We start from the raw sequence: 57,671 nt of genomic DNA on the forward strand, positions 1-57,671 counted from the left end.
CGCGCAGCCCACAAACCAACGGGATGGTCGAGCGTTTCAATGGACGCATTAGCGATGTATTGGCCACTCATCGTTTTGTCTCAGGCGCCGATTTGGCCGAAACGCTGGCACGCTACGTGTTGCTCTACAATCAACATTTGCCACAACTGGCGCTGGGACATCGCACGCCGATCCAGTCCATGAAAGAATGGCAGAAAACGCATCCAGAATTATTCAAAAAACGTATCAGCAATCGTCCGGGACTGGACAGTTAAGAAACCCTGCTATTTCCCATGGGTACATTGGTTCATCTTTATCTTGGATGAATTTTATCCGGATTCGTTTTTCTGTTTTTTTATAGTTATAGTCGTCAAACATAGATTATTTCCTTGGATCAATAAATGGGTGGCTTTGTTCAAGATTACATTTTGTGAAAAAACTAGGCAACAATTTGCTATTGTAAGAGCTGTTTGTGTTGCTGCTGTTGTAAGCCATTTGGCACCGTAGGACGTAATTGCCGAAGGCATTACGCCTCCATGTTTGGTGCTTTTTCTTTGCCTGCAACATTCAATCAATGGGCATTGGCGGCTGTGCGCCGCGGCACTTACCTTTCTTGAACGACCAAGAAAGGTAAGCCAAAGAAGGCCGCCCCGGCATCTGCGTCCCGCTGCGCGGGATGCCCTCGCTGCGGACGGATCGAGGCGGCGGTTGCGCTTAACAAAACAGGCGCAACCGAAACCCCGCCCCGTCCGTTCCTCGCTCGGCGCTGATGCAGGGGAATCCACGCAGACCAACGATTGCGGCATATACACGCCTATGTATTACTCTAAAGCCGTGTAGGGCGGGTCGTGACCCGCGCTGATTGATGTTTGTGGATTTTGATGCTGATTGGCGGGTTACGCCTTCGGCTAACCGCGCCCTACGGTGTTTTGCTTTACCTGCAGCATTCAATCAACGGGCATTGGCGGCTATGCGCCGCGGCACTGACTTTCTTTGCTTCGCCAAAGAAAGTCAGCAAAGAAAGGCGACCCCTCATCAAGTTTTGCTACGCAAAATGTTAGCCGTGTAGGGCGGGTCGTGACCCGCGCTGATTGATGTTTGTGGACTTTGATTCTGATTGGCGGGTTACGCCTTCGGCTAACCGCGCCCTACGGTTTTTTCTACCTGCAACATTTAAATAAGGGTCATTGGCGGCTGTGCGCCGCGGCACTGACTTTCTTTGCTTCGCCAAAGAAAGTCAGCAAAGAAAGGCGACCCCTCATCAAGTTTTGCTACGCAAAATGCCCTCGCTGCGGACAGTCGAGGCGGCGGCTGCGGAACTCGCGCTACGCGCTCAAACAGTCCTCGCCGAAACCCCGCCCCGCCTGTTCCTCGCTCGGCTTGATGACAGGGGAAAGTCCGCAGACCAACGATTGCGGCATATACATGCCCATGTGTTGCCCTAAAGTTAAATACCTATTTGATCTTCCTTGATATACCCCTGTCGCTCATTAGAACGGATTGCCCGTGGAGCCGCGCCGTTTGAAAAATGGCCGTCAGGGTTTTAAGCCGCGTAGTGTTTGAGCGTTGCGACGCTAGCGCAACGCGAGTTGTAGCGGCGCCCTGACGGGCTTTTTTCAAGCGGGGTTTCGCGTCGATCGGGCTCGCGAGGGTTGCAAGGGACGGAGCAAGACCCGTCCCTTGCTCGTCCGGCGGGCGAAACCGCCGGTTTACCGCCTGCACCAGCAGGCTAGCCGTGTAGGGAGGGTCGTGACCCGCGCTGATTGATGTTTGTGGATTTTGATGCTGATTGGCGGGTTACGCCTTCGGCTAACCGCGCCCTACGGTGTTTTGCTTTACCTGCAGCATTCAATCAACGGGCATTGGCGGCTATGCGCCGCGGCACTGACTTTCTTTGCTTCGCCAAAGAAAGTCAGCAAAGAAAGGCCGCTCCTCATCAAGTTTTGCTACGCAAAATGTTAGCCCTAGGCCACGGCCTACGCTAAGGCAACAAGTTGCCAAGCTTCGGCATGTCTCACTCGGCGCTGATGCAGGGGAATCCACGCAGCCCTACGATTGCCATATATACATGCCTAGGTGTTGCTCTGAAGGCTAATTTTATTCTTGCTTTGATTGATATACCCCGCTGCAAATTAGAGCGGATTGCCCGTGGAGCCGCGCCGTTTGAAAATGACTCGGCGAGGTTTTAAGCCGCAACCTGTTTGAGCTGCGCGACGGTAGCGCGCAGCGAGTTTTGCGGCGCCTCGCCGTGGCTTTTTCAAGCGGGGTTTCGCGGAGATCGGGCGCGCTGGGGTTGTTAGGGGGGAGCAAGACCCACCCCTAACTCGTCCGGCGGGCGAAACCGCCGGTTCACCGCCTGCGCCAGCAGGCCATGCCATCGTGAATCAACAATTGCAGATTGTTCCAGCCCGCAATATTCAATCAACATGCCGTGCCTGTGCGGCCATAGATAACAAAACCGCCCATCCGGGCGGTTTTTGCTTTTGGTGCTGGGCAGAGTTACAGCCGGAATCGTCGTACCACACCGTGCAGTGAGCCGGCCATCTGGTTGATGCCGGCCAGTGTTTGACGGGTTTGCTGCAGGGCTTGATCGGTGGTGTTGACCTGCTGGCTGATGCGCTCGGATACCTGGGCGATCTGCTCGGTGGCGAGCGATTGCTCGCGGGTGGCGGCGGAGATTTCGTTGATCTGGGTGAGTACGCCTTGCATTTGCTGCTGCATGGCGGCGATGCGGGTGTTGACGTCGCCCACCATCTGGCGGCTTGATTCGGCGCCGCTGGCGGTGGCGGTGGTGCGCTCGACAGCCTGGGCGGTTTCGTCGCAGATCGAGCCCAGCAGCGTTTCGATTTCTACCGTGGCACGGGCGGTGCGCTCGGCCAGGCTGCGTACTTCGTCGGCCACTACGGCAAAGCCACGGCCTTGCTCGCCGGCGCGGGCGGCTTCGATGGCGGCGTTCAGCGCCAGCAGATTAGTCTGGTTGGCGATGTCCTTGATCACATTGGTGATGTTGTTGATCTGCTTGGATTCGTGATCCAGCCGGCTGATCGATTCGGCCAGCGCATGCAGCGTGTTGCCCATCGCGTCGGTGCGCTGCTGCATGGTGTTCATCGCCAGCGCGCTGCTGCGTGCGCCTTCGTCGGCGTGGCTGACTGCGCGCTCTACCTGATGGGTGCTGTCGGCAATGTGGGCAATGCTCACGGTCACTTCCTCGATGGTGGCGGCGGTTTCGGAGACCAGATCGGCTTGCGAGCGCGATTCGCGGGCCAGATGATCGACCACCTGCTCAATCGCCTGCACACCCTGATTCAGGCGGGTGCTTTCGGTTTCTACCGTGCGGATTTGCTTGTGCAGCTCGCTGATAAACTGGTTGAACGCGGCAGCGATGCGGCCGGTTTCGTCTTGCTGGCGATCATCGAGGCGGATGGTCAGGTCGGCTTCGCCGCTGGTCAGCTGGCGCATGGCGTCGAGCAGGCGCTCGAGCGGGCGGGTGACGACATTGCCCAGCCAGAACGAGGCGGCGATGGCAATCAGGATGAGTAGCAGGCCGGTGCCAGCTTCTTTCAGCAATAAAGTGCGTAGGGTTGTTTGTACCGTGGACAGTTCTGCATCAGCAACGGCTACGATTGTGGTGCCGTTGGCAGTGCGAAACGGCAGGTAAATCGAGCGGAAATCGCCGTAGTTGCTGCTGTATTCGGCCCAGCCCAGCTTGCCTTGATTCAGTGCGGCCAGCAGCTCGGCATTCGGTGTTTCGTAGACTTTGAGGTACTGCTCGGCATTCGGATCGCGTTCTTCTTCGGGCGAGAGCGAAGACAGTACATAGTGCGGCTTGCCGTCTTTGAGCACAAAACTATAGACATAAGGCAGGCCGAGCGATTCGGCAAAGCGGGTCAGCTTGACGCTTTCGGCGCGCATGGCTTTCAGATCGGCGCTATCGCGGCCTGTGAGCTGGGCGTGTACTTGTTCGGGGACAATAAAACGGTAGCCATTGGCGGCGGCGGTGAGTTTGCCATCAATCGCTGCAATGGCGACGGTGCGGGTTTCTAGGTAACTGAAGATGCAGAAAGTCACTACGACCAGCGAGGTGAGCAAAATCAATACCAGCCGTATTTTGGCTTTAAGTGTTTTCATGACAGTAACCGAGCAGAAAGTAATGACCCATCTTATCCCAGTGGTTGCGCAAATTTAATCAGGGATGTCGAGATGTGTTTTATTTTCGCATTTTTGATGAAAGCTGCCGTACGGTGGGATAGTCGAGAACGAAATTGTCGAGATCGGCATAGTCGATAGTGATATCGCCGAACGCGGCACTGCACGCTGGTGGCTTTTTAATTAAAATCGCGGCATTCGATTTTTACTGTCTGTGTGATCATGAGCCATGTCTGTATGAGCTGCGGCGCGTGTTGCGCCAGTTTTCGCGTCTCCTTCTATTTTGGCGAAAGCGATGCCGTACCCGGTGGCACGGTGCCCAGCGCGCTGGTCGAGCCGGTGACGCCTTTTCTGGTGGCGATGCGCGGCACCAATCAGCCGCAGCCGCATTGTACGGCTTTGCAAGGGCGGGTGGGCGAGGCGGCCAGCTGTGGCATTTATGCGCAGCGCGCCAGCACCTGCCGCGAAGTGGAGGTGGGCGACGAGCGTTGCAATACCGCGCGCTCGCGCTATGGCCTACCGGCGATTGATGAGCACGGTGTGCCGAAGCTGGATGCCTCTGCTTGAGCTGCCACTGCTCGATTGCAGATGTCATCTCGGGCTGCTAAAACGAGGTTTTCCATTGTAAAGGCGAGGTGTGTGATGACGACAACTGGCGAGCAGTTTGACCCGCAACTGGATCTTGCTTTTGAACGTGAAGTGCCTTTGCCGCCCGAGGCCATCTGGGCGGCGTGGACCCAGCCAGAGCATCTTGTGCACTGGTTTACGCCTGCGCCGTGGCGCACCACCGAGTGCCAGATCGATTTGCGCCCCGGCGGGCTGTTTCATACTGAAATGAAAGGCCCGGAGGAAGGGCAGCAGTTTTCCGGTGTCGGCTGCTATCTGGACATCATCCCCCAGCGCCGTCTGGTCTGGACCAATGCCTTGCTGCCGGGTTTTCGGCCCAATCCGTCGTTTGCCGATAGCAGTTGCGGCGATTTTCCGTTTACCGCCACCATCGAGCTAACGCCCATACCGGGCGGTACGCGATACAAGGCGATTGTGACGCACCGTGATGCTGATGGCCGCGCACAGCACGCGGCGATGGGGTTCGAGGAAGGCTGGGGCAAGGCGCTGGAGCAACTGGTGGCGCATATGCAAGCGGCCTGATTGCGCTTGCTGCAGGCTGCGGCTAGGCTGAAATCTCATCGCTTAGCCGGAGGCCTGCACCATGTCCGAACCCATGATCACCCAGAAAGCACCGTATGTTGTCGACGTTGAAGCCGGGAAAACCTACCACTGGTGCGCCTGTGGCCATAGCCGCACCCAGCCTTTCTGTGATGGCTCGCACCGGCATACCCATATGAGCCCCATCAAGTTTGTCGCCGAAATCAGCGAAACGGTGTACCTGTGTGGCTGCAAGCACAGTGAATCCAAACCGTTTTGCGATGGCACACACGCACATCTGTGAGCCGCTGCCGGCGGGCATATGCTGCAATCCGCTCCCATCGGCGGCCAGCCGCACGGTGGTGCGCACTTGCCGTATTATGCGCGCTCACAGTATGTGCACCCGTTTCAGTGCCTTCCCTTTGAGCGCTTTTCTTTTGTGAGTCGTCCGTGCTGATTTACCGTTCCGACCAGTACCCTTTGCCACTGCCTGCCGGGCATCGTTTTCCGGCTAACAAATACCCCATGCTGTACCAGGCTGTAGCCCAATTTGCCAATGGCTTGCTGGTCGATACCCCTGTTGTTAGCGATGAGCAGCTCCGGCAGGCACATACTGCCGCTTATGTGCAGAAGGTCAGCGATGGCGCATTAAGCGCCGCCGAGCAAAGGGTGATCGGCCTGCCATGGTCGCCGATGCTTATCGAGCGTTCACGCGCCTCGACCGGCGCCACGCTGGCCGCCTGTCGCAGCGCATTGGCACAAGGTTGCGGCGTCAGCCTGGCGGGCGGCACGCACCATGCGTTTGCCGATCACGGCAGCGGTTTTTGCGTGTTTAACGATAGCGCGGTGGCGCTGCACTGCCTGCGGGCCGAAGGTGCACTTGAACGTGCATTGGTGATTGATCTGGACGTGCATCAGGGCAATGGTACGGCCAGCATGCTGGCCAGTGAGCCGCAGCTGTTTACTTTTTCCATGCACGGCGCGAATAACTATCCGTTTGACAAACAAAGCAGCGATTGGGACATCGAGCTGCCCGATGCTTGCGACGATGCACTGTATCTGGCCGAGCTGGCGGGGGCTTTGCCGCAACTGTTTTCGCTCGCGCAGCCTGAGCTGGTGATTTATCTGGCGGGCGCCGATGCCTACGCGGGCGATAGGCTGGGCAAGCTGAATCTGAGTATGGCCGGTTTACTGGCGCGCGACGAGATGGTGATGGATTACTGCCAGCGCTTTGGCGTGCCGCTGGCGATCACCATGGGCGGCGGTTACGCCGAGCCGATTGCCGATACGGTCGCGATTTACGCGGCCACGGTGCGCGCTGCCGTACAACGTTTTGCCTGAAAAAACCACCGGAGTGAAGCAATGAGTAATGATCATCTGGCTGCCGATCTGGCACAAAAATGCGAAGCTTGCCGCGCAGGCGCGCCGCAAGTGAGCGACGAAGAGCTGGCGCTGCTGATTCGCGCCATCCCGGACTGGACGCCCATCGTCGTGGATGGCGTGCTGCAATTGCAGCGGGTGTATCAGTTCAAAAACTTTGCCCAGGCTTGGGCGATGTGCGACCGCGTGGCAGCGCTGGCTGAAGAAGCCGGTCATCATCCGGCATTGCTGCTCGAGTGGGGTCAGCTCACTGTGAGCTGGTGGTCACACAAAATCCGCGGCCTGCACCGGATGGATTTCGAGCTGGCGGCAAAAACAGACCAATTGTTTAGCGCAGCATAAGTAAGGGTATTGCCCTAATAGCCATATTTATATTGGCTATTAGGGCAATACCCTTTGATCTTTGCGATATTCAATGTGTATTGAAGGTTTTTCTATCCACTTAATCCAGTGACAGGCTGATTGATTTTGGCCCGTTTGGCAGGTTGAGTGGCTGGCCGACGATTTCACCGCCTGTGCCCATCAGGAAACGTCTCTGATCGGTACTGAAGCTGTAGTTGGCACAAATTTCGTTATGCCATTCGTTGTAAACGCCGGTGCCGCTGGCTTTGCGAATTTCAGTCCACGCGCCGGTGCTGGGGCTGCGGTATTTCACATTGCTGAAATACGCGGCGCGGCGGGTATTGGCCAGACACGATGCTTTGGCTTCGTACCAGTCTTCAACAAAAGCGGCTGCACCATACGGCGTGACTTTGGCCTGATAACGCATGGTGGCAAATTTCTTGCGCTGGCCGTTGCTGCTGTCGGTGAAATACATTGTGTAATCGGTTTTGCCGTCGCTGGTGGCGGCCACTTCGACCTCAAAGCGATAAGTCACATTGACTTGTGGTGTGTAGGGGGCGTAGCACTTGATGCCGGTGCCTTCGCCGCCAAATGTCGAACACGTCGCCATGCCCTTATCGATGACCACCGGGCTGATGCCATTGACGTCCCACAGTGAGAACAGCAATTGCGAAGTCTGGATGCCGGTGTAGCCGCCAGGGAAATTGATGGCCGAGTAGTAGGTGGTGGGGGCCCAGCTTTGCGGCGTGACATCGACGCTGAAGGCATTCCACAGGGGCGTTGACCAGTTCAGGTGAATCGAATTGGCACGGGTGCTATGCGGGAAAGCCTGACCGGTGATTTCGGTCTCGCGAGTGCTGCCATCAGCGAGCTGGATGCTGGCGCGAATTTGCTGCGCACTGGCATTGCCGGCGGTCCACCACGCGGCGATCTGGCCATTGGCGTCGGTTTTGTCTGCCAGCGGGAAAACCCAGCCGCTGGCGTTGCCATTGACCGGCGTCCAGCTTACTTTGCAGCCCGCTAGCGCCTGACCCGCGTTGCTCACCTGTACTTTGATCTGCTGTGGCTTGTGGGTGTCGTTGCCGCTGGTCTTGTTGCCTGGATCATACAGTGTGCTTGAATACACCGAGCCCATGCGCGCGACGCCAGCGCTTGGCGTCAGTGCGGTAATGCTGCTGCCATTGGCGCATTGTCCCGGTGCCGGGGCGGCCGTTGGCTGGGCAGTCGGCTGGGCCGTAGCGATGGGGGTCGAGGTCGGTACCGCCGTGGGTTTTGGCGTCGCCGTCGGCTGCAGAGTTGGCGCAGCTGTCGGGCTTGCCGTTGGCTTGTTCGTCGGCTTGGCTGTGACAAGAGGGGTGGCCGTCGGTTTGGCGACTGGTGTTGCAGAGGTGGCCGGTTTTGGTGTGCTCGTTGGCGTCACTGTGCCGATTTTGGCCCACACGCCCCATTGTCCGCTTTGCGTCGGGTTTTCACCACGGGTCCACCATTTGTTCTGGTAAACATTGCCCTGATGGCTGACTTGTTGCCCCGGCGTGGCATAAATCTGATTGCTGTCCCAAGGTGTGACGGTGGCGGCGTGCGCCAGCTGGCTTAGCGCTGCTGCGCTGGCAATAATCATGAAATTGCGCATTGTGTGTCCTGAAAATGGATTAGCCTTGCTGGGTATTGCCAGCAAGGCCAATGGTTAATTGACTTCCAGTGCTATACCTATCGTGGCTGGTAAAGCACTTTGCTGTCGCGATTAAGCCAGATCGGGTCGGTTAGTGTTTTGAGCCCCATGCCGCGCAATTTGGTTTGCGTGTCGGTACTCACCGCAATGCCCCACTGGGTAAAGAACGGCGTCAGATCGTAGCCAGCGGCGCGGCTGGCTTCGACGATGAAGGTCTGTTGTTCAGCGTAATCGGTCGTTGGGCGTTGCGCGGCGCTCATATTGCGGTAGCTGGTGCCGACTTTGGCGTAGAAATCCTTGCCAAAGGCCAGATCGAGCTGCCAGAACATCGTGGCGCGGACAAATAGATCGCTTTGCGTTGCAAAATCACGCGTTGGCTGATTCAGAAAAGCAAAGGTTTTGGTCCAGGTGCCTTGGGTTTCATAGCGCGAAGGCTGGCCGAGGCCGCGTTGCACATAGGCCGATGACAAATTTACCGTCACTTCGGTCTGGTCTTTCCAGGTGAAAGTGCTCATCTGGTATTGGTGACCCAGCTCATGCCACGGGCCCCAGCCATCGGTTTTGAGCTTTTTGCTATTGAGCACGGCACCAATTGCGCCATCAGCCGATGCTGAAGCCATGCGATATTGCCATGCGTACATCCAGCCGGTGTAAGGCGCTAGCTCGACAAAATGGAAGCGGTGCGGCGTTGGGTTATGCGGCCAGGCTTGGCCCGGTTTGATGCCGTATTGCTCGTCTTCCAGACGGACGATTTCATCCCATAGCGTCATCAAGGCCACTGGATCGTCAACGTGACGCATCGCTTTGGCCAGGCTGGCGGTAAGCATCATGCGTTTGCTCACCAGTTCGGCGTACGGTGCATCGCCATTCTGGCTAAGCATTTTGAGCCAGTCATCCTGCGTGTGCTGGCCCAGTACAAAGCGCGGCATCACGCGGCCACCGGAAGCCAGCTCGACTTTGAGCTCGCCATTGGTCGGTGTGTTGAATGCGGCAACGTACACGGCGGCTTTCACGTTGGAGACAATGCTGTTACTGCCGACATTGAGCTTCACTTTTTGCGCGGTGTCGTAGTTCCAGGTGTCGTCGTCGATATTGTGCAGCCAGATTTCCGGCTGTTTATTCGGCGCGCTACCGGTGTAGCTGTAGTTCACCAGCAGTACATCGCCAGGCTGTACCCAGTAACCAGTCGATTGGAATGGGGAGTGGTTAAAGCTGCGCAGTTGCGCGGCGCGCAGGGTGCCAATATCGCCTGGCTGTTCCAGTGTCAGGCTGCGTGGCGGAATCAGGCTGCCGACTGGGGCTGGTGTCGCTGTGGGTGTGGCCGTTGGCGTCAGCGTTGGTGCCGCAGTTGGTGCTGCAGTTACGACGGGTGTCGGGCTAGGTTTGACCGTGATCACCGGTGTCGCCGTTGGTTTGGCAGTCGGTGCCGTGGTCGGTGCGAGGGTTGGGACGGTAGTTGGATTGGCAGTTACGACAGGCTTGGCTGTCGCGGCAGGTGTTGCAGTGGCCGCGCTGATTTTGCGCCAGACGCCAAAAGCACCCGATGCACTTGGCACGTCGCCGCGTGTCCACCATTCATTACGATACAGCTCGCCCTGATAACTCACGATATTGCCTTTATCGGCATAGGTGGTAGCAGGATTCCACGCATTGGCCGTGCTGCCCGCTGTGCTGATAGGTGTGCTGGTGGGGGCTGCGCTGGCTGTTGGTTTAGGGCTTGCTGTCAGGATTGGCGCTGCTGTGCTGCTTGGTGCTGCTGTCGGCGCGCTGGTTGCTGCGACTTGGCCGCTGACTGTGCGCCATACACCCCATGGCCCACTGCTGGCCGGGTTTTCGCCCTTGGTCCACCAGCCGTTGGTATACAGTTGCCCCTGATAGCTAACAATCTGGCCGGGCTCGGCGTACACGGTATTGCTATTCCATTCTGTGGCGGCGTGAGCGACGCCAGCCTGGACGATGATTGCGGCCACGAGGCCCGCTTTAGAAAAGAAATTCATTGCTCCTCCAGAGCTTTTTTTGTTTGCGCACAAGGTATGTCATGTATTTGGCATACAGCAGCGCGAATTTACCAGAAATATTAGGAATTAGTGATGTGCTAGAAAAAGGCTTTGTTATGCGCATCACCTTTGCTGGTGAAGCGTGAGCGGCTGGGGTTTGAAATGCTGATTTAAATCAGTCATTTATTCGCTGCTTTTGCTTGTTGAAAGCAATAAAAAACCCGCTTGAAAGCGGGTTTTTCGACGTACGGTGAAGACCTTATACGGTTTGTGTTGCAATCGCGTTGCTGCTGTGAGTAATGCGATTATTGCTGTCCACATAAATCAGCGATGGTTTGTGATTGTGCAGCTCGTCGTCGCTGTAATCGGCAAACGTGGCAATAATCAGCAAGTCGCCAACCTGGGCGTGGCGAGCGGCCGAGCCATTGACCGAAATAATGCCCGAGCCGCGTTGGCCTTTGATGGCGTAGGTAGAAAAACGCGCGCCATTATTGATATTCCAGATATCAATGGCTTCATATTCACGGATATTGGCCGCTTCAAGCAGGTTTTCGTCAATGGCGCACGAGCCTTCGTAGTGCAATTCGGCATGCGTTGCAGTAACGCGGTGCAGTTTGGATTTAAGCATATTGCGTTGCATGGTGCTCTCCCGCGCGGGGTAAGTAATGAGACAAAAATCCTCACGCTGCGTTGCCGCGCCTTGCCGTACAATTTGTACTGTCTGCGGCTTTGCGCCTTGCGTGAGAATTTTTGTGTGGGCTTATTAGGACCCAAAAGATAGGCGCGATTATAAAACTTTGCATCAAAAAGCCAAGCGAAAGTGCATCAGCTCGCGCGATAAATCAAACATCCATCGAGCAAATATTCACCTTCCTTGATTCGGGCGTCTGGCGCGATGCGATCAAATTCAAAGCGGGTGCCATCCAGAATCAGCCAGGCCGGGATGGGTTTTTCCTGAAAACGGCCCAGCGTTTCACTCGCACGGATAATCTCGCGCGGTTGCATGCTGCTGGCTGGCGGCATCATCCGGGCCAGCTCGGCAGCGTCTTCGCGCGCGTCGCGCTCCTCAGGCAGAGGCAGATTGCGCACCATGGCTTGCGGGGCGGTTTCGCGCTCTTGCAGCGGCAAGCTGCGCAAATACCAGTTAAATAGCAGGCGCGGCAACACTACGCGTTTGACCTGCTTTTGCGAATTGATCACGCAGGCCACGCCAAAATCAGCGCCGCAGGAATGGCAATGCGCTTTGGCGGCAATCGCAATATGGTCTTCAACCAGACGCGCGACGCCATCCATGTCTTTGGCGTGCAGCATGGTGCCGCAGGAGACGCAGGGTTTGGAGAATTGTTTGATTTCCTGCCCGTTGGCAAACTTCAACGGTAGAAAATCACTAAGGCGGCGGTTAGGCTGCATGGGTATTCCTTTGTGGTGCGCTGTTCGGCGAGCAAAGTGTCGGGCTGGGCGAGCCCGACCTACACCTTTTAAATGGTGGCGATCCGGGCTTCGACGGCCAGCTCCAGATAGTCGACCTTGATCAGCTGGAGTGAGACTGTCATTCCGGCCGGGAGTTCTGGCAGGCCGCCCACGCGCAAGACCAGAGGCATGCCATCAACGCGCACCAGATTTTCCTTGATCACTTGCGCGGTGAATTCGCGCATATTCTCTTGTTCTAGATAACGGATGCACCAGTAGCGCTCCATTTTGTCCTGAAAATCGGCATAAGCGGCATAAGCAGCGTCAAACGAGGAAATCGCGGTAAACAGCTCGGCATCGTTTTTCTGATAGCGAGGTTTTTCATTGCGTATCATCGCGACCAGTTGTTGCTGATTGATGAAATCGACCGCACGGCGCAGCGGCGAGCTCGACCACATATAGCAATCCACACCAAGACCGGCGTGCGCTGTTGGCTGAGTCGATAGCTTCACGCGGCCACCGCCTTGCGAGCGGTAAATACCGGCGATTTGCGCATCGCGCAGATTCGCCCCCCACAGGCTGTTGACCAGAATCATCAGCTCGGCGACCAGCTTATCCATCGGCGCACCGCGTTTGCGCGGCACAATGCGCACGCGCTCGGCTTTGCCTTCTTCCCTATCAATATAAAAACTGTAATCAAGACGCTGTTGCTGTGGCTGGTCGGCTTTGCCGCGACGACCTTCAAGCGCGCCTGCCAGATTCCACAGCAGCGTTAGCTCGGCTTTCCACGGATAGTCTTCACCATCCTTGCCAACCGTTTCTTCATTGAAATACGGCTCGATATCGTGGTGGCGCAGATTGGCGACGACTGGCACGCGCTCGATCAGTGAGCGGTGGCTGATGATGTCATAGCCGAGCGAGACTTCCAGATACATCGACACCGCTGGGCGCGCAGCGCCTTCCTGCAGTGTGAATACCTCAACCGCGTCGTCGGGCAACATCGTGATTTTGTCGCCGGGGAAATACACGGTCGACAGGCGATCAAGTACAACTTGATCCAGTGTTGAGCCTGGCAAAATACCGAGTACTGGTGCGGCGATGTGGATACCGACTTGCCAGTTGCCATTCGCCAATTTCTTCAGGCTGAATGCGTCGTCAATTTCGGTGGTGCTTGCATCGTCAATCGAGAACGCTTGCACATCGGCAATCGGCAAGTCTTCTGGTGCAAACACCGACTCGGTGGCCGGAAAGCCGCGACCTTTCGGGAAATGCTCGGCCAAAAAGCCATCGAGATGATATTGCGCGACATCGGGAATCGCACCGACTTTTTCCAGCAGGCGCAGCGTCGACATTTGCGCGCTTTCGGCCGCTTGCGCCAGCGCTTTGTATTCAAGGCTATTTTTATCTGGGCGATGTATTAGTCTAGCGATCTTGTCCTGCAAGGCTTGCGGCAAGATACCCGCCAGTAAGTCGGCTTCCCATGCGGCCATTTGTTCGGCTTCGCGCGCTTTGCGCTCTAGGCCGGCGATCGCCGCTTTTAGGTTTTCTTCCGGAGCGGCTTTATAGCGGCCTTTGCCTTTGCGATAGAAATACATCGGCGCGCCATGCAGCGCGATCGCCGCGGCGGCTTGCTGAGTCAGGCTGGGGTTGGCGCCAAAGTATTCGGCGGCAATCTCGGCAAAGCCAAATTCATCCTGACCGCAACATTCCCACAGGAAGTTCACGTCAACTTCAGCAGCGAGGCTTTGTGCGGTTTTGTAAAAATCGTCGAGGCTGATGCGATCAAAGCGCAGTAGCACATTGGCGGTTTTGATTTTGCTGCGTTTGCCGCGTGCGTCTTCCACTTGCATGCTGGCAGCCTGCTCATCATTGATGCTGGCGACTTTAAAGCTGCCATCTTCCTCGTAAAAAACATTCATCGCGATTATCAACCGTTGCGCCAAGGCCAAAACCGGCAATTATATCAAAGCCATTCCCCCGATGTTTTAAAAACTCGGGCTCTGTTGACGTTTGGTTTGTGATTCCGCGAGTTCGTGTTTGCAATGCGGTAAAGTGCAAATCGCTGCGCGTCGCAATTCATGTTCACGCCTGCAATGCAGTTGTGGCGAAACAAGCGCCTAGCTCATCGCGCTGGCGTGGTGTTTGTGCTGTTTTTATGCTCGAGCATGGCAAATTATGGCTAAATCAGCCACAATCTCGAAAATAACTCGAGAATGTCTAATCTTGTCAGTTCAGCCGCAATCCGCCACGGTGCATCCAGCCCAGACGCAGCCTGCCCCACGACTTTTTGATCGTCGCGTGGTCAGTAGCGAGCTGCGCTTTGCGCTGGCCGAAACCTCGGCCGGGGGCAGCAAGCTGGTCATGCTGGTGGGCGAGCCCGGCTCGGGCAAAACCCAGCAGGCGCATGATTTATTGCCTTTTGTCCGCCAGCGTGGCGGCATGCTGATTGAAAGCCGGATTGAATCGCTCAACTGGAGCAAGCCGCTCGATAGCCTGTTGCTTGGTTTAAGCCAGCTCAGCCAGCCGCTGACGCGCCAGCTGGGTAATCCGGGCTTGAGCGGGCAGGAGGCCGTGCTGGAGCTGTCGCGCCGCCTAGGTCTGATCCAGCAGATTGATACCGATATTGATTTGTCGCTGGCACTGCACCTGCATCTGCTGGTGGGCGAGCTGCTGGTTTATGCCAGCCAGCAACTTAAACCGCTGGTCTGGATTATCGACGATGTGGATTTGCTCGATCAGGATGCGCTGGCGTTGCTCGATTATCTGATCGAACATCGCAGCAGCCCGTATCTGATGTTTCTGCTGTGCGTGCGCGATTCGCATTTGCCCGCAACACAGCGCTGGAAAGCGCTGCCGCATTGCCAGATCTTTCCGCTGGCGCCGTTTAGTGTGCGCGATACCGTGGCCTGGCTGATTGAAGAGCAGAGCCTGAACCCGCGGCTGGCGGCAGAAATTGCGCCATTTTTGCAGCAAACCTGTCAGGGCAATTTGCAGCTGTGCCGCTTTTTGCTCGATAGCCTAGCCGCGCACGATTTGCTGGGTGTAGTGCCCGAATCGCAATGGCAGCAGCGTATCCAGCAGATTTCACTGCAATTGCGCACACCCGAGGCTGAGGCTTATTTTCGTGCGCAATTGCTCTCGCTCACCGAAACCGGCCTAGAAATCCTGCAAAGTGCCAGCCTGATCGGCATGGAGTTTGATGCCCGGCTATTGCACGATTATCTGAGTACCAGTGCGGTACAGGAGCATCTGTATCTGGCGCAAAAGCAGGGCTTGATCGAAGTGCTGTCAGGCGATATCTGGCGCTTTGTGCACCCGCATCTGCTGCGTCTGGCACAGCATACTTTCGAGCAGCAAACCGAAGCTGATCTGCACGCGCGTCTAGCGCAGCGGATGATGAAGTTCCCCAATTTTGTCCTGCAGGCGCTGCGCCATGCGCAGCAAGCCGGGCAACTGATGGCACCCCAGGACAAAATCCGTTTTGCCCACCAATCGCTCAGCGTGGCCGCACAAGCCGTGCAGCAGGGCAGCCCCATGCACGCGGGGCAGATCTTGGAACAATTGCTGGCCTTGCTGGGTGAAGCGGTCTGGAGCGAGCAGCCGCAGCTGAGCGAGCAGATGGTGGAAATCTGGTGTGCCAGCTGGCAAGAGCCCGCGCAACTGCAAGACGCTACCGTATTACTGAATAATCTGCCTGCTGCAGCCAGCCCGCGCATCACGGCCATGCTGGCCAGTACGCAGCTGCGTCTGGCACTGCTGGGGCATGATTATCCGCTGGCTTTTGCCGCCGCCGAGCTGGGGCTTAAATCGCTAGGCATGAAAATGTCGATGCGTGGCAGCACGCTGCAGCTGCTTGGCCTGTTGCTGCAATGGGCATGGTGGCAATACGCCGCTGCCAAGCAGAACACCGATACTGATCCAAGTTTTGATCCAGATCGCGATCCGCTAAAGCAAGATGCCGATACGGCAAGGTCAAATATCGAAGCTGCGCAGCAGATTTTTGCCGATCTGTTCGGCCCCTGTTTTTTTGCCCGCCCGCGGCTCTTGGCGGCCATTACCCTCAAGCAATTGATACTCTCGCGCCAGCATGGGGCAGGTCCGATGACGGCGGGGGCTCAGATTTGCGCGGCGATGATACTCAATGTCTTTGCCCGGCATGACGCGGCTTTTGCTGTGGCAGAAAAAGCCAATCAAATGGCCAAGGCGCAGTCTAGCGAAAGGCAGCGGCACCGGGTGCCGATTCTGGACCTGGGGCTGGTTCAGCCCTGGCGGCAGAATCTGCAGCAATTGCTGCCCGATTTGTGGCGCTGGCAACAGAATGCCTATTCTTATGGCGACTTCGAGTTTGCTGGCTACGCCCATATGTTCTACATCGGGCATTCGCTATTGAATGGCAGCCCGCTGCCGCATCTGGCAAAAGAAGCCGCTAAAATCGACGAAGATTTGCGCCACACCCGCCAGCAGCATTTGCTGCCAATGTCGGCCGTGTTTCGCCAATGCCTGCACAATCTGGTACACGTCGCCGAGACGCCGCCGTGGTTGTGCGAAGGTGGGCAGTTTTCTACCGATTCGCTGGCCGAGCTGTATCGTCGGCGTGATGCGCTGAATCTGTTCAACTATTATTTGCTGACCGCGTATATGGCGAGCTTTTGCCAGGCCAGTGAGGCCGCGAGTGATGCGCTCTCGCAAGCGAGGCCGTATCTGGAATCGATTCGCGGCTCGGTGCTTGAGGCGCAATACCGCTATCTGTCGGCGCTCAATCTTTGCCTGGAACCCGGTCGGCGGGGCTGGTGGTGGCGTCGGCAGATCACGCGCGCTATTGCCCGCCTGAAAGATTGGGCCGCACAAAACCCCTGCATGTTCGCCAGCCCGCTTGCTTTGCTGCAAGCGCAGTTTGCCAGCGCCAGGCAGCAGCACGAAGAGGCGCAGCATTACTTCCGTGCCGCAATCGAGGCCGCCCGGGTGAACCAGCATCACCATGAATACGGCATGGCGGCCCTGCACTATGGTCGCTTTCTGCTGGGGCGGCACCACTTTCACCACGCCCGCCAGATGCTCAAGCTGGCCATCGAGCACTACGATCTATGGGGTGCGGCAGGCATCTCGGCGCAAATCCGGCGCGAATTTGGTGCGTTCTTGAATAAAAAAGCCAAGTCTTGAGACTTGGCTTTTATCGGGTATAGATTGCTTTGTCTTGGGTATATCTCTGTAGCCAAGTTGGGGTTAGCTCTATAGTCATATACCCTGATGTACATTCAGGTTACGCGTCACCCAATTGCGCTAGCAGCTCGGTTTGATGTTCATTGATCAAGGCCTGCGTGAGCTCGGTCAAATCGCCATCCATGATGTAATCGAGCTTGTATAGCGTCAGATTAATCCGGTGATCGGTCATCCGGCCTTGCGGGAAATTGTAGGTGCGGATGCGCTCGGAGCGATCACCCGAGCCGATCAGCGATTTGCGCTCGGCCGCTTCCTTGGCGTTGATTTCCTGCATTTGCGCATCTTTAATCCGCGCCGAGAGCACTGCTAAAGCACGCGCCTTGTTTTTGTGCTGGCTGCGATCATCCTGACACTCAACAATAATGCCGGTCGGAATATGCACCACGCGCACGGCTGAGTCGGTTTTATTAATATGCTGGCCACCGGCGCCGCTGGCGCGGAAGGTATCGATGCGCAAATCGGCCGGGTTGATATTCACTTCTTCCAATTCATCGGCTTCAGCCATTACCGCGACGGTACACGCTGAAGTATGAATCCGGCCTTGTGTTTCGGTGGCCGGAACGCGCTGCACACGGTGCGCGCCCGATTCAAATTTCAGCTTGGAGTACGCGCCAAAGCCGACAATGCGCGCGATGATTTCCTTGTAGCCGCCCAGATCGGATTCATTGGCCGACATGATTTCAACTTGCCAGCGATTGCGCTCGGCAAAGCGGCTGTACATGCGAAACAAATCGGCGGCGAATAAGGCTGCTTCATCGCCGCCGGTTCCGGCGCGAATTTCCAGGAAAATATTGCGCTCGTCATTCGGGTCTTTCGGCAGCAAAGCTTTTTGCAAATCAAGATCGAGTTGCTCTAGGCGCGCTTTGCCATCTTTGATTTCTTCTTCGGCCATCTCCGCCATTTCCGGGTCGGACAACATGGCTTCGGCGTCAGCCAGATCAGCGTTAATGCGGTTAAATTCGTGCCATAACTCGACCACGGGCGTCAGCTCGCTGTATTCACGGTTCAGTTTGCGATATTGGTCCATATCGCGCGTGGCTTCTTCGGAGGCCAACAGCGCGCCAACTTCTTCGAGGCGATCAGCCAATTGCGCCAATTTATTGAGGATAGAGGGTTTCATTTTTTTCCAGTTCAGGCCAGAGCGATACATCATGGCCGTTAACAATAGCGAGAAATTTTAAAAGCTGTGGATGCTGGCGAGCGCCGCTAATCAATGTCTTGCAGGCGGTAGAGGCGGCGCACCAGATTGACGAGTGTTTCCTGTTCGTCGGGCTGGGCGCTATTGAGCGCAGCCAGCGGGGCATGCAGGAATTTATTGCTAATCTGTTGCGCCAGCTGCTCCAGTACCAGTTGCGGGTCCTGGCCGTTGGCGAGCTTTTTCTGCGCCCGCTGTACTTCGCCGCGGGCGATGCGGTCAGCATGATCACGCAAATCGCGGATGGTGGGCACCACCGCGCGGCTGGCTAACCAGCTGTCAAATTCTTTGACCTTTTCGCTGATCATGGTTTCGGCGCTGTTCACTTCCATACTGCGCGAGGCCATACCTTCCTGCACTACCTGCGCCAGATCATCGACCGTGTACAAATAGGCGTCGGCCAATTCGCCCACTTCGCTTTCCACATCACGCGGCACGGCCAGATCGACGATAAACATGGGGCGGCGGCGGCGCTGTTTGAGGGCGCGCTCGATCATCCCCTTGCCGACGATAGGCAGCGGGGCGGCGGTGGAGGTCACCACCACGTCGAATTCGTGAATGCGGGTCGGTAAATCGCTGAGCAAAATTGCCTCGCCCCCCAGCTCGCTGGCCAATTCCTGCCCGCGTTCCAGCGTGCGGTTGGCCACCACCATCTTACAGGGTGACTGGGCGGCAAAATGCGTCGCGCAGAGCGCGATCATTTCGCCTGCGCCGATAAACAGCACTTTGCACTCTGCAATTGTCGGGAAAATCCGTTCTGCCAGCCGAACCGACGCCGCTGCCATCGAGACGGATGCCGCACCGATGCGCGTGCGTGTTCTGACTTCCTTGGCGGTGGAAAAAGCGCGCTGGAAAACACCATTGAGCAGCGTGCCCAGCGTGCCCGCTTCGCGCGCGGCGCGCTCGGCGTCTTTGAGCTGGCCCAGAATCTGCGTTTCGCCTACTACCATTGAATCGAGCCCACAGGCGACGCGATACGCATGCCGCGCAGCTTCGGTACCTTGATGAATATACAGGTGGGGAGTAATGCTCTGCAGATCTTGATGGCGATTGTCTGCCAGCCAATACTTCACTGCATCCAAATCGCGGGCGTGACAGTACAGCTCGGTGCGATTACAGGTAGAGACAATCGCGGCTTCAAACACGCCTTTCAGGCTGACCAGCTCGGCCAGCGCGGCGTTCATCTCATCCGGATTAAAGGCAAGCCGCTCCCGCACTGCGACAGGCGCAGTCTGGTAGTTAAGCCCTAAAACGACGAGATTCATGGTGCCGGATAATCGCTGCAAGAGTGCATCGGCTTTGCCGCCGAAAAGCCGGATAGCAAAGCAAATGAAAGACAAAAGAGCGCTATTTTACCCTGAAATCAGGCCTTTGGTGACGAATGTCACGGTAAAGTCCCGTGAACTATCCCTTTAGGCTTAGTGTAGTTTCAGCGTCGGGCGGGCAACCCGGCGCAGCTTGTCGCCTACCCACAGCAGCCCTGCGAGCACCCAGCCGTGGACGGCAGCCTGATGCAGGCGGTAGAGCGAGGCATAAATCAGCTTGGCGCCGCGGCCTTCAACATAATAATTGCGCTGCGGGCCGACAATGGCGGCCAGGCTGCCAACGGCGGTGTGCTTGCCCAATGAGACCATCATGCCTTGTGGCTTGAAGACAAAAGGCGTGATCTCGCGGCCATTGATTTTTCTGATCAGTGCGTCAGCCAGCCAGCTGGCTTGTTGGTGGGCAACCTGCGCAGTGGCCGCCAGCGGCGGGCCACCTTCGCCATCGCGTGCCGCGGCGCAGTCGCCAATGGCAAAGACATTCGGGTCGGTCTGCGTTTGCAGGCAGGTGGTGACCTCGATCTGGTTATTGCGATTGGTCGCCAGACCCAGGCCGGATAACCAGTCAGCCGCCTTAACGCCAGCGGCCCAGACGCGAATCATCGCTTTGAGCTGCTGGCCGTCGGCCAGTGTAAAGCCGCTGTCTGATACGGCGGCCACGCGTGCATTGCACGCGACCATAATACCGCGCTGCGCCAGCGCTTCGGTGGCGTAGTGTGATAGTGATTCGGGCGCGCCGGATAGAATGCGTGGCGCGCCTTCGATAATGGTGATTTCCAGCTGCGCCGGGCTCAGATTGGCACCGTAGTTATGCATTTCGCGGATCGTGTGATCAATCTCGGCGGCCAGCTCGACGCCGGTGGCGCCGCCGCCAACAATGCCGATGGTCAGCTTGCTTGCGCCGTGGCCACTGGCGCCGACGGCAAACGACAAGTCCAGAATCCGGCGTCGCAAGCGCTCGGCATCGCTGGGCGTATTCAGGAACATGCAGTGTTCCTGTGCGCCGAGCGTGCCAAAATCGTTGGCGATCGCGCCCAGTGCAAGCACCAGTGTGTCGTAGCTGATTTCGCGCTCGCCGGTGAGGATATCGCCCTGCGCATCGCGCACGGCGGCCAGCGTAATGGTTTTCTGCTCGCGATTGACGCCCTGCATCCAGCCAAATTCAAACTGATAGCCATTGCGGTAGGCGTGGCCAAAGTAATTGACTTCGTCTTCGCCGGTATTGAGCGCGCCGGTGGCCACTTCGTGCAGTAGTGGCTTCCAGATATGCGTGGGCGATCCATCCACCAGAATAATCTGCGCGCGCTTTTTACCACCCAGCTCGCGCCCCAGCTTGGTGGCCAGCTCCAGACCGCCAGCGCCGCCGCCGACTATGACAATACGGGGTAGAGTGGATGAATTCATATGCTGCGTTTCCTTGATGTGCGCCCAGGAGAATGTCTGCGAAAGTCTACTCAGGAATTGTTGCACACCGGATCGGCAATTGCTTGGTGAATGCTACCGCTTCAATCAAATTAAAACCCTAGCAATCGTGCCGACTGATAAAACACAAACGACACCATCCAGGCCAGGCCCAGCGACCAGGTCATCGAGAATACGGTGTACAGATTGGATTTGGATTCTTTCTTGATTGCCGCAATCGCCGATATGCACGGTATATAGATCAGCGAGAACAGCATAAAGCTGTACGCTGAAACTGGGTCTAGTGTGTGCGAGAGCTGGGTGGCCAGCGCTGCGCCTTCGTGGCCGGTGATGACAGACAGCGCACCAAGTACCACTTCCTTGGCGACAAAGCCGAAAATCAGCGCAATTGACAGTGTTGATTCAATCCCGATCGGGCGCAGCACCGGCGCGAGAAAATCAGAAATGATCGCTGCGTAGCTGTGCTGCGGGTTCGGGAAATTGGTCAGCAGCCACACCAGCACGACGCCGAGCACGATCATCGTCGTGGCCAGGCGCAGAAAATCGCGCGCTTCACCCCAGCCACGACGCCAGATATGGGTGAGCAGCGGCAAGCGATAAGGTGGTAATTCCAGCGCAAAAGGCTCGTTTGATTTGAATTTTGCTTTGAATAGCACCGCCGTCAACATTGCGATCAGAATGCTGGCCAGATAGAGCGAGAGCACGACCCACGGCGCATGCGTCGGGCTAAACAGCGCGCCGCTTAAAAACAGGAAAATCTGCAAGCGCGCCGAGCACAGTGAAAACGGAATCGTCAGCATCGTCAGCAGCCGCGCCTTGTGATCACGAATCACGCGCGTGCCCATAATTGCCGGCACATTGCAGCCAAAGCCCATCATCAGCATCACAAAGCCACGGCCATCGAGCCCCATCCGGCTCATCAGCCCATCCATCATAAAAGCGGCGCGGGCGAAATAGCCCGAGTCTTCGATCACCGACATCAGGCAGAAGAATAAAAAGATAATCGGCGCAAAGGTCAACACCGTGCTTACGCCGTCAAACAGGCCGCTGACGATAATGCCTTGCCAGAATGAAGGCAGACTCGCGGTGGCGGGTAGCAGTGCGCTGTCTTTAAACCAAGTCAGACCGGCCTCCAGTAAATCCTGTAATGGCGTACCGATGGCGTAGGTGAGCTGGAACAAGGCCAGCATCATCAGTATAAACAGCGGCAAACCCAGCCATGGATGCAAGACCAGCCGATCCAGCCTGGCCGTTGCGCCTTCGTTAAGCGTGGGCGCTTGCTGCACGCAGCGTTCAAACAGCTGCTTTTCCCGCGCGTGCAAGTTAGCTGAATTGGCGGTATGGGGTATATGGCTGAAATCTATTTTCTGTGCTGGCTGGCTGAATATACCCTCTATCGCTTTCTTGCATTCGGCCAGGCCATGGCCGTATTTGGCGCTGAGCAATTGCACTGGCGCGTCCAGCGCTGCGCTGAGTGCGGCGACGTCGATGCTGATGCCGGCACGTTTGGCTTCGTCGTGCATATTCAGGCAAATCACCAGCGGCGCGCCAAGCGCTTTGAGCTGCAAAGCCAGCGCCAGCTGGCGATCAAGCTGGCAGGCGTTGAGCACCAGCACCACCGCGTCGAGGCTGGCCTCGCTTAAAAAGCGTTGCGCGACCTGTTCGTCCTCCGCGCCGCCGGTTAGATCATAAATACCCGGCAGATCGAATACCTGCACCATCTGCGCGCCGAGCAGAATCCTGCTGCAAGCCAGTTCAACGGTGAGCCCCGGCCAATTGGCGACGCGCGCCGTACCGCCGGTCAGGCGATTGAATAATGTCGATTTGCCCGTATTGGGCATGCCAACCAGCGCGATGCGTTTCATGGTATCACCTCGGCGGGGTTCATTTCGGTAGGTGCTTGGGTGGCGGTTTGCGCTTTGGTTTGCATATCGATAGCAATGATTTCGATTTGCTGAGCCGCAGCGCGCCGCAGCATGATTTCGGTGCCACCAACGCGCAATTGCAGCGGCCCGCCTAGCCAGCCACGCCTTAATACCGTAATGACGCTATCACGGCGCAAACCCAATGCTACCAGTCGCTGCGCCAAATCGATTGAAACCGAAAGTGTGACGACTCGTGCGGTATCGCCTACGGGCAATTGAGCTAAATTCATAATGATTGAGAGTGATTTGCATTAATGATTCTCATCGTCCTCCGATGGTGCATCGAAGGCAAATCGATCTGGCTCGGATTTGATCTGGGTTAAATTTCTGTTGTGGGCGTAAATTGAGGGGCTATTTCCGCTGAAAAGGATTGAGTGTTTTTGTGCGGTGAATTCGCGCTTTAAAGGAGTGCTTTATCGTCGGCTTGTTTGGCTCTGGCCGTAAATTGCGCACCCGGAAATGCAAACGGCGCACAATGATGTGCGCTGTTTTCTGCCGGAATAGGCAATCAATACCCTGTGTCAGCTCGCTGAATGAGATAAGTATTCTTTCAGCATGGCCCTAACGCTTTCCATAGCGTTGGCGTCGAAGGTGGCGTCCAGCCTGCGCCAATGAAGGCGGTGTGCGTTACCTGCGCCTGATACTTCACGCCGCTATACGAAACAATGGTGCCAGATTGATAGGTATTGCCTTCAGTCCATGCCACGGCGCAACTGCCCGGTGTAGCGGTGGGTGCTGATGTAGCGGCCGGAGTTTGGGTTGGTGCGACCGTTACTTGCGGTGTGCTAGTCGGTGCCGACGTTGGATTTGGCGTTGCCGTGGGGGTTGCTGTTTGTGTGGCTGTCGGTGCTGGTGTCAAAGTCGGGATTGCCGTAGGTGATGTCGAGCAAGCACCGAGATCTTTCCATGGTTTGCCGCTACCGCTATTAGTCAACGGTACATCGTTCTGCGTCCACCATTGTGCCTGATAGATGCGTCCGTTGTAGCTGACTTTATCGCCGCCGTTGTAAACCTTGGTGGTCCACGCCGCTTCAGTACAGGCGCCAACGGGTGTTGGCGTGCTGCTTGCTACTGGTGTGCTGGCGGGAGTGGAAGTTGGTGTAGCTGTTGGAGCCAAGGTCGGTGTAACCGGCGTTGGCGCAGGCGTGCTGCTTGCCGCGCCGGGCTGTTGCCAGAATCCTGCCGCACCGATCATCGAGAGCAGGCGAATCGAGTCAGCATAATATGCATTTTCGGCGTTGGCCGCGACGCGATCCCACAAGGTATTGAGCCAGGACTGATTGCTGGCACTGATGGCAGCGCTGACCGCGAACGGCGCACTGAAAGCATTCGAGTAATCGCTATTGAGCGCCGTGCCGTTTAGCTCATAGCCAGAACGAATCTTGTTCGGGTCGCCTCCCGTCGCGCTGGTGCGTACCCAGCTATTGAGCGTTTGTAACAAGGCCAGCGCTCGGGTATCGCCATTGAGCAGATAATCGAGACTAAAGCGCCATGGTACGCGGCAGTTGTTCCAGCTGTATTTACCGTCGGTATCGGCTTCCAGGAAATTGGGTGGAGAAGGTTTAAAGCCGCCACTGCCATCTGGCACGATGAAGTCGGGCAGCAAACCAGTACTTGGCGAATACGCGCGATAAACGCTATCAGCAATTTGGTACGACTTGTCGAGAACCAGTTTCCAGCGCGCGTCGCCTGTCGCTTCATGAAAAGCGCGCAAATGCGTAAACATGAAGTCCGAACCACGCGTGCTTTTGCCATAAGTTGCATCGCTGTCGTTGGCCCAGTCGCCAAGCTTGATCGTCCATTGCGTCTGATTAACCGTCTTGCTCATTAAGGCGTTAATAGTATTGATCGCTTCGGCTCGATAGTTGATCGCCCCGTTTGATCCCCAGACTTTGTCGGCCATTAGCAATGCGTAGGCGGCATCCATATCGCCATCGGTCGCCGAATCAGAACCTTCGGTATCAACGAGCTGACCGTTGCTGAGTTTTTGCGCCCATGCCATCAGCGCTGGGCTGTTGTTGCTTGGATGGGCGCGATAATAGCGGAATAGTTTGTCAAAAATTGCCTGAGCATTCGCATCACGGCCCGCCATTTGCGTGACGGCAACCATGCCAAAGCCTTGTCCTTCGGAAACGACTTGCTTGCCTGAGGTCGAACCGAACCACACATACATGCGCTGGCTATCCTGCGGGTCCGTTTTCAGGTAACGGGTTTTCCACGCCGCGTAGGCCGCATCAACCTGGATCTGTAATTGGCTAGTGCTCAGGTGGCTGGGCTGTATCGTGCTGGCAACATAAGCCATGGCCATTTGTGGTGTTGCCAGCATTGCGATACTGGCTAAAGTCAGCGGGGGAGCCGCCAGCATGAATGCCAGTGCTAGTTTGCGCAAACGAGTTTGTGCCAAAGATTTTTTCATTTGGGATGTCCTTCTATTTATTTGAGTGCCTATGCGACCAACTATTTTTTGCTCTTGGCATTGTTGCTTATGCAAAAAATGCGCGTGCAGCTACCCCTAGCAACGACGAGTATTCATCGGCGCTATCGAGGGTGCAGGTCGTAGGGCTAAGGTTTGGGGGGTGAAAACGGCACTCGAAGGTGCCGTCATCAGCTAGCGATGAGAATCGGCTTCAGCGGCTTATTTGAACGTGCCGAAAATATTGCTGAACGCCCAGTTTTGCTGCGCAATACCGCTGCATTGCCAGTTGGCGGTGCTATTGCCTGCACAATTGCCGTTATCGCGACCGAGCGACCAGAATGCCAAACGCCCCATGCCTTTTTGTTGCGCGAAATTTGTCAGAATTTGCGCGTCGTTTAGCGTGAAGATTTCGGCTGGTGTGTCGTTCTGACCAATCATTGCTGTCGCGCCCATCATTGCCCAGTATTGGGCGTCGGTTTTGCCTGGCCACAGTGTTTTGACCTGGTTAAAGACGTTTTGCAGCGCCAGAACCGAGCGATTGCCCATTTGCGTGCCTGATACGCCGTCGTAGAAATCCATCACCATCGGATTGACGACGTCGACTTCAACGCCAGCTGCTTTGGCCGATTGCAGTACGTACAGATTGGCTGCATCGAGACCGGTGTCTGGATGAACGCCGATAGTGTAGGAGGTCACTAGTTTTTTGCCGCGTGCCTTGAAGTTGTCTTGCAGGATTTTCAGAGCAGCATTGCGGCGATCGACGATGGCTGGCTCCAGATTGTTGTAAACGTCACCCGCTTCTGGATCGAGGTCGAAATGGTCGGCGCCAAATTTATCCAATACACCTTGATACACGGCCGCCAAACTAGCTGCCGTCGTGCAGCGACGCGCCAGATCATTGGCATTCCAGCCGCCAGTGACCACAATCACATCGCCACCGAGTGCACGCAGACCTTGCACTTTTGACAGCAGGCCGTTTTCATCGCTAGGCCAGGTGCCCGAGCAAGCGCCGTTTGAATTGTAAAACGCGAGCGAGATGTATTTTTGGCCTGTTGCTTGTGACCAGCCGACCAGATCGGAAGCGCCGCTAACGTCAACATACGGCGCAAATTTAAACTTGGCACTACCTACAGGTGTGGCGGTGGGCGTTGGAGTTGGTGTGGTACCGACTGGCGTTGCTGTTGGTGATGGCGTGGGCGTCGCGTTGCCCGAGCATGGGCCTAAATCAGTCCATGGCAGGCCTGAGCCGACATTGCTGGATGGGATATTATTTTGTGTCCACCAGTTTGCCTGGTAGTTGCGGCCGTCGTAGCTGACTTTTTGGCCACCGGTATACGCGATGTTGTTATTCCAAGCTGCATTCGTGCAGGTATTGCCGCTAAGGGGGGAGGCTGTTGGTGTTGGGCTGGCCGTTGGTACGGGGGTTGGCGTGGCTGGTGGTGCAGTGACAACTGGCGTTGCGGTCGGTGCCGGAGTTGCAGTTCCTGACGTTTGCAGCAACCACGGGCCCCATTGCTCTGCGCCAGGAACATTGCCCTGGGTCCACCACTGTGCTTTGTAATCTTTGCCGCCGTAGCTGACGATTTCGCCGCCAGTGTAAACAGTCGTGTTATTCCACGCTGGCGCAGCCAATGCCTGTACTGAACAGATTGCGGCGGGGATAGCCGCCAACATCCAACGATTCATGGTTGACATCAAGTTCTCTCCATCCTAATTCTGAGGCTTTGGTGAGCCGCCGGAACTGGTTTTTTTTATTTGTGATTAAATGAGGGCACTCAGAGGCATGTCGATACGCACACGCTCCGCAGGCCATGTAGCGGCAGAATGATTTCATTGTTTCTGCCTTACACGCAGAAACAATACGAGATATGCCCGGATGAGGGAATAGCCGAATCTGCTGTAGCTACATGTCCGAATACTACTTCGGCATGTTGCAGGCAGATGGCAAGTTGAGCTGCTTATTTGACCAGTTCGCTAGGTGGAATGCCGAAATGAGCGCGAAAACGGCGTGAAAAACTGGCCGCTTCTTCGTAGCCCATGAGGTGAGCTACTTCACTCACGGTGAAATTGCCGTTCGCGAGCAACTCCCGAGCGCGCAGCATTCTTTCTTGAATAATCAGTTGCTGCGGTGATTGGCCTAGATGCTTGAGGCATAAACGCTGAAAATGTGTTGCGCTAACGCCATATTGGCGCGCCAGACTATCAACGCGCCAGCCATGGGCCGGATCGAAACGGATGCGTTCAAACATATGGCGCAGGCGATTGGGTAAATCGTCGTCCATCACGGCATTACTCAACATGCGCTGCAGTAAATCCATGACCAAGACCAGTGAGGATGCGCTTTGCGATTTGTCTTCGATTCGCGCTTCATAGCACAGCGTATGCATTGCATAGAACAGGCTGTGGGCGTATTGGACTGAACGCACGCTGGCCCGAGGGGCTTTAAATGCGGCCCAGCGTGGTGCGTCATCCAGTAAAAACCAGGCGAAGCGCCAGCATTCGCTGGCCCGGCGCAAACCACGCTGACCATAGGCGGGCAGAATGCCGAGCTGATTGGGGCCCAGAGCCAGCACCTGATCGCCGTCGATGATTTCGCCCTGACCTTCAACGCCGATCAATAAAACATGGAACGGTGCTCTATCGCGCTCGATATTAAACAAGCCCTGTGCTTCGGAAAACCCCATCAACAGCACATTGTAGTTTTCCAGCAGATTCAACGCAGGATAGGCGTGAAAATCCTGCATCCCCACGTCCATTTGCATGGTTTCGGGGCCGATATCAAACTTCTCCTGATAAATCATGGACATGGTTCAGCGCATCCAAATTCGATAGGCATCAGACTCAGCGATTCCTGCGTTGCATGCAATTTTTTATTTAAATTGTTGTAAATGCAGTGCCTGAGAAAAGCTGCCGATTGACCGGATTAGGCGCTGATTCGTCGCTTGGATTTGAAGCTGTTGTCTGTTTGGGTTCAAAGTCTGGATTTAGCCCTAGGGCTAGATCATACTTACAAGCGATGCGAAGCAATCTCAAACCTCATTTCAGGTGGACCTATAGCGCGCAAGAAGACGTGATTCCTACTCTGGCGAACGCACTTGAATCGGAAAAACTTTCGAGGGCGTAATACGGCAATTACTGTCCATGCTGGAGCTGGTCACCGATCTTGAATCGACTTATTTAACCCAGATTGATTTGAATGAAGGTTTGCAAAACATCCTTTTTTCCAGAAACAGCAAGTCATTGCAAATCCCCGAAGGTTTATCAATCCCTTGGGGGGATACTTTGTGTAAACGGGCGCTGGATGAAAAAACTCCGTATACCAATGATGTCGCCAATAACTGTGGCGATTCGGTCGCGGCAAAAGCTTTGGGTATCATCACCTATGCCTGCACGCCCATTTATCTGGAAGACGGTAACTTGTACGGTACATTATGCGCTGCCAGTTCCGAGCAAAAACCGATTAGCGTGAAAGGGCAGCAATTCTTGCCGCTCTTTGCCCAATTAATCTCGCAATACGTGCAGAAAGAGCAATTATTGCTGCAATTGCAGTTGGCTAATTCTACGTTAACGCTGTATTCCTATACCGATCCATTGACCGGCTTGCATAATCGGCGCGCCATCATGGACGAACTTCCCCGAATGCTTGCACAAGCCCAGCGCACAGCGCAAAACATAGTGGTTATCTTTGTCGATCTGGACGGTTTCAAACAAATCAACGATTTGTATGGCCATGATGCGGGTGATGCTTTCCTCGTCGAGGCTGGGCTGCGTCTCACGGCAGGATTGCGCGCGGGGGATTTAGTTGGGCGCTTGGGTGGCGACGAGTTTATTATTGCGGGTCTGGTGTCTGTAGCGATTTCAGAAACCGATGACATTATTGCTGCCTTGAAGGCGCGCATTTTCCCCTTGCTTGTGGGCAAGTATGATTTGGGAAGCACACAGCTCGATTATCTTGGTGTGGGTCTCGGCATTGTGGTGCTCGATCCACGCAGCTATACGCCCCAGCAGGCCATTCAACTGGCCGATGCTGCAATGTATATTGATAAACAACGGCGCAAGCGCGCCATGTAACAGTGCAAACTGGGCTCTACAGGTGTTTGCCGCTGGATAATTCTATTCTGCTGAGCTAGTTCTACGTCAGTCAAGAAAAAAGCCACGGTCAATCCGTGGCTTTTTTGTCGGGAAAAGCATTTTACTTGCGGTTGATGGCGCGCCATGCGATGTCGCTGCGGTATTGTGCGCCGTCAAAATGGATGCCTTCCAGTATTTCATACGCGCGTTTTTGTGCCATTTTGTAGCTGTCGCCAAAGGCGGTCACACAGAGTACGCGCCCGCCGCTGGTGACGGGTTGGCCGTCGGCGTTCAGTGCCGTACCCGCGTGGAAAACGTGGCCGTCTTCCAGCTCGCCCGGTAAACCGCTAATCACATCGCCTTTGCGTGGCGTTTCCGGGTAATTGGCCGCAGCCATCACAATGCCCAGCGCAACGCGGCGATCCCATTCGCATTCGATCTGGTCGAGCGTGCCGTTCACGCCGTGTTCGATCAGCGTGACGAAATCGGACTTCAGACGCAACATAATCGGCTGGGTTTCCGGGTCGCCAAAGCGGCAGTTAAATTCCAGCGTTTTCAGGCTGCCGTCTTCAGATACCATCAGTCCGGCGTACAGAAAGCCGGTGTATTCGATGCCGTCTTTGGCCATGCCTTGCACGGTAGGGATAATCACTTCGCGTAATGCCCGGGCATGTATTTCCGGCGTCACCACAGGAGCCGGGCTATACGCGCCCATACCCCCAGTATTAGGGCCTTCGTCGCCATCGAGCAGGCGTTTGTGATCCTGGCTTGAAGCCATGGCCAGCACGTTTTTGCCATCGACCATCACGATAAAGCTGGCTTCTTCGCCGGTGAGGAATTCTTCAATCACCACGCGCGCGCCAGCGTCACCGAGTTTGTTATCCGACAACATCGCGTCAACTGCGTCGTGCGCCTCTGTCAGCGTCATTGCCACAACTACGCCTTTACCAGCGGCTAGGCCGTCAGCCTTGATCACGATCGGCGCGCCTTTGGCGTCGATGTAGGCGTGGGCTTTGGCCGCATCGGCAAAGGTTTCGTAATCGGCAGTTGGGATGCCGTGGCGTTTCATAAACGCTTTGGCAAAGTCTTTGGATGATTCAAGCTGTGCACCGGCTTGCGTTGGGCCAAAGATTTTCAGGCCAGCGGCGCGGAAGGCATCCACCACGCCTTGCGACAAGGGCGCTTCCGGGCCAACGACGGTGAGCGCGATGTTTTCGGTTTTGGCAAATTCCACCAGCGCAGCAATATCGGTGATATTGACGTTGGTGAGCGTTTTATCGAGCGCAGTGCCCGCATTGCCCGGTGCAACAAAGACTTTGCTTGCGCGTTCCGATTGCGCCAGCTTCCACGCCAGTGCGTGTTCGCGGCCGCCAGAGCCGATGACCAGAATATTCATGTTTGATTCCTTGTGTGAGGCCAGCTGTTCAGCTGCGGCCTGTAACGATGTAGTAATTCTTACCTGAATCAGCCATGGCTGATTGTGTTTTTCTTGGTCATGTTCAGATTACGTGTTGATCACGCGTAGGGTGGGTTAGGCCGCCACTATCTTGCTTAAAGCGACAAAGGCTTTTCGGCCGTAACCCACCGTGGCGCAGCACTTTTTTATATCGCGTCCCGGTGGGTACGCGGCATTAAACCGCCTAACCCACCCCACGAATATCGTTTTTCATCGTTAAATCACAATATTCGGCCATATCAACACTCTATCTAAATATTCCTTTGGGGGTATATCAATGCAGGCCATTTAATCATTGGTCTGTATGGATATACCTTCAAATTAATTTTTCAGCTCAAACGCCATTCCAGCCTGTGCCGGAATGGCGAATTTTATATCTTTCAATTCTTGCGCGAGCACTTTGCTGGCACGAAGCAAGTGGCGACGTGTACTTTATATACACGAGTCGCGTAGCGACAAAACCAGCGCGGCGCGCAGCCAAAAATCTTAATTAGCGAGCGAAATGCGGATGGGCAAGGAATCGGATTGCGACGTGTACGTCGAGTACACGAGCGATCCGATGACGAAGTCCAAACGCATTGCAGCCGATAATTTTAGTGACGGAAGTGGCGAATACCGGTCATCACCATCGCAATACCATGCTCATCCGCCGCAGCAATCACTTCTTCATCACGCAAAGAGCCACCTGGCTGGATAATCGCCGATACGCCGTTTTCAGCAATCACATCCACGCCGTCGCGGAACGGGAAGAAGGCGTCAGACGCCGCTACCGAGCCACGCAATTCCAAGCCCGCGCTGCGCGCTTTGATCGCGGCGATTTTGGTTGAATCAACACGGCTCATTTGGCCCGCGCCAATGCCGAGGGTTTGGCCTTTGCCGCAGAACACAATCGCGTTTGATTTAACGAATTTGGCTACATTCCATGCGAACAGCAGGTCTTTCAATTGTTGATCGTTCGGGTGCAACTTGGTCACCACTTTCAGATCGGCCAAAGTCAAAGCGTGGACGTCTGGCGTTTGCACCAGCAAGCCGCCGCCAACACGTTTCAGATCAAAACGGTTTTCGCCGCTTTCGATTGCCACTTCCAGTACGCGTACGTTCTGTTTTTTCGCCACGAGTGCCAGCGCTTCCGGCGTGTAGCCCGGTGCGATCAATACTTCGAGGAACTGCGCCGAAACGGCTTCAAGCGTGTCAACGTCCACTACCTTGTTAAACGCAATAATGCCGCCGAAGGCGCTGGTGGTGTCGGTGGTAAATGCGGTGCGATAGGCGGTGTAGAGGTCTTTCGCCACCGCAACGCCACATGGGTTGGCGTGTTTGACGATCACGCAAGCTGGCTCTTCAAACTGCTTCACGCATTCCCACGCGGCGTCCGAGTCGGCGATATTGTTGTAGCTCAGCTCTTTGCCTTGGTATTGCTTGTAGTTCGCCAGGCTGCCGGCCGCTGGATCAAGGTCGCGGTAGAACGCGGCTGACTGGTGTGGGTTTTCACCGTAACGCATGTCTTGCACTTTTTCGAACTGCAAGTTCAGACGAGTTGGGTAAGCGGCTTTTTCGCCATCGCTCGTCAATGCCGTCAGGTAATTTGAAATTGCGCCGTCATATGCTGCGGTGTGGCTGAAGGCTTTTTTCGCAAGGTTTTTGCGCGTTGCCAAAGTCAGGCCGCCTTCGTTGGCTTGCATTTCAGCGATCAGGTCGCTGTAGTCGGCTGCATCGGTCACGATGGCAACGTGAGCGTGGTTTTTCGCTGCCGAGCGCACCATCGCCGGGCCGCCAATGTCTATGTTTTCGATGGCGTCTTCGTAGCTGCAGTTGGGCTTGGCAATCGTGGCTTCGAATGGGTACAAGTTCACGCACACCAAATCGATATTGCCGATGCCGTGCTCTTTCATCGTGTCAACGTGGCTGTCCAGATCGCGACGACCCAGAATACCGCCGTGGATTTTCGGGTGCAGCGTTTTTACTCGGCCATCGAGCATTTCCGGAAAGCCAGTGTAATCGGCGACTTCGATCACCGGAACGCCATTGTCGGCGAACAATTTGGCGGTGCCGCCAGTCGACAGGATTTCAACGCCTTGCGCTGCGAGCGCTTGGGCGAATTCAAGTACACCAGTTTTATCTGATACGCTGATTAGCGCGCGAGTGATTTTGCTCATCGTTTTTCCTTGTTGAATGTGAGGAGTGAGGGGTAAGGAGTGGAGGCATTACACCTCTCTCCACGTGCCTCACAGCAAGTCGTAGGTTTGTAATTTTTTACGCAGGGTATTGCGGTTAATGCCCAGCATTTCTGCGGCCTGGGTCTGATTACCCCCAACCCGTTCCAGTACTTCGATTAGCAAAGGCTTTTCCATCCGGCCCAGCACCATGTCGTACAAGGCGCTCGGTGGCTCACCATCGAGATCGTTGAAGTATTGCGCGAGCGATTCTTTAATCGCGATGGCAATCACATCGTTGGATGCATTCATAAAACTTCCTATTTTTGTTTTTTTATTGCGCGTCAACGACAGCGCTAATTTCCTGGTACTGCAACCGTTCGCCAAACTGCAGCAAATGGTCAAAAAACTGGCGGGTAAATGCCGCTTGCGCCGCGGTGCTTTCCTCGGCGTACATGGCCTGCCTGAATTCATTACTACCGTGCAGGCCTTTGGTATACCAGGCAATGTGTTTGCGCGCGATACGACAGCCCGAGTATTCGCCGTAAAAGGCATATAAATCGTCCAGATGCCCGAGGAGTACATCGCGAATCTCGATCACTTGCGGCGCGGGGAGTTCTTCACCGGTGGCGAGGTAGTGAGCGATTTCGCGGAAAATCCACGGGCGGCCTTGGGCGGCGCGGCCGATCATAATTGCGTCGGCGCCAGTGCTATTGAGGACGTGTGCCGCTTTTTGCGGGCTATCGATGTCGCCATTGGCGATCACCGGAATTGAAATTGAATTTTTGACTTCGCGTATCAGCTCGTAGCGCGCGTTGCCGTTATACATATCTTCGCGCGTGCGGCCATGAATCGCCAAGGCGGCGATGCCAGCTTGCTCGGCGCGTTGGGCGACGCGGATGATGTTTTCTGCACCATTGGCAAAGCCGAGCCGAGTTTTGAGCGTAACGGGGACTTCGACCGCATCAACCACGGCATCCAGAATCTCACCGACCAGTTTTTCATCTTGCAATAAGGCCGATCCGGCGAGCTTATTGCAGACTTTTTTCACCGGGCAGCCCATATTGATGTCGATAATTTGTGCGCCATTGGCAACCTGATAGCGGGCGGCTTCAGCCAGCGCAGCCGGATCGGAGCCCGCAATTTGCGCTGAAATCGGCGCGAGTTCGCCGTCGAAATTGGCGCGATTGAGTGATTTTTTAGCTGTACGCAGCGACTGATCGCTGGTGATCATTTCCGATACGGCGTGACCCGCGCCAAACTTTTTGCACAGTTGGCGAAATGGCTTATCCGTCACCCCGGCCATCGGCGCGACGATCAGATTATTTTTGAGCTGATAGGGGCCAATTTGCATAGTCGGGGTGCACAACAAAACGTCAGGAAAGATTACCTTTCGGGCCGCTTTGGCGCTCGCTTTCACGGGGAAATCAGGGAAGGCGCGGATTGTACCGCCTGACTAAAAAATAGGCAATCAGAAAGAAGGGGTATTCAAAATACCAGCCATGGTATGGCCATGCAGGCTAAATCGGGCTTTGATTTGCTGGCAATACGGCACGTCATTTTTTTGTACAACCGCGCAAGGCTGGAGCGCGAACGATGCGGCAGGTATCATGCAGCCACCTTCGATTGTTGCCTGCGGACAAACGCTATGAATATCACTGCTGTGAAAGACTATTTGCTGACCTTGCAGCAAAACATTGTGGCTACGCTGGAAAATCTGGATGGCCAATGCTTTCGCACCGATAGCTGGGAGCGCCCGGAGGGCGGTGGCGGCATTAGCCGTCTAATTGAAGGCGGTGCATTATTCGAGCGCGGCGGGGTGAACTTTTCGCATGTGATGGGGGCGCAATTGCCGCCATCGGCCAGCGCCCACCGCCCCGAGCTGGCGGGCCGTGCATGGGAAGCGATGGGGGTATCGCTGGTGCTGCACCCGCGCAACCCCTACATCCCGACCGTGCATATGAATGTGCGTTTCTTTATTGCCAAGCCATCCGAGGCCAACGCAGATGCAGCCCAGCAGGCGAAGCCAATTTTCTGGTTTGGTGGTGGTATGGATTTAACTCCCTACTATGGTCATCTCGACGATGCCAAGCACTTTCACCAAAGCTGCAAAGACGCACTCGATCCATTTGGTGGCGAGCTGTATCCCAAATTCAAAGACTGGTGCGATAAATACTTCTTCCTGAAGCACCGCAACGAAGCGCGCGGTGTGGGTGGGATTTTCTTTGATGATTTTTCCGAGCTGGGTTTTGATGACTCGCTCGCTATGCTGCAGTCGGTGGGTGATGCCTTTCTGAAAGCGTATGTGCCGATTGTCGAGCGTCGGCGCGATTGCGAATACGGCGAGCGTGAGCGTGATTGGCAAGCTTATCGCCGTGGGCGTTATGTGGAATTTAATCTGGTGTGGGATCGCGGAACCTTGTTTGGCCTGCAATCAGGTGGACGCACCGAATCTATCCTGATGTCGATGCCGCCGGTGGCCAACTGGCGCTACGATTATCACCCCGCAGCGGGCAGCCCGGAGGCTGCGCTATACACCGATTTCTTGCCGCATCGCGATTGGCTTTAAGGTATTTCAAGGCAAATGAAACAGCTCGTTCAATTGTGCCTTGGCCTTGAGCGGAGCCTGTGCGGCCAGTTGTTGCTCAAGCTGCTCAAGCACGACGGATGGGATGATTTGTGCTAGTGGTTTGCGGTATTGGGCCAGAAAGTCATCCGCCTGCGCGTCTTGCTGCTCAAGTAGCAGGGCAAACTGGCGCAATAAGGCAATCGGGCTATTGGTGCTGGCCGACTCTGCCAGAGCTGGTATGGCAGGCGTGACGGTTTCATCCTCCGTCGTGCTGGCGGCTTCAGTGGCTGAACCCGATACGGCATCAAGGCTAACGCGCAATTGCTGGTTTTCCGCTTCAAGTAGCTGGATTTTCCGTCTCAAGCTCATATGCACTGCAACGCGCGAGAGCAAGATGGCCGGAAATATGGGTTTGACGATGAAATCGGTCGCACCCAGCGCCAGCCCCATTGCGACGTCCTGATTTTCCGAAATACTACTGAGAAAAATAATCGGAATATCGGCCAGGCTGGGCGTTTCCCGAATGCGCTGGCAGGTTTCATACCCGCCCATTTCCGGCATCAGCACATCCATCAGAATCAGGTCGGGGTAGGGTGGTTTGGCGAGGATTTCCAACGCATTTATGCCATTGGTGGCGATCTGGGTTTTGTAATTGTCTTTCAGCAAGGTCGTTAGCAAGCTCAGGACATCGGGTGTGTCATCGACAATCAGAATGGTTTGTCTTTCCAGCATATTGCTCATTCTTGTGCCTTTCCATCGTGATTAGAGAGTTTGCCCAGCGCATTCGTAAGCAGTGAGAGCGCGGCTTTGAATTGGTATTGTTCAATATAGTGATGCATTTGAGTCACTGTATCAGCGGACAACAGCCCCAGCTTGGCTTCGATTGATCTGAAGTAATCGCCCGATTCGCCATCTTGCCGCTCCAGCATGCTGGCAAGCTGCTGCAAAATGCCGATGGTTTCTTCCACCGTGCTGTGATCCCATTGCACTGCTTCGCTGGCTGGCAGACCAAGCATGTCCTGAGCGAGCGCGCCAAGTCGCGTTTCCAGCTCTGCCAGCTCAGCTTCTAGCTCAGTTTCCAATGAAGGCTCTGTGCCATGCTGGCGCAAGCGCTCCTCGATCAACTGCGCTTGTTGCTGGACGTGCTCGGCACCAATATTGCCTGCCACGCCTTTCAGAGTATGCGCTAGGCGCAAGGCAGATGATGTGTCGTGACTACCCAAGGCCTGACGTATATCGGCGGCGGCATTGAGCTGGGTGCGCGCAAAGCGCTGCAGCAAATCCAGATACAGTGCGTGATTACCCGCTACACGCTCCAGCGCCCGCTCGGTATCGAGCTGGCTTAGGCAGTTGAACCATTCAGGTGTGGTTTTGAGCTGGGTGCCGGGTTGTGGCGGCGTGAGCTTGAGCCATTGTTGCAGGACCCGGAACATGCGCTCGGGGTCGATGGGTTTGGCTAGATGATCGTTCATGCCATCTTTGAGGCAGCGCTCTTTTTCTTCGGCAAAGGCATGTGCGGTCATCGCGATAATCGGCAAATGGTCGTAGGCGTGATCCTGCCGTATCAGCTGGCTGGCCTGATGACCGTCCATGACCGGCATTTGCAAATCCATCAGCACCAGACTGTAATAATCTGGCGCTGCGGCACGGATTTTATCCAGTGCTTCTTGCCCGTGGTGGGCAATGCTGACTTGAGCCCCGCTGGCATGCAGTAATTCGGTGGCGATTTGCTGGTTGATGTCGTTGTCTTCCACCAGCAGGATATGCGCGCCAGTCAGATCGGGCAATTGCTCGCCACTGCTCTGGCGGAGACGGTGCTCGTTGGGTGTGTGCAGCAGCGTCAGTAGGGTATTAAATAGGGCTGACGGATTCAACGGTTTGGGCAAAATGGCATCAGCCTTGGTGTTGCTATGGTGCGCTGTGCCCGTGTCGTAGGCGGTGACCAGAACGGTTTTGGGTGGCGGGTTAAAGTGTGCGCGGATTTGCGCTATCAACGCCAGCCCGTCCATTTCCGGCATGATCCAGTCGGTAAAAACCAGCGAGTAGGGGGTCGTCTGAGCGGCAATCTCGATGGCGGCCAGTGCTTCGCTGGCTGATGAGGCTGTCTCAACCCAGAAAGGATAGACGCGCAATCCGGCAGACAGAATCTCGCGGGCTGCAGGATTGTCGTCAACCACCAGAATGCGCATGCCATCCAGATTACCGGGCAAGCCGGGTCGGGATGGCTGTTGTTCGGCGACGCCAAAAGTGCAGTCAAAACTGAAGCTTGAGCCTTGTCCAGGATGGCTCTCGACCCAGATATCACCGCCCATCAATTCAACCAGCCGCTTGCAAATCGACAAACCCAACCCTGTGCCGCCAAAACGGCGTGTGGTTGATTCATCAGCCTGGCTAAACGGTCTGAATAGTCTGCTGCATTGCTCGGTACTCATGCCAACGCCGGTATCACGGACGGTAAACAGCAGTTTGACCTGATTGGTGGCTGGAAAGTGGGCGATGCAGCTAATGTGCACTTCACCCTGCTCGGTAAACTTGATGGCATTGCTGACCAGATTGATTAGCACCTGACCCAGACGGGTCGGGTCGCCGTACAGGGTGCTGGGTACATCTGCCTGGAGCTCAAACAGGTATTCCAGATTTTTCTCATTGGCCTTGTGTTGCGTCATCGTTGCAACATGGCTCATGACATCGTCCAGATTAAACTGGGCATTTTCAATCACCATTTTGCCCGCTTCGATTTTGGATAAATCGAGCACATCATTGATCAATCCAAGCAAGGAGAGACCGGCGGAATGGATTTTTTGCAGATAATCGCGCTGTTGCGGGCTTAAATCGCTGCGTAATGCCAGATTGGCCAAGCCAATAATCGCATTCATCGGCGTACGGATTTCATGGCTCATATTGGCCAGAAAGGCACTTTTGGCCTGATTGGCGTCTTCAGCCAGTTGGCTGTTGCGGCGAAAATGGTAGGCAATACCCAGAAAGAAAATCAGCAGAATATTGAGCGCCAGCATTTGCGCGATGATAAATTTGGCTTCTTCACCCAGCTTTTGCTCAATATCGGCGTTATTGATCAGTAGCCGGATGGTGCCAATCGTGCCGTATGCAGCAGAGGTGATTTCAAATGTCTTGAGCTGCTTGGCCGCGCTGATTTGTCCGAAGCCATCCCGTATCTCGCCGTCGGCGCTACGGGTCAGCTCGATCATTTTGAATGAATCGGTATCGATGGCGATGGAATCGACAAAATGATTGTCCATTTCCGATAGCGTAACGCCACGTGCGGTTTTTTCGTCAAATCCCCAGATGGCGCTGGGCAGCGAGATGGACAGGCGATTCAGTATGCTTTTGCTGGCAATCGCTCGTTCATTGAGTAGGGCGGTTTTTTTCTGGGTGTAGTTATAAAAACCGGTGGCCGACAAGACCGCGCTGACCACCAGAATGGTGATAATGATGACGTCCAGATTGCTATTTTTTGCCGCTTTTCGCCACATAGTGAGCCTGACTAGGCGGATTTGCCGATATGGTTTGGCGCTCTCAACTCAGAGAGGCGTTGATTGTGGCCCTTGAGCCAGGTAAACAATTCCGCGGCCGGCATAGGTTTGGCAATAAAGTAGCCTTGGGCAATTTCGCAGCCAAACTGTTGCAATAAGCGCCAGTCTTCCAGCGTTTCAACGCCTTCGGCGACGGTTGACATGCCCAGCCGGTTCGCCATGTCGATGGCCGATTGCAAAATGATCGACAGGTTTTGCTGCTGGCAAGCGCCATTGACAAACGAGCGGTCAATTTTGAGCTCGGTAAACGGGATACGCGCCAATTGCTGCATGGATGAAAAACCGGTGCCGTAGTCGTCAATCGACAGGCCAAAGCCTTTGAGCCTGAGTCTGGCCAGGGTGCCCAGTGCGGCGGCCAGATTGTTGACGACCGAGCTTTCGGTGACTTCCCAGGTAATCTGTTCGTTTGAAATCCCGTGCAGTGCCGGGATTTTGGTGATTTCCTGGAAAAAATTGATCGAACTGAGCAGGCGCGGCGACAGATTGATGGCGTAGCTTAAATGCAGGCTGCGTTTATTCCAGGCTGCGCATTGCCGGATGGTTTGTTCGGCAATCGCCAGCGTGAGCAGACGGATAATCTGATCGGACTTTTCTGCCAGCGGAATAAAAAAATCCGGTGGAATCAAGCCCAGCTCCGGGTGCTGCCAGCGCGCCAGCGCTTCAACCCCCTTGATCAGCCCGGTGGCAATATCGACTTTGGGCTGAAAAAAAGGAACGATCTGGCCGTGTGCGATCGCTTCGATCAGATCTTCCTGCCGAAGCTGTGCGGTGATCGGCGAATGCTTGTGATGCGGTTGTCGTTGAAGCTGGCTCAAACCATTAAAGCTGGCGAGTAATTGCGCTGGATTGATTGGTTTTTTCAGGCTGCCCAGCAAGGGCTGCCCCAGCGCGGTAATCATGGTGCTCACGCTGCTAATCAGGCTTTCTTCCCGGCTTGACGCGATAATCAGCGGAATCTGGTAGTGTAATTCCTGCAATTTCTGGATCAGCTCGACACCATCCATGTCCGGCATTTCCAGATCAACCATCATGATGTCGGGTTGTTTTTTCAATAGCGCCAGTAGTTCGAGCGCCTCAAGGCCGTTGCCCGCCTGAAAAATCAAACGAATACCCAGCTTCTGACACATTTCGACGGCAAAGCTGCGCTGTAGCGGGCTGTCGTCGACGATCAGAATGCTTTTGCTCAACAACTCGTTGTTAGCGGCCATATTGCTCAATAACCTGTGAAATTTTGTCTAGGCTGACAACCTGCTTGATGCCGCCTAGTGCAATGGCTTCTTTGGGCATGCCAAATACCACGCAGCTGGCTTCATCCTGCGCATACGTGACTGCGCCGGTGTTGTGCATTTCCTTAATCCCGCGTGCGCCATCATCGCCCATGCCGGTCATGATGATGCCAATGGCATTTCTACCTGCGTTTTTGGCCACCGAGCGAAACAGCACATCAACCGAGGGGCGATGGCGCGATACCAGCGGGCCATCGATCACCTCGACGTAATACTGCGCGCCGCTGCGCTTGACCAGCATATGCTTGCCGCCGGGGGCGATCAGGGCGCGGCCGGGCACAATCCGGTCGTTGTTTTTGGCTTCAAAGACTTCAATTGCGCACAGGCTGTTGAGGCGATTGGCAAAGCTTTGCGTGAATTTTTCCGGCATATGCTGAACGATAACTAGGCCCGGGCAAGTGGCTGGCAGGGCGGTTAGAACCAGCTCCAGTGCTTGCGTGCCACCGGTTGAAGTGCCCAGAGCAATAATCTTTTCGGTGGTGGGCAAATGCTGGCTGCTCACTGGTGCGTCCATAATCGCGTCGGCAGTCAGCTTGGGGGCGTTCATTCTTTCCTGGCTGATTGCGCTGGTGCTGGGGCGAGCGCGTGCAATGCCTACTTTGGCCATTGCTGCTTCGCGAATGGCCGAGGTGAGTTGGTTGGCGCTTTCCTGCAGAAAATCGCGCAAGCCCAGCGTGGGCTTGGTAATGATGCTGATCGCGCCGGCGGCCATCGCCTCAATGGTAATGTCGGCTCCGCGCTCAGTGAGCGTTGAGCAAATCACCACCGGTGTTGGCCGGGTGCTCATGATTTGCTTTAAAAAGGTAATGCCGTCCATCCGGGGCATTTCAATATCCAGCAAGATGACGTCGGGCCACTGGTTCTGCATTTTGCTCATGGCAAAAATCGGGTCGGGTGCCGTGCCGATCACTTCAATATCACGATGCTTGAGCAATAAGTCCTGCATGACCTGACGCACCACCGATGAGTCGTCTACGATCAATACTTTGATAGTCATGGCTGAGCCTCTTTGTGGGCGATGTTTTTTTGTTTTGCTGAGTACTGGTGAGCAGGCCGGGGCGGCGTAAATGCGGTTTCATTGTTCTGGCTCTTTGGCGGCTGCCTAGCTTGCGCCCAGTAATTTCTTGTCGCGCAGCATGTCTATTGTTCCCTTGTATACATCTAGGCGTATATATCTGTAGCCATTGCCATTAATGTCTTTGCGGGCAATACCCAGCTTTAGTTGTTTAAAATAATCCAGTGCAAATTGTGTGTTCTGCCGTCCTATCGATTCTTTAGCCGGTTCTGCTAGGAAAATGCGGCCACCGCCGTAGAGCTGGATTTCAAAATCGGTGTAGCGCAAACCCAGCTCTTTGATCCGTTTTAGCATGAGTTGCAATGTATCATCGCCGTACCTTGTGTCTGTGATTTGTCTGCTGTGCTCCTCTGGGCGACGGGGCAGCAGGTAGTGGCACATACCGCCCAGTCGGGCTTGCGGGTGCCAGAACGTGACGGCAACGCAAGAGCCGAGCAGCGTTTCAATAAAGTCATACTCCCGACCCAGATACCAATCACCCACGTTCAAGATCAGCCGACGCGCGCTCATGGTCCGATCTGATAGATGGAAGGGCCGCATGCCTTGAGCTTCAGATTACCATCCAGACCATTGAGCGTTTCCGCATGACCAATAAACAGCCAGCCGCCGGGCTTGAGGTGCCGACAAACATTCTGAATCACCTGTGCCTTGGTGGGCGGGTCAAAGTAGATCAGGACGTTACGCAGAAAGATCACATCAAACAAACCCGTGCTTTTGGGCAGATTGAGCAGGTTTTTCTGCGAAAAATGCACGCTCTCCCGTATTGCCTGCTGTACCAGCAAATGTCCTTCATAGGCATCGCTACCGCGCAGGCAGTAGTTTTTCAGGTAGTCCGGCGGGATTTTCTGTCCCCGGTGCAAAGGGTAAAGCCCACGTTTGGCGTAAGACAGAACACGGGTGCTGATGTCCGAGGCCTCGATATGCCAAGGCTGCGGATTGCGCTGGGCGTGCAACAGCATGGCAATCGAGTAGGCCTCTTCACCGGTTGAGCTGGCGGCAGACCAGATGCGAAACTCGTTCTGGGCGGCTTTGCGCGGCAGAATATGCTGAGCTAGATACCTGAAATGCTCCTCTTCGCGAAAAAAGTAAGTTTCATTGGTGGTGATCAGATCAATCGCTCTTTGCTGCTCGGCCTCTTGACCTGGGCTGAGCAGAAATTCGTGGTAAGCGCGCAAGCTGGGTAGCGCCAGTTCGTGAATCCGCGATGCCAGCCTGCTGGTGAGCAATGACTTTTTACTGCTACTAAGATAAATGCCGATTTTTTGCTGGAAAAAATCACGGAAAAGCGCCATTTCAGCATCGCTTACATCAAGGCTTTGCAGGTTTGTTGCTACTTTGGCGGTTTGGCGCGTTGTTTTCATCGGGCTTAAAATCATGTAGCAATCACCGCATTTTCGGTTGACGAGCTGCCCGCCAATCCGATCAGGCTCGACATTTCGTCGACGGCCAGCACACGCTGGATATCGAGCGCAATCACAAAGCGCTCACCCAGACTGATCATGCCATCAATAAAATCGGCGCGGATCTGCGCGCCAAAATTGGGCGCAGGTTCGATCTGGCTGGGCTCGATACTCAGCACTTCATTGACTGCATCAACCATGACCCCTAGCGCCAGCACATTGTCTTCCTGACTGACTTCCAGAATGACGATGCAGGTACGGCGGGAAATCTGTGTATTGCTGCGGCCAAAGCGCGCCGCCAGATCGATCACCGGTACCACCGAGCCGCGCAAATTAATCACGCCGCGCAGAAAATCAGGCATCAGCGGGATTTCGGTCAGGCCGGAAAACTCGATAATTTCGCGAATATTCTCGATCGGGATGGCAAAGATTTCGCCGCCCAGCGTCAAAGTCAGAAATTGTTTGCCCTGCGGTGTTTCTTCGGCACGGACTGTGGTTCTTGCCATGCTTTGCGTCAGTAAGCTGCCCATCATGCTCTCCAATCAAAAGCGCGAGAAATTCGCTTCATCCACTGCGTCATGACCAGAGTCCAGCATGGAAACCCGGCCTCCGCCAACGCTGCTGCGAGTTACGTTCAGTTTGGATGGCAATACCCGCTTGTGTACGGCATTGTTCAGGCGGAAAAAGCGAATCATTTCCTGCAACTGGATGGCTTGGGCACTCATTTCTTCCGAGGTGGATGAGAGTTGCTCCGAGGCTGCGGCATTCATCTGTGTGGTATTGGCCAGCTGCCCAACGGCGGAATTGATTTGATCCAGACCATTGGTTTGTTCGCGCGATGCTGCGCTGATTTCCTGCACCAGATCGGCCGTTTTGCGAATTGCCGGTACCATTTGATCCAGTAGTGAGCCGGCTCTTTCGGCCAGAGTGACGCTGCTGCTGGCCACTTCGGAAATCTCCTGTGCGGCAACCTGGCTGCGCTCGGCCAGCTTGCGCACTTCGGCGGCGACCACCGCAAAACCTTTGCCGTGCTCGCCAGCGCGCGCAGCCTCAATGGCGGCATTGAGCGCCAGCAGATTGGTCTGATAGGCGATGTCGTCAACAATGCCGATTTTCTTGGCAATTTGCCGCATGGCCGCCACGGTTTCTTTGACGGCTTCACCGCCTTCGACGGCATCGCTAGATGATTTGCTCGCCATGCTATCGGTGACGCGGGCGTTGTCCGAGTTTTGTGAAACGGTTGAAGAAATCTCTTCGACTGCCGCGCTGGTTTGCTCCACGCTGGCCGCCTGCTCGGAGGCGTTCTGGCTCAGCGATTGCGCCGAGGCAGAAACTTCTTCCGAAGCTGACGCGAGTGCATTGGCCGTATCGCTGACTTCACCCATCACGCTGGTGAGCTTGCTGACCATTTGCTGGGTATTGAAAAGTAAGCTGCTTTGATCGTTCGGGCGCAGCTCGATTTGCACCGTTAAATCGCCTTCCGAGATTTTCTTCAAAGTATCGACGACCAGAGCAGGCTCGCCACCTATCTGTTTAACAATCAGGCGGGTAATCCACAGCCCGATTATGATGGCCAGCGCAAAGGCGCACAGCATCATAATGATCATGGTTTTGCTGATGCTAGCGGTAATTTCTTCACTGGCTTTGTTGGTCTGATCGGCCACATCGGTGTTAATTTTGATCAGGCTTTGTAGCGTCACCAGCATCTGATCAAACTGGGGTTTGGTTTCTGAGCGCATCAGATGGATTGCTTCCGCATGCTGCCCTGCTGCCAGTAACTCTAGTGTTTTATCTGTGGCAGCATTTACCTTGCTGTATTGTTGCTCAAAAACAGCAATCAGTTGTGCTTCTTCAGCAGTCAGTAGTGTCTTTTTGTAACTGGCAAACAGCGTTTCACTACTTTTCTTGTCGATTGCAATTTTTTCTTTCTGATCGGTAATTGAGTCTGCGTCATTCAGTGCCACCGCAACATAAATTCGGCGGTAGTTTTGAATCTGATAGCTTTTAATTTCTCCCAGATCGCGAATCGGAATCAGGCGGTCGTTGTAGGTCGAGCTGAGCATTCCGCTCATTTTGTCGATCTGCATATATGCATAGGCACCCAAAATCAGTGTAAGTGCGGCAACGATTAAAAACGTACTGACCAGTTTCGTATTAAGGCGTAGCTGATAAAACCATTGCATGTTCAATTCCCCCACAAATGTTTTGAATTCTAATGATTGATTTTTTCTGATAATTCGGAGCGGCTAGTCGCGAGCATTGGTGGCATTTCCCGCTGGCTGGTCATATGGATCAGATGTGGTATATCCAGAATCAGCGAGACTTGTCCGTTACCCAGAATGGTTGAACCACCAATGCCCTTCATCTGTTGAAATAACAGCCCCAGTGGTTTGATTACAGCCTGAAATTCGCCCAGTAGCTGATCGACGACCAGTCCTGCCCTTTGTGAGCCGTATTGCACAACGACCAAGCTCTCCCTTTGTTGTGCCGCCGAAGGCGGGTGGCCAAATAGCGAGCGCAGGCGGATAAAGGGCAGAGGTTCACCGCGCAATTTGATGATGTTGTGCCGGTAGTCCTGATGCACCAGATCCACACATTCGATTACCATCTCCAGCGGAATCACATAGACCGAGCCATGCACCATGACCTGGAAGCCATCAATGATCGCCAGTGTCAGCGGTAGCCGGATGCGGATGGTTGCGCCGTGCTCTGGCGTGCTATCGACTTCCACTTCGCCCCGGAGCGCCTCGATATTCTTTTTGACAACGTCCATCCCGACGCCACGACCGGATAGATTGGTGACTTTTTCTGCGGTAGAAAAACCCGGCTCGAAAATCAGGCGATAGATTTCGTTGTCCGACAAGTGCTGCTCGGCACTAATCAGGCCGCGTTCGATGGCTTTGGCCAGTATGCGTTCGCGATTTAGCCCGCGACCATCGTCCGAGACTTCAATCACGATGCTGCCTGAGTCATGAAAGGCATTGAGCCGCATAATTCCGCACGAAGGTTTGCCCAGCAAAATACGGTCCTCGGTTGATTCCAGCCCGTGATCCATGGCGTTGCGCACAATATGCATCAATGGGTCGGACAATTTTTCGACCATGGATTTATCCAACTCGGTTTCTGCTCCGGTAATAACCAGCTCGATTTCTTTGCCCAGATCGCGCGACACCTCGCGCACTACACGGGGAAAGCGCTGGAAGACTTCGCCAATCGGCACCATGCGCAAGGTGAGTGCCGCGTCGCGAATTTGCTCAACCAGCACCGATACCGATTGCGCCGCTTCTTCAAAGGCATTGACGGATTTTTGCTTGGCAACCAGATTGGCGCCCGCGCCAGCAATGACCAGCTCGCCAACCAGATCGATTAGCTGATCGAGCTTGCCAACTTCAACCTTGATGAACTTCTGCTCGTGGCTGCGTTTTTCTTCGCTTTGTTTTTGCTTGCTCAACGCAGCTGAGACCACATTGGGCGGCACCATTTGCTGCTCGACCAGCATGGTGCCGAGTGGCGGAGGCCTGTCTTGCTCCTGCTGCTGATTGAGTACCCGTTCCAGCTCGCTTTCACTGAGCGCGCCGCCATGAATCAGGATTTCACCCAGCCGCCCGGCAGGCTCGGCCAGGCTTTCGATCAGCTGGATGTATTCATCAATTTTGCTGTGCGGCGGCAAAATGCGAATCTGGCTCTCTTCGCGGACAAATTCAAAGACACCCTCGATCTGGCTGCGGCTTGCGTCCGATTCGAAGTCGATTTCGTAACCTAGATAGCTGCTTTCCGCGTCGTAATGCTCGGCGGCGGGAATTGGCTCGCTGATGGTGTGCAAATGAACAATCCGGCCCAGCGTACACAGGTAGCGGATAAATGACAGCGGGTCGAGCCCTTGGCGCAGGACATCTTCATTAAATCGTAAGGACAGATGCCAGTTGTCGCTACTAACACGCTCACCTTCGTCGATTTCCAGCTGGGCGGCAGGTTCTGGCTCTGCGGCTTCCAGTGCGGTCTGTGCTACGGAGGACGTATCCAGATAACTTTTAAGCTCGGCTTCCAGCTTCGAGCGCAGTGCCGGATTGGGTTCTTCCTGTTCGGTATTGCGCTCGATGGCGTCGACGAGTGTCGCGATATAGTCGCCCGATTTCAGCAGCAGCGAGAGCATGGCCTCGTCGATTTCCAGCTTGCCATTGCGAACCCGATCAAGCACGCTTTCAACGATATGCGTAAAGCTGACCACATTGTCAAAAGCAAACAGGCCGGCCGAGCCTTTGATGGTGTGCGCGGCGCGAAAAATGGCGTTAATGCCGTCCGGTCCACCTGTGCCGGCCTCGATTTGCAGCAGGGCATCTTCCATTGCGACCAGGAGTTCACGCGCTTCTTCGACCAGCGCTGCGCGAGCAGCGTCCAGATTCATGCTGTTTCTCCTCGGGGCATCAGTAAGGGGTCGCCCAGTTGAGCTGCCAGATTGAGCAATTCAATGACGCCTAGTACTGTCGGGCTGTGGTGCGTGTACACCACAGCCTTTTGCTGGCGTTGCGCTTCCTGTTTGAGAAAGAGCAAGAGCTGGATGCCGGTGCTGTCAATGTCATCAACACCGGAAAGATTGACCTCCAGGCTCTTGCTGCTATTTGAGAGCGCAGTAAGCAGCGTGCTTTTTTGCTCTGCCGCTTCAAAAATGGTCAGACTGTGATTGGCCTGGATAGCGGCCGTTTCTGGGGGCGGGCTGGATGGCGTACTCATTCTCGCTCCTATGGGTATATGTCGCTATGGCTTATTATTATTGGCCTGTATGAATATACCCATTAAGCCATGATGAGCTTGGAGATGGCGTCGAGCAGCGCCGGGGGCTGAAAAGGTTTGAGTACCCAGGCGCGTACGCCAGCCGCTTTGCCTTCCTGCTTCTTGCTGTCGTCACCCTCGGTGGTGAGCATGATGATGGGCGTGAATTTGTAATTGGGGAGCAGCTTGGCTGCTTTGACAAAGCTGATGCCATCCATATTGGGCATATTGACATCGGAGATGATCAGATTGTATTTGCGGCCATCCAGTTTGCTTAGTGCATCTTTGCCATCGCTGGCTTCTACTACCTCGTAACCCGCGCCCTTGAGCGCGATACTGACGGTTTGTCGCATGCTGAATGAATCGTCAACAATAAGAATGGTCTTGGCCATGTTCGCTATTCCTGAATAAGTGGCGAGGTTAGAAAAAGTCGATAGAAGTGGTGGTAGCTGCGGCTTTTTGCCCGGTATGTGCCTGGCGTTGCTCGCTGGTGGTGTAGGTTTTATGCAGCTCGTTCAGCCATTGCTGGCGATCGGGTAGCGCCTGCTGGCGTGCCAGTAGATCGGCCAGTTTTTCAATATCGCGTTCGATGTGATCCATAATCTGGCTAACGCGATCCTGAAACTGCAGATTGATAATGACATCCTGCACTTCATGTTCAACAGCGCGCCCTTCGTTGGTGAGCTGCTCGATGGTGGTGCCCAGCTCGACGGCCACCTGATGAAAGTCGGTAATCACTTCGCTGATCGTTGTTTTGGAGTTGCCTATCATTTGTGCTTCACTGTGCGAGAGCCTTTGCGCCGAAGCCAGTGCGCCCTGAATGGTGGCGTTGATCGATTCAACTTTGCTACTGATGTGCTTGCCGGTTTCGCCTGATTGGGTCGAGAGCTTGCGTACTTCATCGGCGACCACCGCAAACCCGCGTCCAGCCTCGCCGGCGCGGGCGGCCTCAATGGCGGCATTGAGCGCCAGCAAATTGGTTTGCGCGGCAATCTCTGCAACCGACGTGGCCATCTGTTTGAGCTCGATATTGAATTGCCCCAACCCTTCAATCTCACTGAGCAGGGTTTCCCTGTCTTTCAATATTTGCTCCAGCGCCGAAACAATCCCGCCCAAACCCTGTTCGGCCTTCTGGATGGTCGTGATGACCTGACCACCACTGCTGCCAGAGGCCAGTTGCAATGTTTCATTCAGCCCGTGATTGATATTGCTAAAACGCATGGCGAGCGAGTCGATTGCTTCCTGACTTTGCGAGCGAGCCAGGGACAGGTTTTTTTTCCAGAGCGGCAGTACATCGACCATGAGGGGGGGTAAATCACTGTGGATAGGTGGCGCAGGGGCAGGCTCGATGCGGACGATGTCTTCTTCTTTGGCCGGGCCGGGAGTGAAAGCCAGCAGGAGCAGCAGGATAATCGCCCCTAGTATCAGGCCATGCCACCATGTTGATGCCAGCAAAGCTACAGCGATCAGATTGAGTATCCCGATGCCAAGCTGACGAATTTGATCTGTTTTCACGCTATCCCCTCTCCTGTAATTATTTGCGCAACATAATTAGTATTCTCTAATTTACTGTTGGGTGCTCAACGGCGAATTGCGTTGTGCGGCTGGTGTTGGTTTTTTGTACCATCGCCCACGCTTTCGCTGGCATGCAGGAAAGCTGCAAGCCTGTATCTGTATAAGACATGAACAATTAATTGTCATGGCCAATAACTTGTCAGAAGATGTCAGTAATTTGGCGGAGTTGTGCCTAATCGAGCTGAGTGTGATCGCCGCAAAAAATGGCCGAGCCTGATTTAAATTAAGGTTTCTGGAAGTTTTGTACGGGTAATCACCTAAATCTGGCAAACTAGCCGCGACATAAAAGCACTTGGTTTTTGAGCGATTTTCAAAGGGATGAGTCATGGAAACGATGCAGGGGATGTACGATCCCGCCAACGAACACGACGCCTGTGGTGTGGGCTTTGTCGCTCATATCAAAGGCCAGAAGAGCCACAGCATCATTGAGCAAGGTTTGCTTATTTTAAAAAACATCGACCATCGTGGCGCGGTTGGTGCGGATGCGCTTGCTGGGGATGGTGCGGGTATCTTGATCCAGATCCCTGATACTTTGCTGCGCAGAGAAATGCAGGGGCAGGGTATTGCATTGCCGCCAGTGGGTGATTATGGCGTAGCGATGTGTTTCTTGCCGCAAGAGCCTGCTGCGCGTGCAGCCTGTGAAGAAGAAATCGAGCGCGCCGCCCGCGCTGAAAAACAAGTCGTGTTGGGCTGGCGCGATGTGCCTGTCAATCGCGAGATGCCGATGTCGCCGCTGATCAAAGCGACTGAGCCGGTAATTCGTCAGTTGTTTATTGGTCGCGGCAATGATGTGCTGGTGACCGATGCGCTAGAACGCAAACTCTACATTATCCGCAAACGCGCTTCACACGCGATTCGCGCGCTCAAACTCAAGCACGGCGGCGAGTATTACATTCCATCTTGCTCGGCGCGTACGCTGAACTACAAAGGCTTGCTGCTGGCTGATCAAGTCGGCGAGTACTACCTCGATCTGCAAGACCCTGCCTGTATCTCGGCGCTGGCCTTGGTGCATCAGCGCTTCTCGACCAATACCTTCCCAACGTGGGATTTGGCGCATCCATTTCGCTATATCGCGCACAACGGCGAGATCAACACGCTGCGCGGTAATGTGAACTGGATTCGTGCCCGCGAACGTGCAATTTCTTCGCCAGTGCTGGGCAAAGATCTTGATAAAGTGTGGCCGCTGATTTATCCAAACCAGTCTGACTCAGCCTCGTTTGATAATGCGCTCGAATTGTTGGTGATGGGCGGCTATTCACTCGCGCAAGCGATGATGATGATGATCCCCGAAGCGTGGGAAAAGAACGGCGAAATGGACGAAAAACGTCGCGCCTTCTACGAATATCACGCCGCGATGATGGAGCCATGGGATGGCCCTGCCGCAGTGGCGTTTACTGATGGTCGCCAAATTGGCGCGACGCTCGATCGTAACGGTTTGCGTCCTGCGCGCTACTTGGTGACCAACGACGATTTGGTCGTGATGGCGTCTGAATCCGGCGTGTTGCCAATTGCGGACGAGCGGATCAATAAAAAATGGCGTTTGCAGCCAGGCAAAATGTTCCTGATCGACTTGGAGCAAGGCCGCATTATTGACGACAAAGAGCTGAAAGACAGTTTGTCGAATGCTAAACCGTACCGCGAGTGGATCGAAAAAATTCGCGTCAAATTGGACGACATCGAATCCGAAGACGCTGTAGCGCAATTGCCAAGCGGTAATTTACTCGATTTGCAGCAAGCGTTTGGCTACACGCAAGAAGACATTAAATTCATCCTCGAGCCGATGGCCAAGAGTGGTGAAGAGCCAACCGGCTCGATGGGCAATGACGCCGCGTTGACCGTACTGTCGCGCAAAGACAAGCCGCTGTACAACTACTTCAAGCAGTTGTTTGCGCAGGTGACCAACCCACCGATCGACCCGATCCGCGAAGATATGGTGATGTCGCTGGTGTCTTTCATCGGCCCGAAACCCAATCTGCTGGGCACGACCGATATCAACCCGCCGATTCGTCTGGAAGTGGCGCAGCCGATTTTAAACAGCAAGCAGTTTGAAAAAATCCGCAATATTGGTCAGTACACCAGCGGCAAGTTCTACTCGCACGAACTCGATATTTGCTACCCAGCGGCTTGGGGCAAAAATGGTGTTGAAGCGCGTTTAGCATCGCTCGTGGCCGAGGCGGAAGACGCGGTCAAATCTGGCGCCAATATCCTGATCGTGTCGGATCGCCAGATGGATAAAGAGCATGTGGCAATTCCTGCGCTGCTGGCAACCTCAGCCGTACACCAGCACTTGGTTAAACGTGGCTTGCGTACTAGCACCGGCTTGGTGGTTGAAACTGGTTCGGCGCGTGAGACGCACCATTTTGCGCTGCTCGGTGGTTATGGCGCGGAAGCGGTGTATCCATACCTAACGCTCGCGACCTTGGCCGACTTTGCCGAGGGCGATGCTGAACTTGCTAGCAAATACCAGAAAAACTTTATCAAAGGCGTCGGCAAAGGCTTGCTGAAAGTGATGTCGAAGATGGGTATTTCGACCTATATGTCGTACACCGGCGCGCAGATTTTTGAGGCGATTGGCCTGCAAAAATCATTTGTGAAGAAATACTTCACTGGCACGGCCAGCAATGTTGAAGGTATTGGCCTGTTCGAAGTCGCTGAAGAAGCGGTGCGCTTGCATACCGCAGCATTTGGCGCAGACCCAGTGCTAGCGAATATGCTCGACGCTGGCGGCGAATATGCCTTCCGTATCCGTGGCGAAGACCACTTGTGGACGCCAGATTCGATCGCCAAATTGCAGCACGCAACGCGCAGCAATTCGTACTCAACGTACAAAGAGTACGCCGCGCTGATTAATGATCAAAGCAAACGCCACTTAACGCTGCGCGGTTTGTTCGAGATTAAACCCGCAGGCGCGCCAGTACCTTTGGAAGAAGTGGAATCGGCAGCCGAAATCGTCAAACGCTTTGCGACTGGTGCAATGTCACTCGGCTCGATCTCGACCGAAGCGCACTCAACGCTGGCAATTGCGATGAACCGCATTGGCGGTAAATCCAATACCGGTGAAGGCGGTGAAGACGCGACGCGCTTTAAGCCATTGAAAGCGGGCCAAACGCTATCCGAAGTGATCGGTAAAAACCGCATTGAGCGCGACTATACGTTTAAAGAAGGCGATAGCCTGCGCTCGGCGATCAAGCAGGTGGCGTCGGGCCGTTTTGGTGTGACGACTGAATACCTCGTCAATGCCGATCAAATCCAGATCAAGATGGCGCAAGGCGCGAAACCGGGTGAGGGTGGTCAGCTGCCTGGCCATAAGGTTTCGGAATACATCGGTAAATTACGTCACTCGGTGCCAGGTGTAGGCCTGATTTCGCCGCCGCCGCACCACGATATTTACTCGATCGAAGATTTGGCGCAGCTGATTCACGATCTGAAAAACGTCAACCCAGTTGCCTCAATTTCAGTCAAGCTCGTTGCCGAAGTCGGTGTTGGCACGGTAGCGGCGGGTGTATCGAAAGCCAAAGCCGATCACTTGGTGATCGCCGGTCACGACGGCGGAACGGGTGCTTCGCCACAATCGTCGATTAAACACGCCGGCGGCCCTTGGGAATTGGGCTTGGCAGAAACGCAGCAAACGCTGGTGCTGAATAAATTGCGCGGCCGGATTCGCGTGCAGGTCGATGGCCAAATGAAAACTGGTCGCGATGTGGTGATCGGCGCACTGCTCGGCGCTGACGAGTTTGGTTTTGCGACTGCGCCGCTGGTCGTTGAGGGCTGCATTATGATGCGCAAGTGTCACCTCAATACCTGCCCGGTCGGTGTGGCAACGCAAGACCCCGTATTGCGTCAGCGATTCTCAGGCCAGCCTGAGCATGTGGTGAATTACTTCTTCTTCGTCGCTGAAGAAGCGCGCCAGATTATGGCGCAAATGGGTATTCGCAAGTTTGATGATTTGATCGGCCGCTCTGACTTGCTCGATAAGCAAGCCGGCGTTGAGCATTGGAAAGCCAAGGGCCTAGATTTCAGCAAGATCTTCTATCAACCGAAGATGCCAGCCGAAGTTGCTCGCCTGCATGCGGAAACGCAAGATCACGGTTTGGTCAAAGCACTTGACCAAGAATTGATTGCGCAAGCGAAACCTGCGCTTGAGCGTGGTGAAGTGACGCAAATCAGCTTAGCCGTCAAAAACATCAACCGTACCGTTGGTGCGATGCTCTCCGGTGAAGTGGCGCGCCGTTACGGCCATACCGGTTTACCGGAAGATACGCTACGTATTGCCCTGCAAGGCACGGCTGGTCAGAGTTTCGGGGCATTCCTTGCCCGGGGTATCACAATTACGCTGACTGGCGAAGGCAACGATTACGTTGGTAAAGGCCTGTCGGGTGGTCGTATTGTGATTCGCCCTGACGCCAGCTTTGTTGGCAAAACATGGGAAAACATCATCGTCGGCAATACCGTGCTGTTTGGCGCGATTGCCGGTGAAGCGTTCTTTGCCGGTGTCGGTGGCGAGCGTTTCGCGGTGCGTAATTCGGGCGCTACGGCCGTCGTTGAAGGCTTGGGCGATCATGGTTGCGAATACATGACCGGTGGTACTGTGGTGGTGCTGGGCAATACAGGCCGCAACTTTGCGGCGGGTATGTCGGGTGGTATTGCCTATGTTTACGATCCAGAAGGAGTATTTGCGAGCCGTTGCAATATGGCGCAAGTGGCGTTAGAGCAAGTTGTAGCCAGCGAAGCGCAAGAGCAACCATTCCACAATGGCGTCGCCGACGAAGTTCAACTGAAAGCCTTGATCGAAAAACACGCGGCCTTCACTGGCAGTGTGCGTGCCGCTGAGATCTTGGCGAACTGGGCTGAGAGCCGCGCTGCGTTTGTCAAAGTATTCCCGAACGAATATCGCCGCGCATTGAAAGAAATGGCGGTAGCTAAAGCACAAACTGCCCAGAAGGAGATCGCATAATGGGTAAGCCAACAGGTTTTCTGGAAATCGAACGCGTAAAAGACAGCTACGAGCCCGTTGCGCAACGCCTAAAGCATTACCGCGAATTTGTTCCAGCGCTCGATGACGCATCAGCCAAGCTGCAAGGCGCGCGTTGTATGGATTGCGGTATCCCGTTCTGTAATAACGGCTGCCCAGTCAATAATGTGATCCCAGATTTTAACGATCTGGTTTACCAACAAGACTGGCAAAATGCGCTGAATGTGCTGCTATCGACGAATAACTTCCCCGAATTTACCGGTCGTGTATGTCCAGCTCCGTGTGAAGCCGCATGTACCTTGGGTATTAATGCTGATCCCGTGGGCATTAAATCAATCGAACGCGCGATCATCGACAAAGGCTGGAAAAACGGCTGGATTACGCCGCAGCCAGCCAAATTGAAAACGGGCAAGAAGGTTGCCATTGTTGGTTCTGGCCCTGCGGGTCTGGCGGCTGCGCAGCAGCTCGCGCGCGTCGGCCATAGTGTGACGGTGTTTGAGAAAAACGATGCGGTCGGTGGCTTGCTACGCTACGGTATTCCGGATTTCAAACTCGAAGCCGAAGTGATTGATCGCCGTGTCGAGCAAATGCAGTTTGAGGGTATTGCCTTTAAGACCAATACCGTAGTTGGCTCTAACGATATACCTAAGGGTATTGTGAATGATGCTAAAACGGTCGTTACTCCTGCTGAGTTGGAAGCTGAATTTGATGCGGTGATTTTGGCCGGTGGTGCCGAAGTGCCGCGTGATTTGCCGGTGCCGGGTCGTGAACTCAAAGGCGTGCATTTCGCGCTGGAATTGCTGATTGCGCAAAACAAGCAAAACGTCGGTGGCGCGGCGAACCCGATCAATGCGAAGGACAAGCATGTTGTCGTAATCGGTGGTGGTGATACCGGGAGCGATTGCGTGGGTACGAGCAACCGCCACGGCGCAGCGAGCGTGACTCAGCTTGAACTGATGCCTATGCCGCCCGAGCAAGAAAACAAATCCATCGTGTGGCCATACTGGCCAGTCAAACTGCGTACGTCGAGCAGCCACGAAGAAGGCGTAGAGCGCGATTTCGCGGTGCAAACGCAAGAATTCGTAGGTGTTGATGGCGTGCTGCAAGCGGTGAAACTGGTGCGTTTGGAATGGAAAGACGGCAAGCCGACGCCAATCGTGGGTAGCGAGTTTGAGCTCAAAGCTGATTTGGTGTTCTTGGCAATGGGTTTTACCAATCCAGTGGCGAGTTTGCTCGATAGCTTCGGTGTGGAAAAAGACGCGCGTGGCAATGCCAAAGCGACAACGGACGGCGTGGGTTGCTACCAAACCAGCGTGAAAAAAGTGTTTGCGGCGGGGGATGTACGCCGTGGCCAATCACTGGTGGTGTGGGCAATCCGCGAAGGCCGTCAGGCTGCGCGTGAAGTGGACGCGTTCTTGATGGGTAGCAGTACTTTGCCGCGCTAAACGACTGGTTTTTGATCAGGCAAAAGAGCCGGCGATCCAGCCGGTTTTTTTATTGCCAAGGCACGCGCCGTAATTATCCGTATAATCGGCCAATTGAATTGGCTGGATGACGAAGGATTAAAGATGAGCGAGCAAGTAAACCCCGAAGTACCCGCAGACTGGCACGTTATCTTGCGTCCGAATCACGACCGAAAAGTGGCGGCCAAAAGCAAGCTCTACCGCTTGCGCAATAACCAGCCCGAGCGTTTGGCGCAGCTGGAAGAAATCGTTGGTGATTCAAAATTCAAATACAACCGCTTTAAGCGCGTGATTGATTCGCCGGAAAAATTCCTGGTCGATCGCCTGCGCCACGCCTGTGTTGAGGTGATTGGTCACGATAGGGATCTGGTGCATTATCTGATAGCGATTGCCATCGAGCGTAGTGAAGCGTCGAAACGACGCTAGTACAAAGCCCGCAAATGCGGGCTTAGGCTGCTGACAAAGTGGAGAGGGCAGGATGTTCAAGTCTCGGCAAAGCCGAGCCTAAGAAATAAGGCCTTATACTTGCAGCCTTTATGATTTATTCCCACCCCTCCCGTCCCCTCCTTGAGGGGAGCCTCGCTTCGCGAGTGGGGTTTGTCATCAATCCGAGCCCGCAAATGCGGGCTTTGTCTCGTGCGCTTGCCTAAAAACCAAAGATGGATGGGCTGAAGTTTTGCAAAGGTCCTAGCGGCGTTGTTTCCTGTTCGACACTTTCAATGCTGGGCGTGCCACTCCAGAGCTTGTAGACGACCAAATCACCTTGAATGATAAAGATGGCGTTAAATTGCCAGCCCGAGATGGCGGTTCTGCGTTTAAAACCAAGAAAATCGAGCAGAAAATTGCCATCGCGCTGGCGGTTTATGCTGCGCTGCTCGATTTCATAAGCAAAGCAGGCTGTCGGTTGCTTGATACAATTCTGGATTTGCGGAGCAAGCAAAGTGGGGTCGCCCCCACCGCTGAGTGCCAGTCTGCGCATCAAGTCCGCATGGCTCAATAGCAGAATATTGGGCGTCTTTTTCGGGTCTATCCCCATCTCGTGTAGTTGTGTGAGCGTCGTTTTTTCGGTGTCAACGCGGGAAAAAGCCAGCTCGGCGCTTGGGTAGTCAGGCCAAGGGGCGCGGCTTTGTGATTCAGTATGCGGCAAGAGCGAGGTGCAGGCACTCAGGGCCGCACAGCTGCATACCATGGTGATTTGGTGGGTTTGCATATTAACCCCCTGCGTCAAGTTGTTTTCTGTATTTCCATCGTAGATAAGATCAATCCGCGCGTATGCGACTTTCGGATCGGGCGCTGACGATGTGCAGTGCTGATTGCGATATGCAGTCCGTTTTTTGCAAATTCTTCAATGTACAGAGCGATCGCCTGCGCGACTGTTTTGGCGTTTGAATGCGGCACAAGAGCGCTGTGAGCGGGGTGAACTTTAAGATGCGTTTAAATCTGGCTTACTTGGCGTGAAGCCTTGGTAATTTTTGCTTTCAGGGATATCCCCGATTGTCTAGCAGGCGGGGTCTTGGGTTGCGTTTAGCACCCTTAAAAGCTAGAATCAAGCCCTTTCGCTTGACTAGGGTCAATCCCTAGTGGGTTTGTTTTTTGGCTTTTAAGGGTTCCGTTGTGATGGATAGACAAAGCTGGTTAGAAGGCACGTTGTACCGCCCGCAGTTCGAGCAAGATAGCTGCGGCTTCGGTTTGATCGCGCAGATGGATGATAAACCGTCGCATTGGCTGGTATCGACTGCGATTAATTCTCTGGCCTGTTTG

44 protein-coding genes (1 of these 44 running past the window's edge) are annotated in these 57,671 nt (G+C 54.8%); 13 read left to right on the top strand and 31 right to left on the bottom strand.

The features are described from left to right. Positions 1-254, top strand: a 254-nt coding sequence (locus FLS37_RS11715; protein ID WP_157670134.1) for an integrase core domain-containing protein, incomplete at its 5' end; no start/stop codon positions are given. Positions 255-2,478: 2,224 nt separating this feature from the next. On the opposite strand, the gene FLS37_RS11720 is transcribed toward FLS37_RS11715, so the two are convergent. After that, complete coding sequence (locus tag FLS37_RS11720) at positions 2,479-4,107, bottom strand: methyl-accepting chemotaxis protein (protein WP_157670135.1); 1,629 nt, start codon at positions 4,105-4,107, stop codon at positions 2,479-2,481. Between the two features lie 240 nt (positions 4,108-4,347). Here FLS37_RS11720 and FLS37_RS11725 point away from each other — a divergent pair, with 240 nt between their 5' ends. The 5 genes from FLS37_RS11725 (at position 4,348) to FLS37_RS11745 (ending at position 6,993) form a co-directional block, all read left to right on the top strand. Next, on the top strand, positions 4,348-4,692 hold the full coding sequence (locus FLS37_RS11725; RefSeq protein WP_157670136.1) for a YkgJ family cysteine cluster protein: 345 nt from the start codon (positions 4,348-4,350) through the stop codon (positions 4,690-4,692). Positions 4,693-4,767: 75 nt separating this feature from the next. Next, positions 4,768-5,274 (top strand): SRPBCC family protein, encoded by a 507-nt coding sequence (locus tag FLS37_RS11730; RefSeq protein WP_157670182.1) that lies wholly within the window; start codon positions 4,768-4,770, stop codon positions 5,272-5,274. A gap of 61 nt (positions 5,275-5,335) precedes the next feature. Next, the gene (locus tag FLS37_RS11735) at positions 5,336-5,575 is read left to right on the top strand and encodes a CDGSH iron-sulfur domain-containing protein (protein WP_157670137.1); all 240 of its coding nucleotides are present in this window, start codon (positions 5,336-5,338) and stop codon (positions 5,573-5,575) included. Positions 5,576-5,721: 146 nt separating this feature from the next. Next, positions 5,722-6,612 (top strand): histone deacetylase, encoded by an 891-nt coding sequence (locus FLS37_RS11740; protein WP_157670138.1) that lies wholly within the window; start codon positions 5,722-5,724, stop codon positions 6,610-6,612. Positions 6,613-6,633: 21 nt separating this feature from the next. Continuing rightward, complete coding sequence (locus FLS37_RS11745) at positions 6,634-6,993, top strand: 4a-hydroxytetrahydrobiopterin dehydratase (protein ID WP_157670139.1); 360 nt, start codon at positions 6,634-6,636, stop codon at positions 6,991-6,993. 100 nt (positions 6,994-7,093) lie between these two features. Here the strand turns inward: FLS37_RS11745 and FLS37_RS11750 are convergent, their stop codons facing one another. The 5 genes from FLS37_RS11750 to FLS37_RS11770 form a co-directional block, all read right to left on the bottom strand. Further along, positions 7,094-8,623: a DUF3472 domain-containing protein gene (locus FLS37_RS11750; protein WP_157670140.1), complete on the bottom strand. Its 1,530-nt coding sequence runs from the start codon at positions 8,621-8,623 to the stop codon at positions 7,094-7,096. A 77-nt stretch (positions 8,624-8,700) separates the two neighbouring features. After that, complete coding sequence (locus tag FLS37_RS11755) at positions 8,701-10,659, bottom strand: M60 family metallopeptidase (RefSeq protein ID WP_157670141.1); 1,959 nt, start codon at positions 10,657-10,659, stop codon at positions 8,701-8,703. Positions 10,660-10,918: 259 nt separating this feature from the next. Then, a complete protein-coding gene (panD, locus tag FLS37_RS11760; protein ID WP_157670142.1) occupies positions 10,919-11,299 on the bottom strand; it encodes an aspartate 1-decarboxylase in 381 nt (126 codons plus the stop codon). A gap of 185 nt (positions 11,300-11,484) precedes the next feature. Further along, entirely contained in the window at positions 11,485-12,069 is a 585-nt protein-coding gene (locus FLS37_RS11765) for a hypothetical protein (protein WP_157670143.1), read from the bottom strand. Between the two features lie 68 nt (positions 12,070-12,137). Continuing rightward, a complete protein-coding gene (locus FLS37_RS11770) occupies positions 12,138-13,988 on the bottom strand; it encodes a ribonuclease catalytic domain-containing protein (RefSeq protein WP_157670144.1) in 1,851 nt (616 codons plus the stop codon). Between the two features lie 304 nt (positions 13,989-14,292). On the opposite strand from FLS37_RS11770, the gene FLS37_RS11775 reads away from it, so the two are divergent. After that, a complete protein-coding gene (locus tag FLS37_RS11775; RefSeq protein ID WP_157670145.1) occupies positions 14,293-17,229 on the top strand; it encodes an AAA family ATPase in 2,937 nt (978 codons plus the stop codon). Positions 17,230-17,329: 100 nt separating this feature from the next. On the opposite strand, the gene prfA is transcribed toward FLS37_RS11775, so the two are convergent. The 8 genes from prfA to FLS37_RS11815 form a co-directional block, all read right to left on the bottom strand. After that, positions 17,330-18,409 (bottom strand): peptide chain release factor 1, encoded by a 1,080-nt coding sequence (gene prfA / locus FLS37_RS11780; protein WP_157670146.1) that lies wholly within the window; start codon positions 18,407-18,409, stop codon positions 17,330-17,332. A gap of 86 nt (positions 18,410-18,495) precedes the next feature. Continuing rightward, positions 18,496-19,749 (bottom strand): glutamyl-tRNA reductase, encoded by a 1,254-nt coding sequence (gene hemA / locus FLS37_RS11785; RefSeq protein ID WP_157670183.1) that lies wholly within the window; start codon positions 19,747-19,749, stop codon positions 18,496-18,498. A gap of 153 nt (positions 19,750-19,902) precedes the next feature. Next, positions 19,903-21,210 (bottom strand): NAD(P)/FAD-dependent oxidoreductase, encoded by a 1,308-nt coding sequence (locus FLS37_RS11790; RefSeq protein WP_157670147.1) that lies wholly within the window; start codon positions 21,208-21,210, stop codon positions 19,903-19,905. A gap of 110 nt (positions 21,211-21,320) precedes the next feature. Next, on the bottom strand, positions 21,321-23,093 hold the full coding sequence (gene feoB, locus FLS37_RS11795; protein WP_157670148.1) for a ferrous iron transport protein B: 1,773 nt from the start codon (positions 23,091-23,093) through the stop codon (positions 21,321-21,323). Next, positions 23,090-23,383: a FeoA family protein gene (locus tag FLS37_RS11800; RefSeq protein ID WP_157670149.1), complete on the bottom strand. Its 294-nt coding sequence runs from the start codon at positions 23,381-23,383 to the stop codon at positions 23,090-23,092. The genes feoB and FLS37_RS11800 overlap by 4 nt, the downstream gene beginning before the upstream one ends. Before the next feature lie 320 nt (positions 23,384-23,703). Continuing rightward, positions 23,704-25,569, bottom strand: a complete 1,866-nt coding sequence (locus FLS37_RS11805; RefSeq protein ID WP_157670150.1) for a glycosyl hydrolase family 8 — start codon at positions 25,567-25,569, stop codon at positions 23,704-23,706. Between the two features lie 219 nt (positions 25,570-25,788). Continuing rightward, positions 25,789-27,264, bottom strand: a complete 1,476-nt coding sequence (locus FLS37_RS17015) for a carbohydrate-binding protein (RefSeq protein ID WP_157670151.1) — start codon at positions 27,262-27,264, stop codon at positions 25,789-25,791. Between the two features lie 263 nt (positions 27,265-27,527). Then, positions 27,528-28,376 (bottom strand): AraC family transcriptional regulator, encoded by an 849-nt coding sequence (locus tag FLS37_RS11815; RefSeq protein WP_157670152.1) that lies wholly within the window; start codon positions 28,374-28,376, stop codon positions 27,528-27,530. Positions 28,377-28,710: 334 nt separating this feature from the next. Between FLS37_RS11815 and FLS37_RS11820 the strand changes: the two genes are divergently transcribed. Further along, positions 28,711-29,640 (top strand): GGDEF domain-containing protein, encoded by a 930-nt coding sequence (locus FLS37_RS11820; protein WP_157670153.1) that lies wholly within the window; start codon positions 28,711-28,713, stop codon positions 29,638-29,640. 121 nt (positions 29,641-29,761) lie between these two features. On the opposite strand, the gene purD is transcribed toward FLS37_RS11820, so the two are convergent. The 4 genes from purD to dusB all read right to left on the bottom strand — a co-directional run bounded on the left by purD (position 29,762) and on the right by dusB (position 34,603). Continuing rightward, positions 29,762-31,036, bottom strand: coding sequence for a phosphoribosylamine--glycine ligase (gene purD / locus FLS37_RS11825; RefSeq protein WP_157670154.1), 1,275 nt, complete (start codon positions 31,034-31,036; stop codon positions 29,762-29,764). Between the two features lie 653 nt (positions 31,037-31,689). Continuing rightward, positions 31,690-33,252, bottom strand: coding sequence for a bifunctional phosphoribosylaminoimidazolecarboxamide formyltransferase/IMP cyclohydrolase (gene purH, locus FLS37_RS11830; protein WP_157670155.1), 1,563 nt, complete (start codon positions 33,250-33,252; stop codon positions 31,690-31,692). A 69-nt stretch (positions 33,253-33,321) separates the two neighbouring features. Next, positions 33,322-33,561, bottom strand: coding sequence for a helix-turn-helix domain-containing protein (locus tag FLS37_RS11835; RefSeq protein ID WP_157670156.1), 240 nt, complete (start codon positions 33,559-33,561; stop codon positions 33,322-33,324). 22 nt (positions 33,562-33,583) lie between these two features. Continuing rightward, complete coding sequence (dusB, locus tag FLS37_RS11840) at positions 33,584-34,603, bottom strand: tRNA dihydrouridine synthase DusB (RefSeq protein WP_157670157.1); 1,020 nt, start codon at positions 34,601-34,603, stop codon at positions 33,584-33,586. A 294-nt stretch (positions 34,604-34,897) separates the two neighbouring features. Between dusB and hemF the strand changes: the two genes are divergently transcribed. Further along, complete coding sequence (hemF, locus tag FLS37_RS11845) at positions 34,898-35,818, top strand: oxygen-dependent coproporphyrinogen oxidase (RefSeq protein WP_157670158.1); 921 nt, start codon at positions 34,898-34,900, stop codon at positions 35,816-35,818. 6 nt (positions 35,819-35,824) lie between these two features. On the opposite strand, the gene FLS37_RS11850 is transcribed toward hemF, so the two are convergent. The 12 genes from FLS37_RS11850 to FLS37_RS16910 form a co-directional block, all read right to left on the bottom strand. Next, a complete protein-coding gene (locus FLS37_RS11850; RefSeq protein ID WP_157670159.1) occupies positions 35,825-36,559 on the bottom strand; it encodes a two-component system response regulator in 735 nt (244 codons plus the stop codon). Further along, a complete protein-coding gene (locus FLS37_RS11855) occupies positions 36,556-39,309 on the bottom strand; it encodes a response regulator (RefSeq protein ID WP_157670160.1) in 2,754 nt (917 codons plus the stop codon). Before FLS37_RS11855 ends, FLS37_RS11850 begins: the two co-directional genes overlap by 4 nt. A gap of 11 nt (positions 39,310-39,320) precedes the next feature. Next, positions 39,321-40,577 (bottom strand): EAL domain-containing protein, encoded by a 1,257-nt coding sequence (locus tag FLS37_RS11860; protein ID WP_157670161.1) that lies wholly within the window; start codon positions 40,575-40,577, stop codon positions 39,321-39,323. Then, a complete protein-coding gene (locus FLS37_RS11865; protein ID WP_157670162.1) occupies positions 40,567-41,652 on the bottom strand; it encodes a chemotaxis response regulator protein-glutamate methylesterase in 1,086 nt (361 codons plus the stop codon). Before FLS37_RS11865 ends, FLS37_RS11860 begins: the two co-directional genes overlap by 11 nt. A gap of 105 nt (positions 41,653-41,757) precedes the next feature. Then, a complete protein-coding gene (locus FLS37_RS11870) occupies positions 41,758-42,240 on the bottom strand; it encodes a chemotaxis protein CheD (protein ID WP_157670163.1) in 483 nt (160 codons plus the stop codon). Then, the gene (locus tag FLS37_RS11875) at positions 42,237-43,091 is read right to left on the bottom strand and encodes a protein-glutamate O-methyltransferase CheR (protein WP_157670164.1); all 855 of its coding nucleotides are present in this window, start codon (positions 43,089-43,091) and stop codon (positions 42,237-42,239) included. Before FLS37_RS11875 ends, FLS37_RS11870 begins: the two co-directional genes overlap by 4 nt. A gap of 11 nt (positions 43,092-43,102) precedes the next feature. Further along, positions 43,103-43,663: a chemotaxis protein CheW gene (locus FLS37_RS11880; protein ID WP_232522584.1), complete on the bottom strand. Its 561-nt coding sequence runs from the start codon at positions 43,661-43,663 to the stop codon at positions 43,103-43,105. Between the two features lie 9 nt (positions 43,664-43,672). Then, the gene (locus FLS37_RS11885) at positions 43,673-45,313 is read right to left on the bottom strand and encodes a methyl-accepting chemotaxis protein (protein ID WP_232522585.1); all 1,641 of its coding nucleotides are present in this window, start codon (positions 45,311-45,313) and stop codon (positions 43,673-43,675) included. Positions 45,314-45,342: 29 nt separating this feature from the next. Next, on the bottom strand, positions 45,343-47,535 hold the full coding sequence (locus FLS37_RS11890; protein ID WP_157670165.1) for a chemotaxis protein CheA: 2,193 nt from the start codon (positions 47,533-47,535) through the stop codon (positions 45,343-45,345). Further along, positions 47,532-47,861 (bottom strand): lipid asymmetry maintenance protein MlaB, encoded by a 330-nt coding sequence (locus FLS37_RS11895; protein ID WP_157670166.1) that lies wholly within the window; start codon positions 47,859-47,861, stop codon positions 47,532-47,534. Before FLS37_RS11895 ends, FLS37_RS11890 begins: the two co-directional genes overlap by 4 nt. 62 nt (positions 47,862-47,923) lie before the next feature. Continuing rightward, positions 47,924-48,292, bottom strand: coding sequence for a response regulator (locus FLS37_RS11900; RefSeq protein WP_157670167.1), 369 nt, complete (start codon positions 48,290-48,292; stop codon positions 47,924-47,926). A gap of 28 nt (positions 48,293-48,320) precedes the next feature. Further along, the gene (locus FLS37_RS16910; RefSeq protein WP_304487599.1) at positions 48,321-49,415 is read right to left on the bottom strand and encodes a methyl-accepting chemotaxis protein; all 1,095 of its coding nucleotides are present in this window, start codon (positions 49,413-49,415) and stop codon (positions 48,321-48,323) included. Positions 49,416-49,800: 385 nt separating this feature from the next. Here FLS37_RS16910 and gltB (FLS37_RS11910) point away from each other — a divergent pair, with 385 nt between their 5' ends. From gltB (FLS37_RS11910) to FLS37_RS11920, 3 genes are all read left to right on the top strand, one after another. Then, the gene (gltB, locus tag FLS37_RS11910; protein ID WP_157670168.1) at positions 49,801-54,429 is read left to right on the top strand and encodes a glutamate synthase large subunit; all 4,629 of its coding nucleotides are present in this window, start codon (positions 49,801-49,803) and stop codon (positions 54,427-54,429) included. Continuing rightward, entirely contained in the window at positions 54,429-55,892 is a 1,464-nt protein-coding gene (locus FLS37_RS11915) for a glutamate synthase subunit beta (protein ID WP_157670169.1), read from the top strand. The genes gltB (FLS37_RS11910) and FLS37_RS11915 overlap by 1 nt, the downstream gene beginning before the upstream one ends. A gap of 123 nt (positions 55,893-56,015) precedes the next feature. After that, a complete protein-coding gene (locus FLS37_RS11920) occupies positions 56,016-56,336 on the top strand; it encodes a hypothetical protein (protein ID WP_157670170.1) in 321 nt (106 codons plus the stop codon). Between the two features lie 220 nt (positions 56,337-56,556). Here the strand turns inward: FLS37_RS11920 and FLS37_RS11925 are convergent, their stop codons facing one another. Continuing rightward, positions 56,557-57,120: a hypothetical protein gene (locus tag FLS37_RS11925; protein WP_157670171.1), complete on the bottom strand. Its 564-nt coding sequence runs from the start codon at positions 57,118-57,120 to the stop codon at positions 56,557-56,559. Between the two features lie 407 nt (positions 57,121-57,527). On the opposite strand from FLS37_RS11925, the gene gltB (FLS37_RS11930) reads away from it, so the two are divergent. Beyond that, positions 57,528-57,671 carry the beginning of a glutamate synthase large subunit gene (gltB, locus tag FLS37_RS11930; RefSeq protein ID WP_157670187.1) on the top strand. 4,299 nt of this gene lie beyond the right edge of the window, so the window shows 144 of its 4,443 coding nt (coding positions 1-144); its start codon is at positions 57,528-57,530; its stop codon lies beyond the right edge, outside the window.

Source organism: Chitinibacter sp. GC72 (assembly GCF_009760905.1).
Classification (GTDB): Bacteria; Pseudomonadota; Gammaproteobacteria; order Burkholderiales; family Chitinibacteraceae; genus Chitinibacter.

Bases quoted from the DNA above. Each gene is read 5' to 3' on its own strand.
- FLS37_RS17015 (WP_157670151.1), bottom strand. From the start codon at position 27,264: ATGTCAACCATGAATCGTTGGATGTTGGCGGCTATCCCCGCCGCAATC.
- FLS37_RS11800 (WP_157670149.1), bottom strand. From the start codon at position 23,383: ATGAATTTAGCTCAATTGCCCGTAGGCGATACCGCACGAGTCGTCACA.
- FLS37_RS11855 (WP_157670160.1), bottom strand. From the start codon at position 39,309: ATGTGGCGAAAAGCGGCAAAAAATAGCAATCTGGACGTCATCATTATC.
- FLS37_RS11835 (WP_157670156.1), bottom strand. From the start codon at position 33,561: ATGAATGCATCCAACGATGTGATTGCCATCGCGATTAAAGAATCGCTC.
- gltB (WP_157670168.1), top strand. From the start codon at position 49,801: ATGGAAACGATGCAGGGGATGTACGATCCCGCCAACGAACACGACGCC.
- FLS37_RS11875 (WP_157670164.1), bottom strand. From the start codon at position 43,091: ATGAAAACAACGCGCCAAACCGCCAAAGTAGCAACAAACCTGCAAAGC.
- hemF (WP_157670158.1), top strand. From the start codon at position 34,898: ATGAATATCACTGCTGTGAAAGACTATTTGCTGACCTTGCAGCAAAAC.
- feoB (WP_157670148.1), bottom strand. From the start codon at position 23,093: ATGAAACGCATCGCGCTGGTTGGCATGCCCAATACGGGCAAATCGACA.
- FLS37_RS11805 (WP_157670150.1), bottom strand. From the start codon at position 25,569: ATGAAAAAATCTTTGGCACAAACTCGTTTGCGCAAACTAGCACTGGCA.
- FLS37_RS11725 (WP_157670136.1), top strand. From the start codon at position 4,348: ATGAGCCATGTCTGTATGAGCTGCGGCGCGTGTTGCGCCAGTTTTCGC.
- FLS37_RS11765 (WP_157670143.1), bottom strand. From the start codon at position 12,069: ATGCAGCCTAACCGCCGCCTTAGTGATTTTCTACCGTTGAAGTTTGCC.
- FLS37_RS11815 (WP_157670152.1), bottom strand. From the start codon at position 28,376: ATGTCCATGATTTATCAGGAGAAGTTTGATATCGGCCCCGAAACCATG.
- FLS37_RS11850 (WP_157670159.1), bottom strand. From the start codon at position 36,559: ATGAGCAATATGCTGGAAAGACAAACCATTCTGATTGTCGATGACACA.
- FLS37_RS11895 (WP_157670166.1), bottom strand. From the start codon at position 47,861: ATGAGTACGCCATCCAGCCCGCCCCCAGAAACGGCCGCTATCCAGGCC.
- purH (WP_157670155.1), bottom strand. From the start codon at position 33,252: ATGAGCAAAATCACTCGCGCGCTAATCAGCGTATCAGATAAAACTGGT.
- FLS37_RS11920 (WP_157670170.1), top strand. From the start codon at position 56,016: ATGAGCGAGCAAGTAAACCCCGAAGTACCCGCAGACTGGCACGTTATC.
- FLS37_RS11915 (WP_157670169.1), top strand. From the start codon at position 54,429: ATGGGTAAGCCAACAGGTTTTCTGGAAATCGAACGCGTAAAAGACAGC.
- FLS37_RS11745 (WP_157670139.1), top strand. From the start codon at position 6,634: ATGAGTAATGATCATCTGGCTGCCGATCTGGCACAAAAATGCGAAGCT.
- panD (WP_157670142.1), bottom strand. From the start codon at position 11,299: ATGCAACGCAATATGCTTAAATCCAAACTGCACCGCGTTACTGCAACG.
- FLS37_RS11880 (WP_232522584.1), bottom strand. From the start codon at position 43,663: ATGATGGGCAGCTTACTGACGCAAAGCATGGCAAGAACCACAGTCCGT.
- FLS37_RS11790 (WP_157670147.1), bottom strand. From the start codon at position 21,210: ATGAATTCATCCACTCTACCCCGTATTGTCATAGTCGGCGGCGGCGCT.
- FLS37_RS11865 (WP_157670162.1), bottom strand. From the start codon at position 41,652: ATGACTATCAAAGTATTGATCGTAGACGACTCATCGGTGGTGCGTCAG.
- FLS37_RS11750 (WP_157670140.1), bottom strand. From the start codon at position 8,623: ATGCGCAATTTCATGATTATTGCCAGCGCAGCAGCGCTAAGCCAGCTG.
- FLS37_RS11870 (WP_157670163.1), bottom strand. From the start codon at position 42,240: ATGAGCGCGCGTCGGCTGATCTTGAACGTGGGTGATTGGTATCTGGGT.
- FLS37_RS11890 (WP_157670165.1), bottom strand. From the start codon at position 47,535: ATGAATCTGGACGCTGCTCGCGCAGCGCTGGTCGAAGAAGCGCGTGAA.
- FLS37_RS11925 (WP_157670171.1), bottom strand. From the start codon at position 57,120: ATGCAAACCCACCAAATCACCATGGTATGCAGCTGTGCGGCCCTGAGT.
- purD (WP_157670154.1), bottom strand. From the start codon at position 31,036: ATGAATATTCTGGTCATCGGCTCTGGCGGCCGCGAACACGCACTGGCG.
- FLS37_RS11860 (WP_157670161.1), bottom strand. From the start codon at position 40,577: ATGGCCGCTAACAACGAGTTGTTGAGCAAAAGCATTCTGATCGTCGAC.
- FLS37_RS11900 (WP_157670167.1), bottom strand. From the start codon at position 48,292: ATGGCCAAGACCATTCTTATTGTTGACGATTCATTCAGCATGCGACAA.
- prfA (WP_157670146.1), bottom strand. From the start codon at position 18,409: ATGAAACCCTCTATCCTCAATAAATTGGCGCAATTGGCTGATCGCCTC.
- FLS37_RS11730 (WP_157670182.1), top strand. From the start codon at position 4,768: ATGACGACAACTGGCGAGCAGTTTGACCCGCAACTGGATCTTGCTTTT.
- FLS37_RS11770 (WP_157670144.1), bottom strand. From the start codon at position 13,988: ATGAATGTTTTTTACGAGGAAGATGGCAGCTTTAAAGTCGCCAGCATC.
- hemA (WP_157670183.1), bottom strand. From the start codon at position 19,749: ATGAATCTCGTCGTTTTAGGGCTTAACTACCAGACTGCGCCTGTCGCA.
- FLS37_RS11735 (WP_157670137.1), top strand. From the start codon at position 5,336: ATGTCCGAACCCATGATCACCCAGAAAGCACCGTATGTTGTCGACGTT.
- dusB (WP_157670157.1), bottom strand. From the start codon at position 34,603: ATGCAAATTGGCCCCTATCAGCTCAAAAATAATCTGATCGTCGCGCCG.
- FLS37_RS11720 (WP_157670135.1), bottom strand. From the start codon at position 4,107: ATGAAAACACTTAAAGCCAAAATACGGCTGGTATTGATTTTGCTCACC.
- FLS37_RS11885 (WP_232522585.1), bottom strand. From the start codon at position 45,313: ATGCAATGGTTTTATCAGCTACGCCTTAATACGAAACTGGTCAGTACG.
- FLS37_RS11755 (WP_157670141.1), bottom strand. From the start codon at position 10,659: ATGAATTTCTTTTCTAAAGCGGGCCTCGTGGCCGCAATCATCGTCCAG.
- FLS37_RS11820 (WP_157670153.1), top strand. From the start codon at position 28,711: ATGCTGGAGCTGGTCACCGATCTTGAATCGACTTATTTAACCCAGATT.